This is a genomic window from Campylobacter sp. BCW_6871 (assembly GCF_001762325.1).
Lineage (GTDB): Bacteria > Campylobacterota > Campylobacteria > Campylobacterales > Campylobacteraceae > Campylobacter_D > Campylobacter_D jejuni.
The window spans coordinates 57,672-108,912 of the sequence record NZ_MJWQ01000032.1 but is presented as its reverse complement, the minus strand read 5'-3'; the positions used below and the strand labels follow the sequence as shown (position 1 = coordinate 108,912).

At 29.8% G+C, this 51,241-nt stretch carries 55 protein-coding genes and 1 pseudogene (1 of these 56 running past the window's edge); 23 read left to right on the top strand and 33 right to left on the bottom strand.

Annotation, left to right across the window (positions count from 1 at the left end; translation table 11 throughout):
- The 4 genes and pseudogenes from AJ930_RS09970 to AJ930_RS03160 all read left to right on the top strand — a co-directional run.
- Nucleotides 1-1,144 (top strand): Cj0814 family flagellar-dependent secreted protein (locus AJ930_RS09970; RefSeq protein WP_083263154.1); only part of this gene is annotated, 1,144 nt, incomplete at its 5' end.
- Between the two features lie 84 nt (nucleotides 1,145-1,228).
- Nucleotides 1,229-1,999, top strand: a complete 771-nt coding sequence (locus tag AJ930_RS03170; RefSeq protein WP_002776733.1) for a transporter substrate-binding domain-containing protein — start codon at nucleotides 1,229-1,231, stop codon at nucleotides 1,997-1,999.
- A 92-nt stretch (nucleotides 2,000-2,091) separates the two neighbouring features.
- Nucleotides 2,092-2,318 (top strand): annotated as a pseudogene (locus tag AJ930_RS03165) (hypothetical protein).
- Nucleotides 2,319-2,343: 25 nt separating this feature from the next.
- On the top strand, nucleotides 2,344-2,568 hold the full coding sequence (locus AJ930_RS03160; RefSeq protein ID WP_002780361.1) for a hypothetical protein: 225 nt from the start codon (nucleotides 2,344-2,346) through the stop codon (nucleotides 2,566-2,568).
- On the opposite strand, the gene fliP is transcribed toward AJ930_RS03160, so the two are convergent.
- On the bottom strand, nucleotides 2,565-3,299 hold the full coding sequence (gene fliP, locus AJ930_RS03155) for a flagellar type III secretion system pore protein FliP (RefSeq protein WP_002852529.1): 735 nt from the start codon (nucleotides 3,297-3,299) through the stop codon (nucleotides 2,565-2,567). The genes AJ930_RS03160 and fliP overlap by 4 nt on opposite strands.
- A 142-nt stretch (nucleotides 3,300-3,441) precedes the next feature.
- Here fliP and glmU point away from each other — a divergent pair, with 142 nt between their 5' ends.
- Genes glmU through truA form a run of 7 tightly spaced genes read left to right on the top strand, consistent with a single transcriptional unit; the run spans nucleotide 3,442 to nucleotide 9,688 of the window.
- A complete protein-coding gene (glmU, locus tag AJ930_RS03150; protein ID WP_070242802.1) occupies nucleotides 3,442-4,731 on the top strand; it encodes a bifunctional UDP-N-acetylglucosamine diphosphorylase/glucosamine-1-phosphate N-acetyltransferase GlmU in 1,290 nt (429 codons plus the stop codon).
- Nucleotides 4,728-5,882 carry a bifunctional phosphopantothenoylcysteine decarboxylase/phosphopantothenate--cysteine ligase CoaBC gene (gene coaBC / locus AJ930_RS03145; protein ID WP_070274824.1) on the top strand — a complete coding sequence of 385 codons (1,155 nt, stop codon included), beginning with the start codon at nucleotides 4,728-4,730 and terminating at the stop codon, nucleotides 5,880-5,882. Before glmU ends, coaBC begins: the two co-directional genes overlap by 4 nt.
- Nucleotides 5,879-6,496, top strand: a complete 618-nt coding sequence (locus tag AJ930_RS03140) for a hypothetical protein (RefSeq protein ID WP_044779277.1) — start codon at nucleotides 5,879-5,881, stop codon at nucleotides 6,494-6,496. The genes coaBC and AJ930_RS03140 overlap by 4 nt, the downstream gene beginning before the upstream one ends.
- Nucleotides 6,497-6,499: 3 nt before the next feature.
- Nucleotides 6,500-7,168, top strand: coding sequence for a polyprenyl diphosphate synthase (uppS, locus tag AJ930_RS03135; protein WP_002852565.1), 669 nt, complete (start codon nucleotides 6,500-6,502; stop codon nucleotides 7,166-7,168).
- Nucleotides 7,165-7,941 carry a prepilin peptidase gene (locus AJ930_RS03130; protein WP_070274823.1) on the top strand — a complete coding sequence of 259 codons (777 nt, stop codon included), beginning with the start codon at nucleotides 7,165-7,167 and terminating at the stop codon, nucleotides 7,939-7,941. Before uppS ends, AJ930_RS03130 begins: the two co-directional genes overlap by 4 nt.
- Nucleotides 7,941-8,966, top strand: coding sequence for an LptF/LptG family permease (locus tag AJ930_RS03125; RefSeq protein ID WP_002861467.1), 1,026 nt, complete (start codon nucleotides 7,941-7,943; stop codon nucleotides 8,964-8,966). The genes AJ930_RS03130 and AJ930_RS03125 overlap by 1 nt, the downstream gene beginning before the upstream one ends.
- Nucleotides 8,963-9,688, top strand: a complete 726-nt coding sequence (gene truA, locus AJ930_RS03120; protein WP_072225843.1) for a tRNA pseudouridine(38-40) synthase TruA — start codon at nucleotides 8,963-8,965, stop codon at nucleotides 9,686-9,688. Before AJ930_RS03125 ends, truA begins: the two co-directional genes overlap by 4 nt.
- Here the strand turns inward: truA and ilvA are convergent.
- Both ilvA and AJ930_RS03110 read right to left on the bottom strand, forming a co-directional pair.
- Nucleotides 9,685-10,896 (bottom strand): threonine ammonia-lyase, encoded by a 1,212-nt coding sequence (gene ilvA / locus AJ930_RS03115; RefSeq protein ID WP_002861469.1) that lies wholly within the window; start codon nucleotides 10,894-10,896, stop codon nucleotides 9,685-9,687. The genes truA and ilvA overlap by 4 nt on opposite strands.
- Nucleotides 10,896-11,309, bottom strand: a complete 414-nt coding sequence (locus tag AJ930_RS03110) for a CoA-binding protein (protein ID WP_002861470.1) — start codon at nucleotides 11,307-11,309, stop codon at nucleotides 10,896-10,898. The genes ilvA and AJ930_RS03110 overlap by 1 nt, the downstream gene beginning before the upstream one ends.
- A 118-nt stretch (nucleotides 11,310-11,427) precedes the next feature.
- Here AJ930_RS03110 and AJ930_RS03105 point away from each other — a divergent pair, with 118 nt between their 5' ends.
- On the top strand, nucleotides 11,428-11,844 hold the full coding sequence (locus AJ930_RS03105; RefSeq protein WP_002861471.1) for a membrane protein: 417 nt from the start codon (nucleotides 11,428-11,430) through the stop codon (nucleotides 11,842-11,844).
- Here the strand turns inward: AJ930_RS03105 and trmA are convergent.
- From trmA to AJ930_RS03080, 5 genes are read right to left on the bottom strand one after another with little or no spacing between them, the layout of a single operon-like run.
- Nucleotides 11,831-12,904 (bottom strand): tRNA (uridine(54)-C5)-methyltransferase TrmA, encoded by a 1,074-nt coding sequence (gene trmA, locus AJ930_RS03100; protein WP_052950014.1) that lies wholly within the window; start codon nucleotides 12,902-12,904, stop codon nucleotides 11,831-11,833. The genes AJ930_RS03105 and trmA overlap by 14 nt on opposite strands.
- Nucleotides 12,901-14,634, bottom strand: coding sequence for a Na+/H+ antiporter NhaC family protein (locus AJ930_RS03095; protein ID WP_053872916.1), 1,734 nt, complete (start codon nucleotides 14,632-14,634; stop codon nucleotides 12,901-12,903). Before AJ930_RS03095 ends, trmA begins: the two co-directional genes overlap by 4 nt.
- Nucleotides 14,631-15,380, bottom strand: coding sequence for an SDR family NAD(P)-dependent oxidoreductase (locus tag AJ930_RS03090; protein WP_053872917.1), 750 nt, complete (start codon nucleotides 15,378-15,380; stop codon nucleotides 14,631-14,633). Before AJ930_RS03090 ends, AJ930_RS03095 begins: the two co-directional genes overlap by 4 nt.
- Nucleotides 15,377-16,615 carry an ankyrin repeat domain-containing protein gene (locus AJ930_RS03085; RefSeq protein WP_070274822.1) on the bottom strand — a complete coding sequence of 413 codons (1,239 nt, stop codon included), beginning with the start codon at nucleotides 16,613-16,615 and terminating at the stop codon, nucleotides 15,377-15,379. The genes AJ930_RS03090 and AJ930_RS03085 overlap by 4 nt, the downstream gene beginning before the upstream one ends.
- Nucleotides 16,616-16,674: 59 nt before the next feature.
- Entirely contained in the window at nucleotides 16,675-19,221 is a 2,547-nt protein-coding gene (locus tag AJ930_RS03080; protein WP_070274821.1) for a bifunctional aconitate hydratase 2/2-methylisocitrate dehydratase, read from the bottom strand.
- A gap of 54 nt (nucleotides 19,222-19,275) precedes the next feature.
- Between AJ930_RS03080 and AJ930_RS03075 the strand changes: the two genes are divergently transcribed.
- Nucleotides 19,276-19,728 (top strand): methylated-DNA--[protein]-cysteine S-methyltransferase, encoded by a 453-nt coding sequence (locus AJ930_RS03075; RefSeq protein ID WP_002892517.1) that lies wholly within the window; start codon nucleotides 19,276-19,278, stop codon nucleotides 19,726-19,728.
- Here the strand turns inward: AJ930_RS03075 and AJ930_RS03070 are convergent.
- The 5 genes from AJ930_RS03070 to mobB are packed head-to-tail and all read right to left on the bottom strand — an operon-like array spanning nucleotide 19,720 to nucleotide 24,086.
- The gene (locus tag AJ930_RS03070) at nucleotides 19,720-20,661 is read right to left on the bottom strand and encodes a hypothetical protein (RefSeq protein ID WP_070239608.1); all 942 of its coding nucleotides are present in this window, start codon (nucleotides 20,659-20,661) and stop codon (nucleotides 19,720-19,722) included. The two genes, AJ930_RS03075 and AJ930_RS03070, sit on opposite strands and share 9 nt — an antisense overlap.
- A 3-nt stretch (nucleotides 20,662-20,664) precedes the next feature.
- The gene (metG, locus tag AJ930_RS03065) at nucleotides 20,665-22,551 is read right to left on the bottom strand and encodes a methionine--tRNA ligase (RefSeq protein WP_070274820.1); all 1,887 of its coding nucleotides are present in this window, start codon (nucleotides 22,549-22,551) and stop codon (nucleotides 20,665-20,667) included.
- A gap of 9 nt (nucleotides 22,552-22,560) precedes the next feature.
- Entirely contained in the window at nucleotides 22,561-22,758 is a 198-nt protein-coding gene (locus AJ930_RS03060; protein ID WP_002861479.1) for a hypothetical protein, read from the bottom strand.
- Nucleotides 22,751-23,593 carry a class 1 fructose-bisphosphatase gene (locus tag AJ930_RS03055; protein WP_070239614.1) on the bottom strand — a complete coding sequence of 281 codons (843 nt, stop codon included), beginning with the start codon at nucleotides 23,591-23,593 and terminating at the stop codon, nucleotides 22,751-22,753. Before AJ930_RS03055 ends, AJ930_RS03060 begins: the two co-directional genes overlap by 8 nt.
- A gap of 1 nt (nucleotide 23,594) precedes the next feature.
- Nucleotides 23,595-24,086 (bottom strand): molybdopterin-guanine dinucleotide biosynthesis protein B, encoded by a 492-nt coding sequence (gene mobB, locus AJ930_RS03050; RefSeq protein WP_070274819.1) that lies wholly within the window; start codon nucleotides 24,084-24,086, stop codon nucleotides 23,595-23,597.
- 95 nt (nucleotides 24,087-24,181) lie between these two features.
- Between mobB and AJ930_RS03045 the strand changes: the two genes are divergently transcribed.
- Nucleotides 24,182-24,667, top strand: a complete 486-nt coding sequence (locus AJ930_RS03045) for a hypothetical protein (protein ID WP_070239616.1) — start codon at nucleotides 24,182-24,184, stop codon at nucleotides 24,665-24,667.
- Here the strand turns inward: AJ930_RS03045 and AJ930_RS03040 are convergent.
- From AJ930_RS03040 to gltX, 3 genes are read right to left on the bottom strand one after another with little or no spacing between them, the layout of a single operon-like run.
- Nucleotides 24,564-26,189 (bottom strand): lytic transglycosylase domain-containing protein, encoded by a 1,626-nt coding sequence (locus AJ930_RS03040; protein WP_079860508.1) that lies wholly within the window; start codon nucleotides 26,187-26,189, stop codon nucleotides 24,564-24,566. The two genes, AJ930_RS03045 and AJ930_RS03040, sit on opposite strands and share 104 nt — an antisense overlap.
- The gene (locus tag AJ930_RS03035; RefSeq protein WP_002852501.1) at nucleotides 26,186-26,467 is read right to left on the bottom strand and encodes a YggT family protein; all 282 of its coding nucleotides are present in this window, start codon (nucleotides 26,465-26,467) and stop codon (nucleotides 26,186-26,188) included. Before AJ930_RS03035 ends, AJ930_RS03040 begins: the two co-directional genes overlap by 4 nt.
- A 2-nt stretch (nucleotides 26,468-26,469) precedes the next feature.
- On the bottom strand, nucleotides 26,470-27,765 hold the full coding sequence (gene gltX, locus AJ930_RS03030) for a glutamate--tRNA ligase (protein ID WP_070239618.1): 1,296 nt from the start codon (nucleotides 27,763-27,765) through the stop codon (nucleotides 26,470-26,472).
- An 85-nt stretch (nucleotides 27,766-27,850) separates the two neighbouring features.
- On the opposite strand from gltX, the gene AJ930_RS03025 reads away from it, so the two are divergent.
- Together AJ930_RS03025 and AJ930_RS03020 are read left to right on the top strand one after the other, a co-directional pair.
- Nucleotides 27,851-28,975 carry a metallophosphoesterase gene (locus AJ930_RS03025; protein ID WP_070233334.1) on the top strand — a complete coding sequence of 375 codons (1,125 nt, stop codon included), beginning with the start codon at nucleotides 27,851-27,853 and terminating at the stop codon, nucleotides 28,973-28,975.
- Complete coding sequence (locus tag AJ930_RS03020; RefSeq protein ID WP_070239620.1) at nucleotides 28,972-29,772, top strand: phosphatidylserine decarboxylase; 801 nt, start codon at nucleotides 28,972-28,974, stop codon at nucleotides 29,770-29,772. The genes AJ930_RS03025 and AJ930_RS03020 overlap by 4 nt, the downstream gene beginning before the upstream one ends.
- Here the strand turns inward: AJ930_RS03020 and AJ930_RS03015 are convergent.
- The 7 genes from AJ930_RS03015 to AJ930_RS02985 are packed head-to-tail and all read right to left on the bottom strand — an operon-like array spanning nucleotide 29,769 to nucleotide 35,826.
- Nucleotides 29,769-30,050: a FlhB-like flagellar biosynthesis protein gene (locus AJ930_RS03015; RefSeq protein ID WP_002852641.1), complete on the bottom strand. Its 282-nt coding sequence runs from the start codon at nucleotides 30,048-30,050 to the stop codon at nucleotides 29,769-29,771. The genes AJ930_RS03020 and AJ930_RS03015 overlap by 4 nt on opposite strands.
- A complete protein-coding gene (locus tag AJ930_RS03010) occupies nucleotides 30,047-32,221 on the bottom strand; it encodes a flagellar hook-length control protein FliK (RefSeq protein WP_070239623.1) in 2,175 nt (724 codons plus the stop codon). The genes AJ930_RS03015 and AJ930_RS03010 overlap by 4 nt, the downstream gene beginning before the upstream one ends.
- The gene (locus AJ930_RS03005) at nucleotides 32,214-33,401 is read right to left on the bottom strand and encodes an MFS transporter (protein ID WP_070274818.1); all 1,188 of its coding nucleotides are present in this window, start codon (nucleotides 33,399-33,401) and stop codon (nucleotides 32,214-32,216) included. The genes AJ930_RS03010 and AJ930_RS03005 overlap by 8 nt, the downstream gene beginning before the upstream one ends.
- The gene (locus tag AJ930_RS03000) at nucleotides 33,379-33,882 is read right to left on the bottom strand and encodes a hypothetical protein (RefSeq protein WP_070210087.1); all 504 of its coding nucleotides are present in this window, start codon (nucleotides 33,880-33,882) and stop codon (nucleotides 33,379-33,381) included. Before AJ930_RS03000 ends, AJ930_RS03005 begins: the two co-directional genes overlap by 23 nt.
- The gene (locus AJ930_RS02995) at nucleotides 33,882-34,211 is read right to left on the bottom strand and encodes an AtpZ/AtpI family protein (RefSeq protein ID WP_070274817.1); all 330 of its coding nucleotides are present in this window, start codon (nucleotides 34,209-34,211) and stop codon (nucleotides 33,882-33,884) included. Before AJ930_RS02995 ends, AJ930_RS03000 begins: the two co-directional genes overlap by 1 nt.
- The gene (gene hemL, locus AJ930_RS02990; protein WP_070274816.1) at nucleotides 34,208-35,482 is read right to left on the bottom strand and encodes a glutamate-1-semialdehyde 2,1-aminomutase; all 1,275 of its coding nucleotides are present in this window, start codon (nucleotides 35,480-35,482) and stop codon (nucleotides 34,208-34,210) included. Before hemL ends, AJ930_RS02995 begins: the two co-directional genes overlap by 4 nt.
- Nucleotides 35,479-35,826 (bottom strand): c-type cytochrome, encoded by a 348-nt coding sequence (locus AJ930_RS02985; protein ID WP_070274815.1) that lies wholly within the window; start codon nucleotides 35,824-35,826, stop codon nucleotides 35,479-35,481. The genes hemL and AJ930_RS02985 overlap by 4 nt, the downstream gene beginning before the upstream one ends.
- A 79-nt stretch (nucleotides 35,827-35,905) precedes the next feature.
- On the opposite strand from AJ930_RS02985, the gene folD reads away from it, so the two are divergent.
- Complete coding sequence (gene folD, locus AJ930_RS02980; protein WP_070274814.1) at nucleotides 35,906-36,754, top strand: bifunctional methylenetetrahydrofolate dehydrogenase/methenyltetrahydrofolate cyclohydrolase FolD; 849 nt, start codon at nucleotides 35,906-35,908, stop codon at nucleotides 36,752-36,754.
- 9 nt (nucleotides 36,755-36,763) lie between these two features.
- Entirely contained in the window at nucleotides 36,764-37,612 is an 849-nt protein-coding gene (gene lepB, locus AJ930_RS02975) for a signal peptidase I (protein ID WP_070239630.1), read from the top strand.
- Between the two features lie 21 nt (nucleotides 37,613-37,633).
- Here the strand turns inward: lepB and AJ930_RS02970 are convergent, their stop codons facing one another.
- From AJ930_RS02970 to AJ930_RS02945, 6 genes are all read right to left on the bottom strand, one after another.
- Nucleotides 37,634-38,794 (bottom strand): molybdopterin molybdotransferase MoeA, encoded by a 1,161-nt coding sequence (locus AJ930_RS02970; RefSeq protein ID WP_070274813.1) that lies wholly within the window; start codon nucleotides 38,792-38,794, stop codon nucleotides 37,634-37,636.
- The gene (gene murA / locus AJ930_RS02965; RefSeq protein ID WP_070239634.1) at nucleotides 38,791-40,047 is read right to left on the bottom strand and encodes a UDP-N-acetylglucosamine 1-carboxyvinyltransferase; all 1,257 of its coding nucleotides are present in this window, start codon (nucleotides 40,045-40,047) and stop codon (nucleotides 38,791-38,793) included. Before murA ends, AJ930_RS02970 begins: the two co-directional genes overlap by 4 nt.
- Before the next feature lie 65 nt (nucleotides 40,048-40,112).
- On the bottom strand, nucleotides 40,113-40,541 hold the full coding sequence (fspA2, locus tag AJ930_RS02960) for a flagellum-secreted nonflagellar protein FspA2 (RefSeq protein WP_070233343.1): 429 nt from the start codon (nucleotides 40,539-40,541) through the stop codon (nucleotides 40,113-40,115).
- A gap of 126 nt (nucleotides 40,542-40,667) precedes the next feature.
- Nucleotides 40,668-41,234: an anthranilate synthase component II gene (locus tag AJ930_RS02955; RefSeq protein ID WP_070239636.1), complete on the bottom strand. Its 567-nt coding sequence runs from the start codon at nucleotides 41,232-41,234 to the stop codon at nucleotides 40,668-40,670.
- The gene (locus AJ930_RS02950) at nucleotides 41,231-43,015 is read right to left on the bottom strand and encodes a bifunctional chorismate-binding protein/class IV aminotransferase (protein WP_070274812.1); all 1,785 of its coding nucleotides are present in this window, start codon (nucleotides 43,013-43,015) and stop codon (nucleotides 41,231-41,233) included. The genes AJ930_RS02955 and AJ930_RS02950 overlap by 4 nt, the downstream gene beginning before the upstream one ends.
- On the bottom strand, nucleotides 43,005-44,069 hold the full coding sequence (locus AJ930_RS02945; RefSeq protein ID WP_070274811.1) for a tyrosine-type recombinase/integrase: 1,065 nt from the start codon (nucleotides 44,067-44,069) through the stop codon (nucleotides 43,005-43,007). The genes AJ930_RS02950 and AJ930_RS02945 overlap by 11 nt, the downstream gene beginning before the upstream one ends.
- 626 nt (nucleotides 44,070-44,695) lie before the next feature.
- Here AJ930_RS02945 and AJ930_RS02940 point away from each other — a divergent pair.
- The 4 genes from AJ930_RS02940 (at nucleotide 44,696) to AJ930_RS02925 (ending at nucleotide 48,843) form a co-directional block, all read left to right on the top strand.
- The gene (locus tag AJ930_RS02940) at nucleotides 44,696-45,358 is read left to right on the top strand and encodes a thiol:disulfide interchange protein DsbA/DsbL (protein WP_070274810.1); all 663 of its coding nucleotides are present in this window, start codon (nucleotides 44,696-44,698) and stop codon (nucleotides 45,356-45,358) included.
- On the top strand, nucleotides 45,355-46,152 hold the full coding sequence (dsbI, locus tag AJ930_RS02935; protein ID WP_070274809.1) for a protein-disulfide oxidoreductase DsbI: 798 nt from the start codon (nucleotides 45,355-45,357) through the stop codon (nucleotides 46,150-46,152). Before AJ930_RS02940 ends, dsbI begins: the two co-directional genes overlap by 4 nt.
- A gap of 99 nt (nucleotides 46,153-46,251) precedes the next feature.
- Nucleotides 46,252-48,114 (top strand): aryl-sulfate sulfotransferase, encoded by a 1,863-nt coding sequence (locus tag AJ930_RS02930; RefSeq protein ID WP_070274808.1) that lies wholly within the window; start codon nucleotides 46,252-46,254, stop codon nucleotides 48,112-48,114.
- 87 nt (nucleotides 48,115-48,201) lie between these two features.
- Nucleotides 48,202-48,843, top strand: a complete 642-nt coding sequence (locus tag AJ930_RS02925) for a thiol:disulfide interchange protein DsbA/DsbL (protein ID WP_044779244.1) — start codon at nucleotides 48,202-48,204, stop codon at nucleotides 48,841-48,843.
- A 34-nt stretch (nucleotides 48,844-48,877) separates the two neighbouring features.
- Here the strand turns inward: AJ930_RS02925 and AJ930_RS02920 are convergent, their stop codons facing one another.
- Nucleotides 48,878-49,864 (bottom strand): c-type cytochrome, encoded by a 987-nt coding sequence (locus tag AJ930_RS02920; RefSeq protein ID WP_044779283.1) that lies wholly within the window; start codon nucleotides 49,862-49,864, stop codon nucleotides 48,878-48,880.
- 201 nt (nucleotides 49,865-50,065) lie between these two features.
- On the opposite strand from AJ930_RS02920, the gene AJ930_RS10260 reads away from it, so the two are divergent.
- Nucleotides 50,066-50,206, top strand: a complete 141-nt coding sequence (locus AJ930_RS10260) for a hypothetical protein (protein WP_044779243.1) — start codon at nucleotides 50,066-50,068, stop codon at nucleotides 50,204-50,206.
- Here the strand turns inward: AJ930_RS10260 and AJ930_RS02910 are convergent.
- The 3 genes in view from AJ930_RS02910 to AJ930_RS02900 are tightly spaced (each overlapping or abutting the next) and all read right to left on the bottom strand, a layout consistent with a single transcriptional unit that may run on beyond the window.
- Complete coding sequence (locus AJ930_RS02910) at nucleotides 50,194-50,826, bottom strand: hypothetical protein (RefSeq protein WP_002861507.1); 633 nt, start codon at nucleotides 50,824-50,826, stop codon at nucleotides 50,194-50,196. The genes AJ930_RS10260 and AJ930_RS02910 overlap by 13 nt on opposite strands.
- Entirely contained in the window at nucleotides 50,823-51,065 is a 243-nt protein-coding gene (locus AJ930_RS02905; RefSeq protein WP_002852415.1) for a hypothetical protein, read from the bottom strand. The genes AJ930_RS02910 and AJ930_RS02905 overlap by 4 nt, the downstream gene beginning before the upstream one ends.
- Nucleotides 51,049-51,241: the final stretch of a DHH family phosphoesterase gene (locus AJ930_RS02900; protein WP_044779242.1), read on the bottom strand. Its footprint extends 854 nt past the window's final position; 193 of the gene's 1,047 nt are visible here — the last part of the coding sequence; its start codon lies beyond the right edge, outside the window; the stop codon is at nucleotides 51,049-51,051. The genes AJ930_RS02905 and AJ930_RS02900 overlap by 17 nt, the downstream gene beginning before the upstream one ends.

Here is a 51,241-nt window from a genome sequence, read left to right as displayed (position 1 = left end):
TAATACAACAAATACTAGCAATAACACTAATTTTAGTATAAGTAGTAAGACAAATTCTCCTAACTATGATATATCAAGTGAATTTAAAAACTCTATTTATACTCTAAAATACAAACAAGCAGATATAAGTAATACTTCTACTAATACAGCCTATGGTTATAGTGTAGATAAAGATGGCTATATGGGAAGTGATTTTAACAAAGCTGCAGGACTTCCTGAAGATTTTAAGATACATAAATCTACTTTGGATGAGATAGAGAGAGTGGCTGAATATAATGTTTCTGATATAAGAGAATATCTAGGTGTAGATAAATATTATTCTAATATAGATATGGCTGAAACCATAAAACAATATTATAATCTTTTTTCTAATGCTTTAAGCCAAAGCTTTCCAAGTGATAAAACAAGTTTTAGTGAAGCAGATATAAATTCTATGCCTAGTGGATATGCTGTAGGTGGAGATAAATGTATGAATTTTAATGATCCAAATAATAGAATGAATATTACTCATTTAAAAGACTTTTCTGGAGCTTTAGTTTCAAATGTCTATCAAACATCAGAACAAGCAGAGAAAGCTGATGATCTTTGGGCTGATTCTGGAAATATGATTAATGGTTTAAAACCTGAAACCTTAGGTTTATCCTTAGAAGAAATAAAAAATGTTTCTCAAGCTAAATATGAATGTGATTTTAAACCTGATATGTCATTTTATCCAAAAAATGAAGATGGAACTTATACTAAAGAAGATTTATTTATGAGTTTTTTAAAATCTCAAGGTGGACAACCCGTTGAGAGTCCAAAAACTACACTTAATCCAAAAGTAGAAGCTTACAATACAGCTATGGCTAAGGAGAGTTTTTCAACCACTAGCGTTGATTTGACTGATATCATGACAGGTAAGGTTGATTTTGCAAGTTTATTAAAATATGAACTTGATAGAGGTCGTATAGCTGGAGAGCTTTATATGTATGAAAAGGGTATGTCTCCTAAGCAAGCTTTAGGCAATTGGGCTTTAGACGCTGAGATTAAACAAGCTCTTGCTAATGGCTGGAAAGCAAGTAGTGAAAGTATAAATTCTTATGTTGGATCTATAATGGATAGATTAAATAATCTTATAGGACAAACTAGGGTTTACAGGTTTTAATTTTTTAAGTTTGAAACAAATTGCTAATAACAAAATAAGATAAAATTAGTATAATTTTTTTACAAAAAATTTTGAAAGGAAATTATGAAAAAAATTATTTTGATTTTTATCTCTTTTTTTGCTTTAAATTTGAGTGCAAAAGATTTGGTTGTAGGAATGGAGCTTGGATATCCGCCTTTTGAAATGAGCGATAAAACAGGCAAAGCAAGTGGAATTAGCGTGGATTTTTTAGAAGCTTTTGCAAAGAAAAACGGCTATAAACTTGTAGTAAAAAATATCGCTTGGGATGGTTTAATACCTGCTTTAAAAACAGCCAAGATAGATCTTATCATGTCTTCTATGACAATTACCGATGAGAGAAAGAAAGTGGTGGATTTTAGCATTCCTTATGCTAAGGCAAATTTGGCTATTTTAACTCCTTTGAACTCTGATATTACAAATATCAAAGATTTAGATAAAAAGGGCAAAGTTTTGGCTTTAAAGCGTGGTTCTACAGGACATTTATATGCGGTTAAAAATTTAAAAAATGCAACTATTAATTTATTTGATAAAGAAAATGCTGCTATTTTGGAAGTGATTCAAGGCAAGGCTGATGGATTTTTTTATGATCAACTTACGATTTATCGCACTTGGCAAAAACATCAAGATACAACCAGAGCCATTTTAGCGCCTTTTCAAGAAAATCCTGAGTTTTGGGGTATAGCTGTAAGAAAAGGTGATGAAGCTTTAAAGGACAAGCTTGATAATTTCATTGATGAGAGTAGGAAAAATGGCTTTTTAGATTTTTTGGGCAATAAGTATTTAAAAGACATTAAAGAAGTTTTTAAGCAAAATAATATCACTTTTTTCTTGTAGGCTTTTAATAAAATATTGATAATTAATATTAATTTTATAAATTTTGATATACAATATCATTATCTAAATTTTAAATAAAAGGATTTAAGATAATGAAAAAAGTTGCATTTTTTTGTTATTTTTGTTTTTATCTTGCACTGTACTAAACGCAGCTAGGGAGTATTGCAAATATGCTTATCAAGAAGATAGAGCTATACCTTTAATTTTAAATTATGGAATAAGATTGGGGGTAGTAGGTGCTGGGGTTGCGAATGCACCTGCACCGGGCGGAAGTACTTACAATTCAAAAATTGACATGATGGCTGCAAGATACCACTAAGCTTAGTTTTTGGGTGTATTTTACAATGCTAGAATTTATTTTTACTCTTATTTTAGATTTTACTTTTTATTCTATCAAGACCCTAGAAAAAGTCTTTCTAGGGCGAACAGCCTTAGTAATTCTTTTTGTTGTTTTTATAGCTCTTTTTTGCGTTAAAGGCTTGTTTTTGTATATACTTTTAGCTTTAGAATTATTTTTGCTTTTGTATCTTTTTCTTGGAATTTTGTTTTTAAGATTTTATAAATCTTAGGTTACAAAGCTTTCCACAAGCCTTTGCACTAGCAAATTCCATCCATCCACTAATACAAAAATTAAGAGTTTAAAAGGTAAAGAGATCATAGTAGGAGGTAGCATCATCATACCCATAGCCATTAAAACTGAGCTTACAACCATATCTATGACTAAAAAGGGCAGGTAGATTAAAAACCCTATTTCAAAAGCGGTTTTAAGCTCTGAAATCATAAAAGCAGGAACTAAAACCGTAAGGGGAACATCATCTATGGTTTTGGGATTGGGTAGATTGCGTATACGATAAAAAAGGGCTAAATCTTTTTCTCGAGTATTTTTAAGCATAAAATCTTTAAAAGGTTTTGCTCCTTTTATAAAAGCCTCTTCATAGCCTATTTTTTCTGCTAAATAAGGTTTTATACCTTCATTATAAGATTTTGTAGCTACAGGTTCCATGATAAAAAAAGTTAAAATTAAAGCCAAGGTTACTAAAATGGTATTAGGTGGCATACTTTGCGTCCCCATAGCTTGTCGCAAAAATGAAAATACCACAATAAGACGCAAGAAAGAAGTCATAACAAAAACTATACTTGGAGCGAGCGCAAGTATGGTTAAAACAATCACTATATTTAAAGTAGTAACAAGCTGATTAGGTGTATTGGGTGCACTTAAGCTTAAATTTACTGTAGGGATAGTTGCTTCAGCAGCAAATAAACTCATGCTTAAAAGTAAAAATAATAATATTTTTTTCAAAATTTAAAAACCTTTTTTTGTTTTTTACTAAAGAAATTTAAATTTTATCTTTTGATGACTAAAAACTAGTTTAAGGGTATTAGGATTTTAACTTTAAACTGCTAAAATAGTCTTTTAGACTTCTTAATAACAAAGGTAAAAAATGAAAACTTCTATTTTGATTTTAGCGGCAGGATTAGGCACTAGAATGAAATCACAAAAGCCAAAGGTTTTGCAAGAGCTTTGTCAAAAAAGTATGATTTTACACATTTTAAAAAAGGCTTTTGCTTTAAGTGATGATGTAAGTGTAGTTTTATCGCATCAAAAAGAACGCGTTGAAAAAGAAATTTTAGAACACTTTCCAAAAACACAAATTTTAGAGCAAGACTTGCAAAATTATCCAGGAACTGCGGGAGCTTTAAGGGGGTTTGAGCCTAAAAATGAAAGAGTGTTGATTCTTTGTGGCGATATGCCTTTGGTTGAGCAAACAAGTTTGGAAGCTTTGTTGGGTAATAATGCAAAATTAAATTTAGCAGTTTTTAAAGCAAGAGATCCTAAAAGTTATGGCAGAGTGGTGATAAAAAACGATAGTGTTGAAAAAATTGTTGAATTTAAAGATGCAAATACACAAGAAAAAGAGATAAATACTTGCAATGCTGGGGTTTATGTGATTGACTCGAGGCTTTTAAAAGAGCTTTTACCTTTGATTGATAATAATAATGCGGCAAAAGAGTATTATTTAACCGACATTGTAAAACTAGCAAAAGAAAAAGATGTGATGATTAAAGCGGTTTTTGTAGATGAAGATGAATTTATGGGGATCAATGATAAATTTGAACTCAGTATAGCTGAAAATTTCATGCAAGAAAAAATTAAAAAACACTGGATGCAACAGGGTGTGATTTTTCATTTACCGCAAAGCACTTTTATAGGTGCAGATGTTGAATTTGTAGGTGAATGCGAAGTATATGAAAATGTAAGGATAGAGGGTAAAAGTAAGATTATAAACTCTATCATTAAAAGTTCAAGCGTGATAGAAAATTCCATCGTAGAAAATAGCGATGTAGGACCTTTGGCACATTTACGTCCAAATTGTGAGTTAAAAAACACTCATATAGGAAATTTTGTAGAATGCAAAAATGCAAAGTTAAATACCGTAAAAGCAGGGCATTTGAGCTATTTAGGAGATTGTGAGATAGATAGTGGAACCAATATAGGCTGTGGGACTATTACATGCAATTATGATGGGGTAAAAAAGCATAAAACCATCATAGGAAAAAATGTTTTTGTAGGTTCTGATACGCAATTTATCGCACCTGTAAAAATCGAAGATGAAGTGATCATAGCAGCAGGAAGCACAGTAAGTGTTAATGTAGAAAAAGGTGCTTTATTTATCAATAGAGCAGAGCATAAGATGGTAAAAGATTATTATTACAAGAAATTTCAAAAATGAAAACCATACTTTTAGCCATTAGTGGCAGTATAGCTTTTTATAAATCTTACGAGCTTATTTCTTTGTTTAAAAAAGAAAGCTTTAGGGTAAAAGTTTTGCTTTCTAATGGTTTGTTAAAATTTGCTAGCAAAATGAGTTTTGAAGCCTTAGTTGATGAAGTTTTATGCGAGGAAAATGAAAGTTGGCAAAACTCAAACAATCACATAGCTTTTAGTAAGGATGCAGATCTTGTTTTGTTTGCCCCTGCAAGTGTTAATTCTATCAATAAACTTGCTTTTGGTATAGCGGATAATCTTTTTATCCAAACCTTAATCGCAGCAAATAAACCTCTTATCATAGCTCCTGCGGCAAATACAAATATGTTTCATCATTTTAGCACGCAAAATTCTTTAAAGATACTTAAAAAAAATAAAGCTTTGATTATAGAGCCTATTTGTAAAGTTTTAGCTTGTAAAGATGAAGGCGCAGGAGCCTTAGCTGAAGTTAAGGATATTTTCAGTATCACCAAAAGAGAACTTTTAAAAGAAAAGTTTTGGTGCGATAAAAGTGTAGTTATCACAGGTGGTGGCACAAGAGAAAGAATTGATGATGTGCGTTGTGTGAGTAATTTTTCAAGTGGAAAAATGGCAAAAGCCATAGCTGATGCTTTTTATTTTTTAGGAGCTAGGGTAAAACTTTTAAGCTCTGTGGAATTTGATACTCCTTATGAGCTTTGCAAATTTGAAAGTTCTAAGGATCTAAAAGAGCTTTTGGATAAAAATTTAAGTCATGATTTTTTGATTATGACGGCTGCAGTGAGTGATTTTATCCCTCAAAGTGTAAAAGGAAAAATTAAAAAAAATGAGCATTTACAGGGTTTAAACTTGCATCTATCTTTAAATGAAGATTTGCTTAAAACTTGCAAATTTCAAGGCAAAAAGATAGGTTTTAAGATGGAATTTGATTCTCAAAATGCCTTAGAAAATGCGAAAAAATCTTTAAAAGATAAGCAACTTGATATGATTTGTCTTAATATCATTGATCAAAAAAATTATTTTGGAAGCGATCAAAATGAACTTTATTTTATCACTTTAAATAATGAAAATAAAAGCACCTTGCAAAGCAAAGAAAAATTGGCATTTGAATTAGTAAAATGGTGTGAAAAATTATGAGTATGATTAATTCTACCTTGCCTATACAAATGAAAGTTTTGGCTAAATCAGGCTATGGACACTATACACTTTTGTTAAATCACAAAAAGATTCAAACCAAAAGCATGATAGAGCTTGAAATTGGTGCTGAATATTTAGCTGAACTTTATATGCAAAATGGTGGAGTTATACAATTTAAACATCTTTCAAAGCGTCCTAATTTCAAACCTTTTGAAGAGGGATTGGCTTTGATAATCGCTATTTTAGAGAATAAAATTTCTTATAAAAAATTCATCATACAAAATCTTTTAGATTGTAAAGATATAGAGCGTTATCAGATATTAAAAGAAATGCTTTTTGCAAGTTTTGAAAATATTTATCATATTCCTTTTATCTTTGAAAATAAATCTTGTTTGTTTCAAATGCGTAAAAGAGCAAAATATTTAGAAATTTACTTATATTTTAGTGTTTTTGGAGCTTTGAAAATTTTGATAGATTCACAAGGTGTTAGCGTTTTTACACCTTTTGCCAAGGTACAAAAATTTTTAAACGAACATTTAGATTTTAATGTATCGCAAGAAAACAAGATTGAACCTTTGTTTGTTTTCAAAAGGCTTTTTGATTTTAAAGGATGAAAAATGAATGAATTAAAACACCTTGCTGTTGTTATGGATGGTAATAGGCGCTGGGCTAGGGCTAAGGGTTTTTTGGCAAAACTTGGATACTCCCAAGGAGTCAAAACTATGCAAAAATTGATGGAAGTTTGTATGGAAGAAAATATTTCAAATTTAAGCCTTTTTGCTTTTAGTACGGAAAATTGGAAGCGTCCTAAAGATGAAATTGATTTTATTTTTGAACTTTTAGATCGTTGTTTGGATGAAGCTTTAGAAAAATTTGAAAAAAATAATGTGCGTTTAAGAGCTATAGGTGATTTATCGCGTTTGGAAGATAAAGTAAGAGAAAAAATTACCTTAGTTGAAGAAAAAACAAAGCATTGTGACGCACTTTGTGTTAATTTGGCTATAAGTTATGGTGCAAGAGATGAAATTATAAGAGCTGCTAAGCGTGTGATCGAGAAAAAACTTGAGCTAAATGAAGAAAATTTAACGCAAAATTTAGATTTACCTTTAGATGTGGATTTGATGCTTCGCGTTGGAAATGCTAAAAGACTTTCAAATTTCTTACTTTGGCAGTGTTCATATGCTGAAATTTATTTTAGTGAAACTTTATTTCCATCTCTTACCAAGAGAGAATTTAAAAGGATTATTAAAGAATTTAGAAATAGAGAAAGAACTTTTGGAAAATGATACTTTTCATAATAATTCTAGGGGCTTGTTTAGGTTCTTTTTGCGCAAGTTTGGCAAGTAGGATAATTGAAAAAAAGCCTTTTTTTATCTCGCGCTCTTTTTGTTTTTCTTGTGATACAAAATTAAAATACTATGAAATTATTCCTGTTTTTTCTTATATTTTTTTAAAGGCAAAATGTCAAACTTGCAAATGTCATTTACCTATTTCTTTATTAATCAATGAAATTTTAGGCATAATTTTGCTTATTTTGGTTTATTTTTTAAGTCAAAATTTTTATGATTTTTTATTTTTATCTCTATTTTTATTTAATCTTTTCTTGCTTTCTTTAATTGATATTAAACTCAAAGCCGTACCACAAATCTTACTTTGGAGCGCTTTTTTATTTGCTTTTTTTTACGCCTTTAGGGAAAGTGAAATTTTACATTTTTTGATTTTTAAAGAGTTTAGCAGAGGTTTTTTACTAAATGCTTTTAGTTTTGGAGGATTTGTTTTTTTATTAAAAAGTTTAGTTTTTTTTCTAATGAATTTCCGAAAAAAAGATGAAATTTTGGAAAATTTGGGCGATGCTGATATTATCATTATGTCTTGTATAGGTGGAATTTTAGGTTTTGAGTATGGATTTTTAGTATTACTTATAGCTTCTATTTTAACTTTGCCTTTTTTTATTTTTTTAAAAATTAAAGCAATAAAAGAGCAAGAACTTGCTATGATACCCTTTTTAAATATCGCTTTTGTGGCAGTTTTATTTTATAAAAACTTAGGATTATTCTAATGAAGCTTAGTTTAAGATATGTTTTAAATCAATTTTTAAGTACGAATTTGTCTATATTTTTCGTACTTTTTGCTATTGTATCTATGGTGTTTTTTATTCAACTTGCAAAACTTACTTCAAGTATAGAGATTAGTTTTTTGGATCTTTTAAAGCTTTATGGATTTATGTTGCCTAGAATTTTAATTTTTACCTTGCCTATATCTTTTTTTATTTCTTTAACTTTGGCTTTGTTTAGGCTTTCTAAGGAAAATGAAAGCATAGTACTTTTTACTTTGGGATTTTCACCAATGATTTTGGCAAAATTTTTCCTTAAAATTGCAAGCTTGATTAGTGCTTTTATGCTTGTTGTGGCTTTGGTAATGATACCTATAGTATTTGAACTTCAGGATAACTTTGTAAACTATAAAAGCACTCAAGTGAAATTTAACTACAAAACAGGAGAATTTGGACAAAAATTTTTAGACTGGATGATTTTTATAGAAAAACAAGATAGTGATAAGTATGAAAACATAATTATGTATCGCCCTAAACATAAAACAGATGATAAAGAACAACTTATCATAGCCAAAGAAGCGCATGTGCAAAGAAAAGATGATAGCTTTGCTTTTAGCTTGAATCAAGGCAAAATGTATAATTTTGAGCAAGGTCAAAGTATTTTTAGTGGAGAATTTGACACTTTAGTAGTAAATACTCAGTTTAATACAGACAATCTTCAAACAAAGAAATTTTATGAATACTGGAATGATTTAAACGAAAATCCACAAAGAGCAAGAGAATTTGTGATTTATACAACTATAGCCTTGTTTCCACTTGCTAGTACGCTTTTTGCGCTTTGTTTTGGTTTGGTTACTTATCGTTATGAAAAAGGCTATGTGTATTTAGGTATGTTTGGAGTGATTGCTATATATTTTGGACTTTTAAGTTCTTTTTCTCAACCTCCAATTTTGGCTTGCCTTGGAATTTTTTCTTTAAGTTTATTTGTTTCGGCTTATTGTTTTAAGAAAATGATTTTGAGTCGTTATTGATGAAAATAAAAATTATATTTTCTTATGATGGCTCTGCTTTTTTAGGTTCTGCTACTCAGCCTCATAAAAAAGGTGTTCAAGATGCTTTAAGTGGTGCCTTATCGCATTTGGGTATTGTTTCACCTCTTTTGATGGCTTCTCGTACAGATAAAGGAGTACATGCAAGCTATGCTGTAGCTAGTGTGGAGTGTGGAGATCATTTTGTAAATTTAGAATATCTTCAAAAACAGCTTAATAAATTTTCCCATCCTTTTATCCATATCAAAAAAATTGAAAAAGTAAAAGATGATTTTGAAGTAAGATTTGATGTAAAAAGTAGAGAATACCGCTATATATTTTCTCACTCTTCTTATAGTCCTTTTATGGCTTCTTATGTACATTTTTATCCTAAATTTGACTTAGATAAGGCTAACGAGCTTTTGGGTTTTTTTGTGGGAAAAAAGGATTTAAAGTTTTTTTGCAAAAGTGGAGGAGATAATAAAACGACTTTAAGAGAAATTTTTATTGCTAGAGCTTATGCTTATAAAGATTTTAGCATTTTTCATTTTAAAGCTAATGGTTTTTTAAGAGGGCAAATTAGATTAAGTGTAGCAAGTGTTTTAAAGGTTTTAGAAGGAAAAATGAGTGAAAAAGAACTCAAAGAACAGATTGAGGCCAAAAAGCAATACAATCACTTTTTAGCACCGCCAAATGGGCTTTATTTAAGCCGTATATGTTATTAAAAACTTTCATAGAAATTAAAGGCCTTTTGGGTTAAAATTTTTCTTATTTCTTCTTGATGTTCTTTACCTTTGGTTTCTAGGGTAATTGAAATCATCGCATCGCCATAATCAAGCTTGGTAGAAAATCTATCATAGTCGATTTTTACTATATTGGCATTGGCTATTTTTAAGCTATCTGTAAGGTGTAATAATGCCCCAGGTTTATCTACTAAAGTAACATGAATTTGCATTTTTCTGTAAGATTTAAATAAACCTTTTTCTATGATGATATTTAGCATTTGTGCATCGATATTGCCTCCGCTTAAAACTACGCCAATTTTTTTATGATTTTGTGTATTTATTTTTTGATGAAGTAGGGTGGCTACACTCGCAGCTCCTGCGCCTTCAACTATGATTTTATGTTTTTCAAGTAAAAACAATACCGCATTAGCGATTTCTTCATCATCAACTTGGATAAAATCATCTACGCATTCTAAAATAATATTAAAATTAATAGGATTTGCATCACGCACAGCAATACCATCGGCTATAGTGCGTACGCTTTTTGCATTTTTGATTTTTTTAGCATGAAAACTTTCATACATTGCAGGAGCTCCTTTGGCTCCAACTCCGATGATTTTAATGTTTGGATTGATTTGTTTAGCTGCACTTGCGATACCACTTATAAGTCCTCCACCTCCAACAGGTGCGATAATCATATCAAGATCACTTATTTCATCAAGCATTTCAAGCATCAAAGTTCCTTGTCCTGCCATTACAAATTCATCTTCAAAAGGATGGATAAAACTAAGATTATTTTCTTTAGCATAAGAGGTTGCAAAAGTATAGGATTCATCAAAATTATCCCCTTTGAGTATCACCTCTGCTCCTAAGGCTTTTGTAGCAGAAACTTTTAAGAGCGGAGTGGATTCTGGCATTACAATAACCGCTTTAATGCCAAATTTTTTTGCACTAATGGCCACGCCTTGAGCATGGTTTCCCGCACTTGCGGCAATGACTCCATGTTGTTTTTGTTCAGCGCTAAGATTGGCTATTTTATTATAAGCTCCACGAATTTTATAAGCACCTGTAATTTGTAAATTTTCATTTTTAAGATAAATCTCACTTTGACAAATATCACTTAAAAAAGAAGAGTATATGAAAGGAGTTTTGTTTACAAACCCTGAAATTTGTTGTTTTGCTTTGTAAATTTTATTAAGCTCTAACACTATTTTTCCTTTGTTTTAAAATACGGATATTCTAGCATAATGCAACGATTTTGTATAAAATTTATATCTAATTTTTTACATTCTTCTTTGGCTGTTTCATTACTAATACCAAGTTGAAGCCATAGGTTTTTAATATTTTTTTCAACAAGCTTAGGAAGAATTTCTAGTGCCGCTTCGCCTTTTCTAAAAAGTATAAGTGTATCGATTTTTTCTTCTATTTGATCTAAATTTCTATAAACTTTTTCATTTAAAATAAACTCTTCTTTAGGATAAATAGGAAAAATTTTATAATTTTTTCTTTGTAAAAATTCTGCTACCCTATAAGAAGCTTTTGTCTTATCTGGACTTAAAGCAAATATGGCAATATTTTTACTTGTATTTATAATATAAGAGATAGTTTCTTTTTCATTCATTATTAACCTTTGTTTTGGTATTTTATCTTAAATGATTAAAAAATTAACTAAAGTGAATTCAAAAAATGAAAAAAGTGTTATAATATAGCAAATTCCGAAGTTTAATAAGGAGGGAAAAATGGAAGAATTTTATCCATATACTTTAACAATCCATCTTCTTTGTGCTATTTTGTTTATAGGTTATTTGTTTGTTGATGTATTTGTTTTGGGCGTAGTTAAAAAGAAAAATCCTAATTTTGACAAAAGTCTTTTTAGTGCTACTGGGGTTAAAATAATGCCTTTTGTGGTTCTTTTGCTTTTTTTAAGCGGAGGTGCTTTGGCAGGTTTTCATTTTAAACCTTTAAATTTACTTTTTGCTATAAAAATTATTTTGGCTTTTGGAATTTTATCTTTAGTTGTTTTTTCTTTATTTTGTCATTTTATATTAAAGAAGAAAAACCCGCTTGGTGCTTTTATCCATCCTTTTGTATTTGTGCTTTGTATCGCGATAGTAATACTGGCTAAATTAATGAATTATTTTTTTATACCTTGCTAAGAAATACTCCACATTCAAGATGTGGAGTATTGGCAAATTGATCAAAAAGAGCAAACTCTTCCACTCTATGTGTTAGACTTAATTCTTTTAAATTTTCTTTTAAAGTGATAGGATTGCAAGAAATATAAATAATATTTTCATATTTTTTTATTAAGTCAATTACGCTTTTATCAAGTCCTGCACGGGGTGGATCAACTAAAACATGAGAGAAATTAAAATCATCTAATCGAATATCTTTTAAACGAAAAAATTCTCTTTCTTTTTTGATAGCAAGACTTAATTCTTCGCTTGAAAGTCTTGCAAAGTGGATATTTGTTGTATTGTTAAGCTCGCAATTTTTTAAAGCAAAATTAATATTGCTTTTTGAAATTTCAGTGGCTAAAATTTTAAAAAAGAATGGTGCTAAAGCTAAAGTAAAATTTCCATATCCACAGTAAAGCTCAAGTAAATCCATTCTTTTTTGAGTGCTTAAAATTTCACATACCCAAGTAATCATTTTTTCATTTATAGCAGTATTAGGCTGAATAAAACAATCGTTGTTAAATTCATAAAATATTTTTCTATCTTGAATATTTAAAGTTTGTCTTAGATTTTCTGTTTTAAAAATAAGTTTTTTGCCTTTACTTCTTGCTATAAGGTTGATATGAAGAATATTGCTTAAATTTTCTAAATTTGACTTTATATCTTCTATATTTTTATGATAAAGTAAAGTTATGCTAAGTTCTTGCTTTGTGGTTAAAAACTCCACGCCAAAAAGTTTTTCTTTTAATTTGCTATCTTGACGCAAGCATTCTAGAAGTTTTGGCATAAAAGCGCAAATTTTTTCATCAGCAAAATCTAAATATTCTATAATGTACTTTTTTTTGCTTTTTGGATCAAACATTGCATAAAAAAGAGTATCATTTTCATGATAAAATGAAAGTTCAGCTCTTGTACGATAATGTTTATCTTTTGAGGCAAAAAGTTTAAATTCCTTTGTATAAAATTCTTTAAAATATTTTTTTATGAAAGAGTGTTTTTCATCTAAAGTAAGAAAATTTCCAAAATTTTCAAGACTCATGGAACTTTCTTTCCGATGAGTCTTAGTAAAAGCGTAATAAGTATGAAATTCAAAGGCAAGACAAGCCAAACACTAAGTCCTAAAGATACAGGAATATATCCAGCGATTAAAGAAATACCACAGATAAATAAAGCATAAGGAATTTGTGTTCTTACATGCTCCATATGATCGCATTTTGCGCTCATAGATGAAAGGATTACATTATCTGAAATTGGTGAGCAATGGTTTCCAAAAATCGCACCTGTTAAAACGCAGCTTATATTAATAACCATATAATGATGCATAGCATTTGCATCCATACCATTGATTTTGGCGATTTCATGAGCTAAAGGCACAGCCAAAGGCATTAAAATCCCCATAGTTCCATAGCTTGTTCCTATGGCAAAAGAAATGGCTGAAGCAAAAGCAAAAATAGTAGCAGGCAAAATAAACTCAGGCAATTTATCTGCAAGTAAACTAGTGATAAATAAAGAAGTTCCTAGATCTTTTACTATACTTGAAAGCGACCAAGCAAATAAAAGCAATACTATGGTAAAAATCATGGTTTTCCAGCCATATATCCAAGTTTCTACCGCTTCTTTAAGATTGAAAATTTTACGACGCACCCCGATAAAAATCGCTACAATAGCAGCAAACAAAGCAGCTTGGAATAACACCACAGAAGAATCAGCATTTCCAAAAGCAGCCCTAAAAGTTTCAAAAGACAAAGGATTGGCGCTTGCTTTTGCAAGTTCTTCGCCTTCTAAAGTGCTAAGTCCATTAAAATAAAATCCTAATATAGCTAAAATGATTAAAGTAAAAATAGGAACAATAGCATCAAAAGCACGAATTTTAATACCTTCTTTTGGCGCTAAAAACTGATCTTCTAATTCAGCAGTATCTAGTATGCCTGATTTAGGTAGAGGTGCAATTTGTCCTGTGGTTCTTGCACGCACTTCAGCCTTGTACATAGAACCAAACTCACGTCCCATGATTGCAGTCATGGCTACAAAAAAAAGCATGAAGATATTATAAAAACGATAAGGTATGGTTTCGACAAAAATTCCAAAAGCACTAATATCGCTAATGCCTATGTGTTCATAAGCGGTTTTAATTAAGGAAACTTCTAAGCCTATCCAAGTAGAAATTACAGCTATTCCTGCTACGGGAGCGGCAGTAGAATCGATAATAAAGGCAAATTTTTCACGAGAAATTTTAAATTTATCCGCCAAAGGACGCATAATTGGACCTACGATCAGTAAATTAGCATAATCATCAAAAAATATTAAAAGCCCTAAAAACCAAGTGTTAACTTGAGCTGATACAGCTGATTTGGCTCTTTTGGCAAATTTTAATGCTACAGCTTTTGCACCACCCATTTTTGTGATAAGTGCTACAAGACCACCTATACAAAGAATTTGCAAAATGATTCCTGCATTTACTGGATCTGAAGTTGAGCCTAAGATGTAAGAAATAATCTTTGAAAAAGATTCTACTGCGGTATTGTAATAATTTACAAAAGCTAAATGTTGTGCTTTAAAAATATTTACAGAAAGGCTAAGTAGAAAAGTTCCGCTTAAAACCCCAGCAAAGAGTGATAAAATAACATCTTTTGTGATAAAGGCTAAAGCAATAGCAACTAAAGGTGGTATAAGCGTAAAAGCTCCAAACAAATTAGCATTTGCAGCTGCTTCTGAGGAGTTTGCAAATGCAACTAAAGGTAAAAACAATAAAACTAAAAATTTATTCATTCATCTCTTTCTATATAAAATCCATTCCAAGTTTGTGTTACCGGCATAAGCTCGATTTCATTAACATTAATATGGCTTGGTAGGTTAATGATAGACATTACTACTTTGGCAATATCATTAGCACTGATAAATTGCGTATTTTCATACACTGCATCAGCTTTTTGGATATCTCCTTTAAAACGCACTTCACTAAATTCAGTTTTGCAAAGTCCTGGAGCAATGTTTGTTACTTTGATATTGCTTCCTCTAAGATCATTTCTTAAGGCCAATGAAAATTGTCCTACAAAGGCTTTGGTTCCACAATACACATTGCCTCCAAAATAAGGATTGCGTCCCGCAACTGAACCTAAGTTAAAAATATAAGCATTTTTTTGTTTACGAAGTATAGGAATAACAGCTTTTGCAACATATAAAAACCCTTTGATGTTTGTATCTACCATAGTGTTAATATCTTCAAGGTTTAATTTATCAAATTCATCTACCCCTAAAGCCAAGCCTGCATTATTAAAAAGCACATCAATTTCTTGAAATTCTTTAGGTAAATTTTCAATAGCCCCAAAGATTTCTTTTTGATTTCTTACATCTATGCAAAGGGTGTAAATCTTATCTTTATGAGCATTTTTTAGCTCTTCTAGACGCTCTTTGCGTCTAGCAAGGGCGATTACTTTGTAGCCTTCTTGTATAAAAGCTTCAACACAAGCTCTACCAAAACCTGAACTAGCTCCTGTAATAAATGCGGTTTTCATTCTAAACTATCTCCGTAAAATAGATTTTCATTTGCTTTTAAACCCAAGCTTTTTAGATAATCAGCATTTTCTTTTTTACCTGCTGATAGTGCAAAGTCAAGCGCATTAAAACCAAGATCATCAACAGCATTAAAATTTGCTCCTTTTGAAATAAGAAGTTTTAAAATTTCAACATTTCCATAGGCTGCAGCATGCATTAAAACATTTTTTGAAGTGTGCTCTAGAGCACAAAATGTAATAAAATAAGGCGTATTTGAACCTATGTTCGCACTTAATGCTAATTTTTCATTGTTATTAATATATTTTTGATTAAAATTTGCTCCATTATCAAGAAGTAGTTTTATGATATCAAGGCGATTAAACTCTATGGCATAAAAAAGTGGGGTTTTACCAAAGGCATTGGCTTGATTAACATTCGCTCCATTTTGGATTAAAAAATTTGTATTTTCATAATTTTCCAATGCGTAAAAAATAGCACTTTCATAACCTTCGTCAATCCTAGCACCAAAACGAATCAAAAGTTCTAAAATTTCTTTTTCTCTTTGATTTAGAAGCGCTGCTTGCAAGGCTATCGTAAGATCATCTTGGCTTGGATTATTTGAAAAAATAAAATCTTGTATATAAGATACTGAATAATTTTTATTTGACATGATTTTTGCTAAAGGACTAATGTCTTTGTAAATTTTTGTTTCACCAACAGCCCAATTTAAAAATTCGTTTAAGGCATTGCTAGTATAGTAAATATTACTACCTTTGTCAAAATTAAAATTACTTTCAAAATACTTTTCTAAAGGTTCTATAGCATTGTTATATTCTTTCCAAAAAGCTTTGTAAAGTCTAAAATTTCCTATACTTTGATATGCCCAATATCTAAAATAAGATTTTAAAATATCATATTTTTTTTCTAAATTTTCGGGTGTATCTAAAGTTTTTTGATAAGCGATGGGATCGATAGCTATTTTTAATAATAAAAAATCAAATTGTTGTAATTTGGGCAAATAAGCCACACCATTACAAGAGCTATTGCTTCCGCGAATTTCATTGGAAATCGCATAGAGTTTTTTTGTAAAATCTTGATTTTTTAAAGATTCTTTACAGCTTGAAGCTATATTTAAATAATCTAAATTTGAACTTTTATTTAGCAATGTTTTATTATTTTTAATGTTGTCGCAGTTAATGGCATCGCTAGCCATTAAACTTGCAAAACAACAAAAGGAAGTGAATAATAACTTCAATATTTTTCCTTTGAAAATTTTAATTTTGTTATTTAATCCAAATAAGTATTAAATTTGAATTAATTTTCAAGTTTGAAATTTTCAATCTCATTAAAATTTAAATATCTATAGATATTTGCCTTATGCTCATCACTTAGTTTTTCGCTGACAATTTGTAAGTATTCTTCCTTGCTTGGAATTTTACCCAAAATCGCACAAACTGCCGCAAGTTCTGCACTGCCTAAATATACTTTAGCACCCATTCCCATACGGTTGTCAAAATTTCTTGTAGAAGTTGAGAAAACTACAGCTCCATCATTTACTCTAGCTTGATTACCCATACATAAAGAACAACCAGGAACTTCTATTCTAGCACCTGCTGCACCAAAGATGCTGTAATAACCTTCATTGGTAAGTTGTGCTTTATCCATTTTTGTTGGAGGCACTACCCAAAGTCTGGTTTTAAGTATGCCTTTATCTTTTAAAATTTCTCCCAAAGCTCTATAATGTCCTATATTTGTCATACAAGAACCTACAAAAACTTCATCTATATTTTTTGGACGCTTATCATCGGCTAAAATTTCACTTAAGGTTGCTACATCATCAGGGTCATTTGGACAAGCTAGGATTGGCTCTTTAATGTCATTAAGGTTAATATCTATAATATAAGCGTATTTTGCATCTTTATCTGCTCTTAAAAGAGTAGGGTTTTTAAGCCATTCTCTCATTTTTTCAGCCCTTCTAGCAAGGGTAGCTTTATTCTCATATCCTGCTTCTATCATAGCTTCAATTAAAGAAATATTGGATTTGATATATTCGCTTACACTTTCTATGCTTAAATCCACACTACAAGCAGCTGCAGATCTTTCAGCACTTGCATCACTAAGTTCAAAAGCTTGTTCGACTTTTAAGTTTGGCAAGCCTTCTATTTCTAAAATTTTTCCTGCAAAAATATTTTTCTTATTTTTCTTTTCAACGGTAAGTTGTCCTTGTTTGATTGCATAATAAGGTATAGCATTAACCAAATCTCTTAAGGTAACTCCAGCTTGTAATTCCCCGCTAAAACGCACTAAAACACTTTCAGGGATATTTAAAGGCATAGAACCAGTAACTGCAGCAAAAGCCACAAGTCCACTTCCTGCAGGGAAAGAAATTCCTATAGGAAAGCGTGTGTGAGAATCCCCACCCGTTCCTACGGTATCTGGCAATACAAAACGATTAAGCCAAGAGTGAATAACCCCATCACCTGGTTTTAAACTTACCCCACCACGACTTGTCATGAAATTGGGCAAGGTTTTATGTAAATTTGAATCGCTTACTTTTGGATAAGCAGCTGTATGGCAAAAGCTTTGCATCACAAAGTCTGCATTAAAACCTAGGCTTGCAAGTTCTTTAATTTCATCTCTAGTCATAGGACCTGTGGTATCTTGAGAGCCTACAGTTAAAGTTATAGGTTCTATATACATACCTGGACGTACGCCTTCAACTCCACAGGCACGACCTAGCATTTTTTGAGCCAAGGTATAACCACCGCTTGAAGATTTAGGTTGTTCAGGTTTGGTAAAGATATTTTCACTTTCCATTCCTAAAAATTCTCTAGCCTTAGTACAAAGCCCGCGACCTATGATAAGTGGGATTCTTCCTCCTGCTCTAACTTCATCTAAGAGAGTGTTTGGACTGAGTGTAAATTCTGCGATTGTAGAGCCATTTTTTATGATTTTTCCCTCATAAGGATGAATTTCAAACTCATCGCCCATTTCTAAGTTTGTTACATCACAGATGATAGGTAAAGCCCCGCTATCTTGAGCAGTGTTAAAGAAAATCGGTGCTATAGTTGAACCCATTACTATACCACCGCTATGCTTGTTTGGCACACCTTCTATTTCTTTTCCTAAGTGCCATTGTATAGAATTTATTGCTGATTTTCTACTTGAACCTGTTCCTACAACATCACCTACATAAACTACTTCGCGACCGCTTTTTTTAAGCTCTTTGATTTTTTCTAAGGATCCTGCTTGTCTTACTTTTAGCATGGCATTTGCATGCAAAGGAATATCGCTTCTTGTAAAAGCATCTCCTGCAGGGCTTAGATCGTCGGTATTTGTTTCGCCTGCTACTTTGAAAACTATACATTTAATCACTTGAGGTAATTTTTCTTTTTTGTTAAACCAGTCCGCATTTGCCCAGCTTTGTAAAACTTCCTTAGCGTGTGGATTGTTTTTGCTAAGTTCAGCTATGGTATGAAAATTATCATGTACAAAAATAATATTTTTCAACACTTCTGCAGAATCTTTGGCTATGTTTTCATCTTTTAAAGCATCGATTAAAACTTTAACATTATATCCGCCTAGCATAGTTCCAAGCATTCTTAAGGCTCTTTTTTTGTCTATATTTGGAGCACTGATTTTGCCTTTAAGTATAGAATCTAAAAATTCACATTTTACTAAAGCTGCATCATCAACACCAGGATTTACTCTATTTTCTAAAAGATTTGCAAGCTTTTCATTATTTTCATTTTCAAGTAGTTTACAAAGTTCTTTAGTTTGATTTGCATTTAAAGGAAGGGGTGGTATACCCAAAGCGGCTCTTTCTTCAACAAGTTTATTGTATTCTTGCATAAAAGACATTTTCTACTCCTTAAATATTTTTTATTATAATTGTAGCTCTTTGAAGGATAAAAAATGTTTAAAGTTTATTATAAAATGCCTTTATGTTACCTATCTTTACATAGTGATGGAAAATTTTTAACTAGAGTCGATTTTTGTGATAATAAAAGATCAGAAAAAAATTGTAGTTTGCTTGACTTAGCAAAATATGAACTTGATTTATATTTTACTCATAAGCTTAGAAAATTTAGCATTCCTGTTTTGATACAAGGTACAGACTTTGAATCAAAGGTTTATAGGGCTTTAATGAAAATTCCTTATGGCAAAATAGCTACTTATAAAGATATAGCAGAAAAAATCAATCATCCAAAAGCTTTTAGAGCTGTCGGAAATGCAAATTCTAAAAATCAAATTCCTATTTTTATACCTTGTCATAGAGTTATTGCAAGCAATGGTATAGGAGGATATAATGGAGGGCTTGAAATAAAAAGATTTTTGCTTGAAAATGAAGGAGTGAATTTAAAATAAGCTTGGGGTTTGATTTTCTTTGTTTTCAAATTCTTGTTCAAAAATATCATAATTTTCAAGAATTAAACAATATTTAAAATTTTTTAATTTTCTTAAATCTGAAAGCTGATTATAGGAAAAATCGCAAAATAAAGAATTTTTAGAAGCAATTTTAAAGTCTTTTATGTTTTTAAATTTTTCTTTCCAGAATTCAAAGGTATTTTGGTTGTTACTTACAATAAACGCTTGAGAGCTTGAACCAAAAGGAGTGATTTCAAATTTATCGTCAATAAAATAAATTTTAAAATCATCAATCTTATTAAAGTCAAATATTATTTTTTGATTTTTTTCTTTTAAAAAAGAAATAATTTTTGCAAAACTATTTGCGTAAAAAAAAGGCAAATTAAGATTTTTAAAATATAAATTTTCACAAATCAAAGTTGTAAAAAAAAAGCTAGATCGCGATAATAAAGTAAAATTAGCATCTTTTAGACTATGAGAATAGGCACAAAGTTTATTTAAGTAATTTTCTTCACAGCAGCAAAAAATTTCACCTTTTTTTGCTTTGATTAGTTTTTCAAAATCAGCAAAAATATTTCCTTTTAAAATGTTAAAATAAAAAGCCTTGCAAAGACTTAGTTCGTAAGATTTAAAAAGTAAAAATTCACATTCTTTATCTTCACAAAAAAAGCGTAAAAATCTTACAAGAGCTTGTTCTAGATTTTCTACTCTAAAGTAAAAAATGTCTTTATCTTCAATAGCAATGTCATTTTCTGTAATTATAGCATAAGCGCCTTTTTTTATAGCTTGGGCAATTTCTTTTTTATCGTTATTAAAGAAAGCAAAGCCTGCTTTAAGTTCGTTTAAATTTATGGCAAAACCTTCCACACTTAAAACGCTACCTTCATGAATGAGCGTTGCGTTTAAAAGTTCGCCTAAATTGCTAATTTGCATATTTTAGCCTACTAAGGAACCGTTTTGTATAAGTTGTTCAGGGGTGATTAAAACAAGTTTATCTCCGCTTTTTGCAGAAAGTATCATACCATCGCTTTCATGTCCAAAAATTTTAGCTTTTTTAAGATTACTTATAACACATACTTGTTTACCGATTAAATCACTGGCTTTATAGTATTTTGCTATGCCTGAGAGTACTTGACGGATCTCTTTATTGTCAAGTTCGAGTTGAAATTTTAAAAGTTTTTCACTCCCTTCTATATTTTGACAATCAAGTACCTTAGCAACTTTGATTTCAATTTTTGCAAAATCATCGATTTTTATTTTAGGACTTTCTTCTTTTTTGGGTTCTTCTTTAATTTCTTGTTTTAAAAGAGCTTTTTCTACTTTTGGAAATAAAGCTTCACAAGGATTTGCTTTAAAATCTAAAAGTTCATTATCAAGTATCATTTTTGCGTAATTTACAGACGAAATTTCAAAATTTAAAGCCAAAGCTACTTTTTGACAAGACTTTGGTAGAGCAGGGCTTAGCAAAAGACTTGTTTTGGCTAAAATATTTGCACAAAGTGCCACTAAAGCATTAGCTTGTTCGTGTTTGTTTTCTTTGATTAAATTCCAAGGTTCGTATTTACTAATGGCTAAATTTGCCACACTTAAGGCTTTAAAAAGTTCTTCTAAATAACGATTACACTGTAAGTTTTCTAAAAATTCTACCGCTAAATTTAAGTGTTCTTTTGCTTGATTTAGTTCGGCATTGTAAAATTTTAAAACACCTTCTTTTGAAATATTTCCTTGATCATATTTTGTACTCATGCCTATAATGCGATTAAGTAAATTTCCAAATTCATTGCTAAGTTCAGCATTGATACGATTTATCAGCATATTTTCGCTAAAATCCCCATCATTACCAAAAGGCACTTCTCTAAGCAAGAAATATCTAAAAGCTTCGCTTCCATAAGCATCAACTATTTCTTTAGGTTTTACAACATTGCCTTTAGATTTGCTCATTTTTTCACCTTCTTTAGTCCACCAGCCATGTGCACCTATAAATTTTGGCAAAGGCAAATCCACGCTCATTAAAAAAGCTGGCCAATAAATGGCATGAAAACGCAAGATATCTTTTCCTACTAAATGCACATGCGCAGGCCAAAATTTAGCATTTTCTCCCTTGCTTTGAAAATCAAGCGAACTTATATAGATAAAAAGTGCATCAAGCCATACATAAATAATATGTTTATCATCATTAATTTCTTGAGGCAGTTTAATCCCCCAATCAAAACTTGTTCTTGTAATGGAAAGATCTTTAAGGCCGCTTTGGACAAAATTTATAAGTTCGTTTTTTTTGTTTTTTGGTAGGATGGGATCTTTTTCTTCATACCATTGTAAAATTTTATCTTGATATTTTGAAAGTTTGAAAAAATAGCTTTCCTCTTTTAAAATTCTAGTTTGTTTGCCACAATCTGGACAAGAACAATCATTGATAAGCTGACTTTGAGTAAAAAAGCTTTCACAAGAAATACAATAGTGTCCTTCGTATTCATCTTTATAAATATCACCTTTTTGCCACATTTTTAAAAACATAGCTTTAACAAATTCAATATGCCTTGTATCAGTTGTTCTTGCGTAAATATCATAGGTGATTTCAAATTCATCCCATAATTTTTTAAATTCAAAACTGATTTTATCAGCATATTCTTGAGGAGTGGAATTTCTTAGTTTGGCAGCTTCTTCGATTTTTTGTCCATGCTCATCTGTTCCTGTTAGAAATCTTGTTTCATGTCCTTGCAAACGATAAAATCTTGCTAAAGTATCGGCTATGATGGTAGTATAAGCATGACCTAAATGAGGTACATCATTTACATAATAAATTGGTGTTGTAATATAACGCATTTTTTTCCTTTAAAAGTCAAATCCGCCTTCGGTTTTACCCTTAGACATACTATTATAGACTGCATCAACATAATTTTTTCTAGTTTGGCAGTTAAAAATTTCATTGCAATTATAACAAGAGTTTAGGTTTTTTGAGTTTTGACATGAAAGTAAAATTTCTTTCTTTTTATCCATATCTTGCTCAAATTCATCTCTAGTTTCATTCATTGTAAGCCTTTAAAAGTTTTGAAATTTCATATTCTGAGCCAAAAAAACAAGGAGTTGTCGCATGGATTTTATCAAATTCAAGTTCAAGCAAGGAGTGATTTTTTCCATTTGTAGTTTTTCCGCCTGCTTTTTCTATGATAAAGGCTAGAGGAAAGACTTCAAAAAAAGCACGAAGTTTGCCATTAGGCGCATCTTGTGTTGCAGGATAACTAAAAATCCCACCCCCTTTTAATAAAATTTGATTGATATCGCTTACCATAGCCCCAGAATATCTTAAGCGATATCCTTCATCAAAAAGACTTTTGATAAAATTAGCGTGTTTTTCTTCCCAAAATTTTTGCGTTCCGCCTGTAGCATTAATTTTGCCTTTTTCATTCATTTTAAGATCTTTTATAAAAATAAATTCATTATTTGCATTTAGGCGATAAAGTTTTGGTTGATCTTTGCAAATCACAAGTTCTAAGCGCGCTCCATACATACTATAAAGTGCAGCTCTTAAATTTTTGGCATTTGCTTTTTCTTCATAGATGGCAAAAATAGAACCTATAGCAAAATTAACATCCATTAAGCTAGAACCGTCTAAAGGATCATAAGCTACGATAAAATTTGCTTTTTTATTAAGCGTTAAAATTTCGTCTTTTTCTTCACTTATGATGGCTTTAATGCTTGAACATTGACTTAGGGTTTTTGTGATGATTTCATCGCTTAAAACATCAAATTTGAGTTGGGTATCGCCTGTAAAATTTTGATTTTGACTGTAGCTTGTATCGGGAAATTTTAAAGCGTTAGAAATTTCTAAAACAGCTTTTTGTATATAAGAAATCACTTCTTGCATTTTATAATTCTCCTTGTAAATTTTTAGCATTTTTAAGTATATATTGACAAATAGCTTGTATATCGTTTAAATCAAGCCAAGTAAGATAAGGGTGAGAAATTTTTTCATAGCTTGCAATGGCGTTTGAAAAAGTAAAATAACTTTCATCAATTTCTTTGCAAAATACGCTAATGCGTGGTAAATCAAGAGTTTTCAATCCTTCAACCAAACAAATGTCAAAATCAGGGCTTAATTTTAAAGCTTTTAAAATATCTCTATTTTCATGAGAAAAAAAAGTTGTTCTTGTAGGGCTTAAAACCATGACTTCAGCTCCGCTTTGAAAAAATTTAAAACTATCTTTACCGCTAAAATCAAATTGAGCTTTATCGGCAGGATCATGTTTAATGATTAAAACTTTTAAATTTTGTTGCAAAAAATTATCAGCTATTTTGGTGATGAGTGTAGTTTTTCCTGAATTTGAAGGCCCGCTAAAAGCTATGATAAGTTGTTTCATAAAATATACTCTTAATTTTTTTGTAAAATTATATCTTTTTAAACCAAAAAATAGGGTTAAAAGGCTACAATAATACTAAAAAATATGGAAAAAGAATGAAAATTTATAGTGTAATTTTAGGTGCTTTTTTGCTTGGAGCTTGTTCTTTAAAAGATCAGGCGATTGTGGATACAAATTTAAAATCTCAAACTTTAATGTTTACTCAAAAATACAAAATCACACAAGATAAGATTAATGCCATTGTAACCATGTCTTATTTAAACCCAATTCTAGACAAGATAATTAAAGATGATGTATTGGCCTTGTCTTTTATTCCAAATACATTAAAAATTCAAAATTTAGAAGTTTTTATCAATAATAAAAAAGCCAATATTGAAAAACTGGATGATGAGTATTTAAAATATATAATACAAAATAACTATACTGATTATTTTAAAGTATCTCTTCCTAGTGTCAAGGAAGAGACTAGGCTTGTAGCTAAGATTTGTTTAGATCATTTGCCTTGTTTTGAATTAAATTTTCAAAAATATCCGAAATCTTTATACTATCGTTCAGAAGATGTCGATACACAATATAATTAGCTAGAACTTTTTTTCCGTAAATTCGGCTTTCTTGATAAGGAACTAGCTCCATAGACAAGAAAGGTTCAAATTTACCCGTCTTAAACATATCATTTCTTGCAAGCATACGGTTAGTAAATCCTATACCACCATTATAAGCATAAGCGACAAAAAGTGGAGATTTTAAACGTGATTCAAGGTAATTTAGATGATAATTTCCAAAGTAATATGCTATTTCAGGTTTAAACATAAAATCTTGATCGAAATTTGGAATTTTTAATTCTTTTTCCCCTATGTGATTGGCTAAAAATGGCATAAATTGCATCATGCCTAAAGCATAAGAAACTGAAATAGCAGTTGGAATAAAACGACTTTCTTGTCTGGCAATAGCCAAAATTAAAGCTTGTCTTGTTTTATTATAGTCTTTTATATTGTCATAATAAGGCATTATAAAATAATGTTTTTTAAAATTATTTTTGCGTTCTAATATGTAAGCATAAATAGGCAAGGTTTCTTGTGTGTCAAATTCTTTTGCCAAGACATCTAGTTGACTTGCGTTAGCATCGCGAATTTGTTTGTTTATTTTTTGCCAAGCAAAAGGATCTTGCATATTAAAATTATTTTTTTTCTTGCTTGGATTAAGGCTTTCTATCTTTGGAAAAGGTGTGTTAGTAAGTTCTTTTGCGTAAAGACTATAAATATTTAAAGAAGAACTTTGCGATAAAGTTTTTAAATCTTCTTCATTGTTTTTAATCAACCACATCCAAAATATAGCATTGTCTTTATTGCTTTGCGATTTAAAACTTTGTGCCGCCTTTTTAAAAAAGTCATAAGCAAGCTCTGTTTTATCATAAGTTAAGGCATTGACTCCTAAATAGAAAGCAGAATCTTCACTTACATTTTCAGGATTTATTTCTAGCATAGAATGTCTAAATTTTGGATTTTCTTTTTTAATAATAATATTTTGTGCAAAATCTTTAAAACCAATGTGGTTTGGTAGTTTATTGACTAAACTTGTATTTAAATCTAAGTCGTATTTTTTAGAATAATTATAAAGTTTAAAAAAACCATTAATATCTTCTTTTTGTGCTATATAGCTCATAGGATCAGAAGTATTAAAAGCTAGCAATAAATTTGTCAAATCAGGTCTTTGATTTTTAAAGGTTTGAGCTAAAGTAGTTCGGTCTTTGGAATTTAAACTTGCTATAAAAACTAATGAATTTAAGCGCACACTTTGACAAGTTAAATTTGCATCTAAGATAGTATTTGCTGTATAGGTATAGCATTTAGCATATTTTGGGTTGATATAAGGCTTTAAAGGAATGATTTTTTCAAGTTCGGATTTAATTTTTCCTATATAGCGAAAAATATGAGAATTTAAATCCTGTGCATCTTTTTTACTGATTTTATTTTTTTCTAAAAGCCTATAAATATAATAATCCTTAGCAAGTGAATTTTCTTCTTTTTTGAGTTTTTCTATGCTATATTGTGTAGCATTTAAACTTGAAAAAATAAATAAAAAAATGAGTATTTTTTTTATCACAATATACTCCTTAAGATATTCCCAAGAAAAATACCAAGAAACTGCAATGCTAAGACTATAATCAAAGGTGCAAGATCAATATTACCAATGCGTGTTGGAATTTTTCTAACTAAGGCGTAAGCAGGATAACTTAATTTATATAAAATTTGCACTATGGGATTATAAGGATCAGGGTTTACCCAGCTTAAAAGTGCTGTGATGATAATAATCCAAGTATAAATGTTAATGACAATTTGTAGTACTTGAAAAATAGAAATAATAAAAGAGTCTATAACCATAGTTAAATCCTTGCTAATTCGTGAATAAAATTTTTAATATAAGGATAAAGATCGCTAAGCTCAGGTCCGTGAATATTTCCTGTTAAAATTATCCTTAAAGGCATGAAAAATTTTTTACCTTTTAAGTCGCTTTTGCTTAAAAGTTCATTTTTAAAATCTTCATAGTTTTCAAAAAGTTCAATATCTTTTAAGAGTTCTTTTAAAATTTTACATTCTACTTCAAACTCGCCAAAGTCTTTTGTGCTAAAAATAGCTCGCATTTTTTCTTTAAGTTCTTTTATGGTGCTTGCTTCTTGAGTGTAAAATTTAGTAAGTTGTGCAAGATCTTTGTTTAAATCTAAAATTTTATTAAGCTCATCATCTTTGATCATTTTGATATGTTCACGATTGATTTGTAAGAGTTTTTTAAGATCAAATCTTGCGGGAGCTTTTGAAACTTTAGAAATATCAAACCATTTTATAGCTTCTTCTAAGGTAAAAATTTCACAAGGAGTTTTATTGCCTAGCATGATAAGATAATTTGCGATTGCACTAGGTAAAATTCCACTTTCAAGTAGCCATTTTACAGAAGAATGTGCTTCTCTTTTGCTCATTTTAACACCTTCTTCGTTTAAAATGATAGGCAAGTGCGCATAAGTTATGGCTTTATTATAGTCTAAACTTGCGCGGATATGTTCTTGTTTTGGAGTGTTTGAAACATGATCTTCTCCGCGTATAATACAAGTAACATTTTCAAGCATATCATCAACCGCACAAGCAAAATTATAAGTTGGAGTTTTATCCGTTCTCATAATCACAAAAGAGTCTATGTTTTCAGGTTTAAAACTTAATTCACCTTTGATAAAATCTGTAAATTTCATAGTGTGAGTAGGTTTTTTAAGACGGATAACAAAGGGTTTTTCACATTCTAAAACATCGATATCGGCTAGTTTTTCACAAGTGCCATCGTAGCGATAAGCTTTACCTTGTTTTTTAGCTAGCTCTTTTTTTGCTTCAAGTTCTTCTTCAGTACAAAAACAAGCAAAAGCTTTTTTTTCACTTACAAGTTTTAAAGCCATTTGGCGATGGAATTTTAAATTTTCACTTTGTATATAGTAATGCTGCCATGAAATACCAAAAAGATTTAAAATTTCTTTGATTTCTTCTTCTTTTCCTGCTATATTTCTAGCCTTATCAGTATCTTCAATACGTAAGATAAAATCCATATTTTTTTGTCTTGCACAGATATAGTTAAAAATTGCTGCGCGTAAATTTCCTATGTGCATATCACCTGTGGGAGAAGGTGCAAAACGGTACATTTTATAGCCTTTAAAATTATTTAAAAGTTTATTATAACAGAAAAATTTATACGGATATTTAATTTTACTTGGTTATAATACTTTTATGATATTTTTAATTTTTTCTTTCATTGTATTATTGATTTTTGGCTTAGCAAATGTTTATATTTATAAAAGATTAATCAAGAAAATTACTCTTTTCAAGTATTTTTATAAAATTTTTGCCTTTATTTTTATTGTGCTTTTTTTAGCCCAAGCTGTGTTTTTAATATTTCGTAGAGATGAATATTTAAGTGATACTTGGTATGAAATTTTAGCCATGCTTTATGCGCCGACTTATTGTTTGTTTTTTATGACTTTAGCTTGGGATTTTATTAAATTGATTTTAGCTCTTATGGGTAAAAGAGATAAAAAATATAATCTTATTTTGCGTTTGATTTTTGAGCTTTCTCTTATAGTTTTAAGTGTGTTTTTAATTTATATAAGTATAAATAATGCTCTAAAAACACCTGAAGTAAAGAGTGTTGATGTTGAAATACCAAATCTTAAACAAGATTTAAAAATTGTCATGCTTACTGATATACATTTGGGTAAAAATTTGCATGAAAATTTTTTAGATAAGCTCATCACTAAAGTGAATTTGCAAAGTCCTGATATGGTTGTAATAGTAGGAGATCTGATTGATACTAATCCTAAAGATTTAAAAAATTACATCTCAAAACTTAATGATTTTAATTCCACTTATGGAACTTTTTATGCCTTGGGAAATCATGAGTATTATCATGGTATCAATAAAGTTTTGGATTTACTTAGAAAACATACTAATATGAAAATTTTAGTCAATCAAAATTTAGATTTAGGTTTTATAAATATTGCTGGACTTGGAGATTTAGCCGGACTTGATAAGGGTTTATATGCTCCTGATTTAGCAAGAATAAAAGTGGATTTAAATACAAGTAAAGCTAGTATTTTACTCACACATCAACCCAAAACAGCTTTACTTTATGATTTAAGTGATTTTGACCTTGTTTTAAGTGGGCATACGCATGGAGGGCAAATTTTCCCTTTTATGTTTTTAGTTAAACTTCAGCAAGGTTTTGTTCATGGGCTTTATGATTTAGGAGAAAAAACTAAGCTTTATGTGAGTAGTGGAGCAGGATTTTGGGGGCCAAGTCTTAGAGTTTTTGCTCCGAGTGAAATAGTGATTTTAAATTTAAAAGGAAAAAAATGAGTTTTTCAAAAGAAAGTTCGAGGCTTTTTGGTTTTGTAGCGGGGATTAAATTTCCCAAAATGATACAAAAAGTTATTAATGAAAATTATGTTAAGTATTTTAATATCGATATGAGTGAATTTAAAGCTCCTTGTGAATACGAGAGTTTAAATGCTCTTTTTACAAGAACTTTTCACATTCCAAGGAAACTTGAAGAAGGTTTTATCAGTCCAAGTGATGGTAAAATTTTAGAGTGTGGAAGTACTTTTTTGGCAAATGAAGAACATTTTGCTTTTTCTATAAAAGGGCATACTTATAGCGTTGAGGAGCTTTTAAAAGATAGCTTTGAAAAAGATGAGCTTAAAAATGGGCTTGATTATGTCAATATCTATCTTTCTCCAAAAGATTATCATCGTTATCACAGCCCTTGTGATATGCAAATTTTGAGTGCAACTTACACAAGTGGCGCCCTTTATAGTGTAAATGAAAAGCATTTAGAACGCATTAGTAATTTGTATGTAAAAAATGAAAGAGTGAGTTTAAAATGTCAAAATGAAAAAGGTATTTTTTGGCTTGTTTTTGTAGGAGCGCAAAATGTAGGAAAAATGCGTTTTAATTTTGATATAAGCATACAAACCAATGCTAAAATTTCTCATAATTTTACTAGAAAATATGAAAATTTAAATCTAAAAAAAGGCGAAGAACTAGGAAATTTTGAACTGGGTTCTACTATAGTTTTAATCTCTCAAAAAGGACTTTTAACTTTTAATTTAAAAGCAGGGCAGGGTATTAAATTTGGAGAAAAAATAGCGGATTAGTTTTTAGGAGTTTTATTTGCCATTTGATAGATAAAGGCAAAAACTTCAGCTACAGCTTTATACATATTAGGTGGAATTTCATCACCTAAGTCAAGCTTGCTTAAAATTTCTATTAAATCTTCATCTTCTTTAATGGGAACTCCGTGTTCCTTGGCTAAAGAAATAATTTTAGCAGCACTTTCACCTTTGCCACTTGCAAGCACTTTTGGGGCAGAGTTTTTTTCTTTTTGATAGCCTAGAGCTACAGCTTTTTTAATCGATCTTTTGATTTTGCTCATACTTTTTTATCCATACCCATTTCAAGATCTAAATTTTTCATATTTCTAGTATCAAATTTACTTCTTATGATATCACCTACAAAGAAATTTGCACTTAAAAGTCCTGCTTTATTGATATTTCTTTTAAGCTCATGGGCATTTTCATAGATGGTTTTTCTAAATTCAATATTTTCTGCCATAATATTAATATCTATATATTTTTCATTATTTAAAGAAATAAGAATTTCCAAATCCCCAAGTTTTGCAAATTCGAGTTTAATTTGAGCAAAAAATTTATCCTTTTTTCCGCGTCTAAACATAATTTTAGAATCATTTAAATCATCCCAAGAAAAAGGCAGATAAGTATTGATAGAATCATTAGCTAAAGACATAAGCTGATTGATTTCAATTTGCGCTAAAAGACGATTAGCTTGATTATATATAGCTTCATTGCCTTCATTTTTAGCTAAATTTGAAATTTGCAAAAGTGTTGATTTTACATCATGATGTAAAGATTCAGCTATATCTTGTTCTGTTTTTGGTTTAATTTGCGCTAGATCTTTGGTAGAAAGATTGAGTTTGTGTTCGAGATTTTTAAGTTCTGCTTGATTCAGTTTGGCATTTTGAGTATAAGGTTCAAGTTCTTTTAAGCTTTCATTAAGTCTACGAGAAAGATTGCTTAAATTTTTACTTAAATCTTGCACTTGTTCTAGATCTAAATTTTCTACATTAAATGCTAAATTTTTTACAATATTTTGTTTTATAAATTCCTGATTTTTAAAAATATTTTGCATAGTTTGGTTATTGTTAGATTGAATATTTTGAGAATTATTTAAATTTTGCATATTGTTTGTGTTAGGATTATTTGTATTGATTGAAGTTTTGTTTTCTGTTTTTGTTTCATAAAATTTTGGATTTTCTTTGATATTTTCTTTTGATTTTTCTTGTTTTTCATCTTTAATTTTTTCTTGGTTTGGAGTAGAATTTTTTATATCATTGTCTGGATTATTTTCTGTTTCATTGTTTTGAATATCATTTTTTGTATCTTGGGTATCTTCTTCGTGGGTTTTTATATCAGAATCTAATTTTGAATCTTGCTTGGTATCATCTGTGAGATTTTCTTCTTTTGATGCTTTTATATGTTTTTCTTCATCTTGGTTTTTTGTGTTATGATTAAGTTTTTCTTCTTTGATATTTTCTTTGTTACTTAAAAGATTTTCTAAAATATTTTCTTTATCTTGTATTTTAGAAGCTTGATTGCCTAGTATATTTTTTAAAGTATTTTCAAGTTTTTCAAAGGCGGTAGCAGTTTGCTTAAGGATGTTTGGATCTTTTATCATTAAATTTTCTGGCTTATTAAGAGCTTTGAAAAAATCATTTTTGATGGAATTTAATTCTTTTAAAATTTTATTAGCCATAGGGGTGATTTTTTCTTGAGCATGACTGGGATTTTTACTTATATAATTTTTAAAATTTTCCAATTTAGAACTTAAATTTAAAAGTGCTTTAAAAGAACTTTGATTTAAAATTTGCTTATTTTCATTTTTGCTAGAATTAATAATATTTTTTAATTCTTTTAAAGTGTCTTTTGGGTTTAAATTTGCATTTGCAAGTTGGGCTATCTGAATACTTAGTTTTTCACTACTAAGACCTTTGATTGTACTTAAAAGAGAGTGAAAACTTTTGGGCAGCAATTCTTCGTTTAGGGCATCTTTTAATTTAGCTTCTAAAAATACGCCTGAATTTTTAAACAAAGGAGCTAAGTTGTTGTTTTTTATTTCACTGGCAGGTTTTAAAATTTGATTTAATCTGTCTAAAACTTGTGTAAAAGTATCGCTTTTTGCAAGTTCTGTGCTTAAAGTTTTTAATTCATTAGCAAAATTAGGAGCTAAATTTAAATTTTTTCCTTGTTTAAGCACAGGGGAATCGGGGTTTTTTTGAGCATTGATTTGATCTAAAAGTTTATTAACAAGTTCTTTTAATTTGGTGCCTGTTTCATTTTGAACAAATTTTGCTAGTATTTCTTCACTGCTAGCGTCCTTGCTTAAACCTAAATTTTGCTTTAAAGCTTGCGCAAGTGCTTCTTTTGGATTGTCCTTTAAATTTGTTTTATCTTTTGAAGTAGAGTTATCTACTTTTAAATCATTTTTTTGCGTATTGGCAATTTGACTTGCTAGTTGAGTATTAATCATCAAATATCACCATATTTCCAGGCTTTTTCTTAAATTTTTTATTTAAAATATTTGGTTTATTGATAGCAAAAAGAATTAAAAATGCTAAAGAAACTATATAAAACCATATAAAACCTTTGATTTCAAAGTATTGCATTAAAAAACCTAAAATTAAAGGGCCAAACAAAGAGCCCAAAGAATAGCAAAAAAGAACCCCACGACCTAACTCTACGCCTTTATTTTTGCTTACTAAAACATCATTTGCTCTAGCAAGTGCTAAAGCATATAAACAAAATATTCCTATACCAAGAGTAATTCCTAAAAAATATTGCATATACAAATGAAGTTTAAAAAAGATAAATATAAGCATAGTGATAAATCCTATGCTTGCGCAAGTGATAATGGCAAATTTGCGACCAAGTTTATCTGAAATAGTTCCTATGATGGTTTGTGCAATAAAACCACCTAAAACCCCACAAAATATAAAATAAGAAACCGCTTTTGTATCAAAACCTTGCAAAAGTATAAATAAAGATGCCATAGAAAAAAAGCCATTTATAAGCATTCCGGCTATAAAGCTTGTGACGATAGCTAAAGGAGCTATATCAAAAATTTTAGGTATAGAAATAGGACTTGATGCGGGCAAAACAGGTTCTTTGATTTTAATTAGATTTAAAGGTAAAGATGAAAGTAAAATTAAAGTTGCACTGAGGATAAATACACTATGTTTGCTTAAATTTAACGCTATGATTAAAACTCCAATACCAAATGCAAGATAAAAAACAATTTCATAAAAACCTAAAATTCTAGATCGAATGGCATTTTTGCTTTTTTCATTAAGCCATGATTCTATGACCATTAAAAGACCATAGTAGCAAATTCCTATGAAAAATCTTAAAACAGCCCAAAAAATAAGATTTTCGCTTACTGTATGAAGCATAGCTGAAATTCCAAAAATAGCCCCAAATAGCCCAAAAGAGCGTATATGACCTATACGAGAAATAATTTTATGAGCACTGATGGTTCCAACAAGAGCGCCTATAAAAAAACAAGAACTTACTACTCCAACAGCTAAATAACTTTCTCCGTTTTCTTTTAATATAACACCTATAGAGCTTACTATCAAGGCATTACCTGCAAATAAAAATGCCATACCAGCAAAAAGTGCTGTCATTGATTTAATAATTTTTTTTGGACTCATACTTTTTTATATATAAAATAAAAATAAACACACAAACTAGCAAGGATGAAATTCCACAAATATAAGCAAAGATATCTAATTTATCTTGGCGATGTAAAAATAAAAATCCAGCAACCAATATTACATAAGCCATCAATTTAAAGAGAGTAAAAAACATAGTAAAAAAATGGATTTTCTCTTTAATATTTGGCTTTAAATCGTCTTTTAGAACTTTAAAATGAATAATTTTTGATAAATTTTGTTTTTTTTTGATAAAAAGCGATGAAATGAAATTAAAATCTTTTTCATAATTTTTTGATTTTTTTATAATGACTTTTTTATAATTTAAATAAGAAGCAAAAATAATCAATAAAACACTAAAAAAAGCTATTTCATAGCTTAAAAATGTATCTAATTTAAAATGATTTAATAATGAAAATATGATCCAAAAAAATAAATGAATAATGGCAAAAATACAAAATAGAGCTTTTTTATGTTCCATTATTTATTCTTTTCTTTTTGAATTTTTTCTTTGATCAACTCATCTCTTTCTTTAAATTCTTCATAGCTTTTTACTTGAACTTTATAAGCTTTGTAAACATTAAGTATGGCAGCACTGATCCCCCAAAAAACTCCAAGCCAAAAAAGCCAAGGATAAGGAGTAAATTTTTTAAGTAAATATCCTATTCCCACACCTATAAATACAGCAACAACCATAGAGATGCCAAGACTTAAACCATCCGCAGCTTCAAGAGTTTTGCGAATGATTTTTTGTCTTTTGCTGTTGGAATTTTCTAAGTGATTTTTTTCTTCTTTTGAAATATTGCTCATATTCTTTTAAAGCTTTCCCTAACAGCTTCTAATGTTGTATCTACAATTTTATCATCCATTTTTGAACATATAAAGCCTGTTTCAAATTGAGAAGGCGCTAAATAAATTCCATTTTCAAGCATATTTTTGTGAAATTTTGAAAATAATGCTAGATCAGATTTTAATGCATCTTGGTAGTTTGATACAGGATTTTTGGTGAAAAAGTATCCAAACATAGAACCTACATGACAAACTTGTAGCGGAAGTCCTTTTTCATCTGCTAATTTTTTCATTCCTTGGGTAAGTTTTTTTGCTAATTTTCCAAGCTTGTCATAAAGCTTGGTTTTCTTTTTGGCTTTTGTAAGACTTGCTATGCCTGCAGCCATTGCCAAGGGATTTCCACTTAAAGTTCCTGCTTGATAGACTCCACCCAAAGGACTTAAAATATTCATAATTTCAGCTCTAGAAGCAAATGCTGCTGCAGGTAGACCGCCTCCTATTACCTTACCAAAAGTAATTATATCTGCTTGGATATGATTGATTCCATAGGAACCAAGGTAAGATGCTCTATATCCACTCATTACTTCATCAAAAATCAGCAGAGTTTGATTGTTTTTACAGATCTTAGCAAGTTCTTCTAAAAAATCTTGTTTAGCTGGAACTAACCCCATATTTCCAGCAATAGGCTCAATGATAACACATGCAATATCTTTATTTTTTTCAAAAAGTTCTTTAACGCTATTTATATCATTATATTTTGCTACTAAAGTGTGTTTAGCTACATCTTCTAAAACACCTAAAGAACTAGGAGAGTTAAAAGTAGCAGCACCACTTCCTGCACTCACTAATAATGAATCAGAATGCCCGTGATAACATCCTTCAAATTTTAAAATTTTATCTTTTTTAGTAAAACCACGGGCAAGACGAATAGCACTCATGGTTGCTTCTGTTCCGCTACTTACAAAGCGGATCTTTTCTAAATGAGGAAAATCAGATAAAACAAGCTTGGCAAGTTCAGTTTCTAATAAAGTTGGAGCTCCAAAACTTGAACCTTTATGAAGTGCTTTTTGACAAGCTTTTTGTATATCTTTATCACAATGTCCAAAAAGTAAAGGCCCCCAGCTTTGAACATAGTCTATATAAGATTTTCCATCTATATCAAAAATATAAGCACCTTTTCCATGGGAAATAAATTTTGGCTCACTTTGAACATTTGCAAAAGCACGAACTGGAGAATTTACACCACCTGCGATGAATTTACACGCTTCTTTAAAAGCTTTTTTGTTTGTCATTTTTCTTCCTTGCTAAATTGCTTGATGTAATTATATAAAGTTACAATTTCATCATTTGTTAAAGAGTAATTTGGCATGATTGATTTTGCGTCTTTACTCTGATTAAGAGAATTTTTAAAATTCTCAAAACTAAGATTTTGTATACTTGGAACTTTATAAGCTGTTTTAATACCTTTTTTCATATAATATCCTAAAATTTGTTCGCTTCCATCTGCTCCATGACATTCTTTACAACTAATGCCTCTTGGATTTTCATAAAGCATTTTAGAGTATTCTTTAAGAGTGATAAAATCAGCACCAAAAAGACTGACGCTAAATAAAAAAGACATTAAAACAATTTTCAAAGTTTCACCTTGTTAATGAAGTTTTAATATGATACAATTTTTACTTTAAAAAAGTGATTAAATTTATAGAAGGAAAATAATGACTTTGCTTGATGGTAAAGCTTTAAGTGTAAAAATCAAAGAAGAATTAAAAGAAAAAAATCAATTTTTGAAAAGCAAAGGGATTGAAAGCTGTTTAGCTGTTATCTTGGTTGGAGATAATCCTGCAAGTCAAACTTATGTAAAATCTAAGGCTAAAGCCTGTGAAGAATGTGGAATTAAATCTTTAGTTTATCATCTTAATGAAAATACTACACAAAATGAACTTTTGGCATTGATTAATACCTTAAATCACGATGATAGTGTTCATGGAATTTTGGTTCAGCTTCCCTTGCCTGATCATATTTGTAAAGATTTAATACTTGAAAGTATTATAAGTAGTAAAGATGTTGATGGCTTTCATCCTATTAATGTAGGATATTTAAATTTAGGCTTAGAAAGTGGGTTTTTGCCTTGTACTCCACTTGGAGTTATGAAGCTTTTGAAGGCTTATGAAATTGATTTAGAAGGAAAAGACGCTGTTATTATAGGTGCTTCAAATATAGTAGGTCGTCCTATGGCTACTATGCTTTTAAACGCTGGAGCTACAGTAAGCGTTTGTCATATTAAAACCAAAGATTTGAGCCTTTATACTAGGCAAGCTGATTTGATTATAGTAGCAGCAGGTTGTGTGAATTTACTTCGATCGGATATGGTAAAAGAAGGAGTGATTGTTGTTGATGTTGGAATCAATCGTCTTGAAAATGGAAAGATAGTTGGAGACGTGGATTTTGAAGAGGTATCTAAAAAATCTAGTTATATAACTCCTGTTCCAGGTGGAGTAGGTCCTATGACTATAGCCATGCTTTTAGAAAACACAGTTAAATCTGCTAAAAATAGACTTAATTAGGGAAAATCTATGGAAATTTTAAAGAAATTATATAAATTTTCACAGTCTTGGACTGGAACTGTAGTTATTGTTCTTTTGGTGATTTTTTTCTTTATACAAGCTTTTGTTATTCCTTCTGGTTCCATGAAAAACACCTTATTGGTAGGGGATTTTTTATTTGTTAAAAAATTTAGCTATGGCATCTCAACTCCTCATATTCCTTGGTTGGAAATTCCTGTTTTGCCGGATTTTAATAAAGATGGGCATTTGATAAAAGCACAAGGGCCACAAAGAGGAGATATAGTTGTTTTTAGAAATCCTAGAAATGAAAAAGAACACTTTGTAAAGCGTTGTGTAGGTACAGGAGGAGATAGGATGGTTTACGCAAATAAAACACTTTATGTGAGAATGCATGAAGGTGATGATTTTATGAAAGAACATTATCCAAATGATCTTGTTACTCTTGGAGGGCAAATTTATGTAAAAGAACCTTATAAACAAAAAGGTATTCATTATGATCCAAAAAAAGATATAGAAAGTGATATCTTGCGCTTTCTTAGCATAGGTGATTTTGCTATGTCTCCAACTTATATTAAAGAACTTGGAAATCATATAGGTTTTAGCGGCGGAAATGCTTATGTTTTTGATGTACCTGAAAATGAGTATTTCATGATGGGTGATAATCGTGATTATTCTTATGATAGTCGTTTTTGGGGTTCTGTTCCTTATAGGTTGATAGTAGGTAAACCTTGGTTTGTATATTTCTCTTGGGATAAAGATAAAAATGTTCGCTGGGAAAGGATAGGGCGTTTTGTTGACACCTTGGAAAATGATGAACAATATATCCATGATCATGACGATGAGGATAAATTAAGCTAATGTTTGTGAAAAACACAAACATTATATTTTTAAAAGCGTGATTTCATCACCTTTTTTTAATTCGCTTGTATTTTCTTCGCTTATAAGTAAAAACTCACTTTTAATAAGTGGAAGTATCATACCAGAGCCAAATTTGTTTTCATTAAATGGTGTAAAAATATCTTTTTCTAAATTTCCTAAGATGAGATTATTTCTTCCACTTTTAAGCTTTAAATCCATACCCATTTTGGCGTAAAATGTTAAAGGATTATCTAGGTTTCCACTTAATAAATCAATGATTTTTTTAGCAAAAATAAAACAAGAAAGATAAGCTGCCATAGGATTTCCTGGTAAAATCAATACGAAATTTTTACCCTTTTGATAAAGCTTAGTAGGCCTTGCAGGGCGTGCTTTTAGTCCTTTAAAAAGCGGAGTAAAGCCTAATTCATCTAAAGCTTTTTCCATAAAATCGGCCTCACCAACACTTGCGCCCCCTGAAGTGATTAAAAGATCAAAATTTGTATTTTTTAAAGCCTTTTTAGTGCTTTTAAAATTATCTTTGATAATACCTAAATAAGAAGCATTTTGAAGCATGGTTAGTAAAGGCAAAGCATTGGCATTATAAATACTTTCTTCATCGCATTCTTGCCAAGGTTCTTTTAGCTCATTTCCACTTGAAAAAATACCTATGCGAATTTTTCTTATGACTTCTATTCTATAAAGCCCTTGAGAAGCAAGCAGGGCGATATGTTTATCATTAAGTTTGGTGCCTTTTTGAAGTAAAATTTCACCTTTTTTTAATTCTTCGCCTTTATAGCGATAGGCATTGTATTGTTTAGGGGCTTTTTTAATGATGAGTTTATTTTCTTCTATATACTCATCTTCTAACATTAAGATAGTATCAGCATTTTTGGGCATTTTAGCCCCTGTCATGATTTTATAGCATTCATTTTTAGCAACTGTATAAAAATTTTTATCTCCTGCAAAAATAGTCCCTTTAATCTCCAAAGCCTCATTGATATCAGCATAATTAAAAGCATAGCCATCAAGAGCAGCATTGTCAAAACTGGGTAGATTTTTTCTAGCGTATAAATCTTTAGCTAAAATTCTATCTTTTGCTTTTTCAAGGCTAATAAGCTCACTTTCATCTAAGCATGAAATTTGATCTTCTAAGTCTTTTAAGGTTTCAAAGATATTTTTCATTCTTCAAGCCTTGTGATTTTTACACCCAAACCTTTAAATTTTTCTTCCAAATTTTCATAACCCCTATCAAGATGGTAAATTCTATGGACTTTGCTTGCGCCTTTGGCTGCAAGAGCCGCTAAGATAAGAGCTGAAGAAGCACGCAAATCTGTAGCCATGACATCAGCAGCGTTAAGTTCTTTTCCGCCTACTATAGTAGCAATATGACCATTGAGTTTAATATCTGCGCCCATTCTTAAAAGTTCGCTTACATGCATGAAACGATTTTCAAATAGTCTTTCATCGATAATACTAGTTCCATTAGCTTTTAAGGCTAATGCCATAAACTGCGCTTGCATATCGGTTGGAAAGCCTGGATATTCACTTGTCATGATTTCTACAGGTTTAATTTCTTTAGCAGGAAGTAGGGTGATACTATCTTCTGTAATCAAAGTTTCAAAACCCATTTGATGAAGTTTTGCTAAAACTGCACTAAGATGAGTGGCGTTAACTTTATCTAAAGTAATTTTAGAATTTGTAATAGCCCCTGCACAAAGATAAGTTCCTGCTTCAATTCTATCAGGTATAACGTTAAATTCTTTAAATTCTAAAAGTTCCCCATCGCTACCATAAATTTCAAGCTCATCTGTACCTATGCCTTTGATTTCAAGTCCTGCGTCTTTTAAAACTTCGCAAAGTTGAACTACTTCGGGTTCTTTTGCAACATTTAAGAGTTTGGTTTTACCTTTAGCTAAAGCTGCCGCCATGATGATGTTTTCGCTACCTGTAACCGTGATTTTATCAAAAAGAATTTCATTACCTTTTAAATTTCCACTAGCTACGACATAGCCTTGTTTGATTTGTATATTTGCCCCCATTTTTTCCAAGGCTAAAAGATGCAAGTCAATAGGTCTTTGTCCTATGGCACATCCACCAGGTAAAGATACTTCACAATGTCCAAAACGAGCAAGTAAAGGTCCTAGAGTAAGTATGGAAGCACGCATTTTGCGCACAATGTCATATTTGGCTATGGTTTGATTAAGAGTGTTTGTGTTTAATAAAGCACTATTATTTTGAAAATTGACCTTAGCTCCTAAATTTTCTAGCAAAGATATAAGAGTTTTTATATCAGCAACATTAGGAACATTGTTGATTTTTACTTCGTTTTTGGCAAGTATGCTTGAAACAATCAAGGGTAGGGCGGCATTTTTTGCTCCGCTTATTGTAACATTTCCGCTTAGATGATTTGTGCCTTCGATTTCTAGATAAGTCATATTTTTCCTTGAAAAAGTTTAAAAATGCATCATTATAGCATTCTTAAACTTTTGAAAAAATATAATCAAGCTTGTTGGCTTTGGAGTTCTTGAATTTGAGCTTGAATTACATCTGCTTGAGATTTTAGCACATCAATTTGTTTTTGAAATGTCGTTTTCATTTGTTCGTTAGCGTTTGTCATTTTTTGAGTAAGTTCTGCAATTTTAGCTAAAATTTCAGCTAATTTTGCTATTAAAGCCTCTAATGCGGGATTTACGCCACCTTTGCTACTTTGGATGGAATTTTGGTCTTTGTGGTTTTCTATTTTTTCTTGACTTACTTTGATTTCATATTCTTTTTCATTTTTTGAATTTGTTTGACTTAAACTTCTTGCTTCATCTGAAATTTGAATTTTAACCACATTGTCACTATGAACATTACTTACCAAATCATTGTCTTTGTTTATTTGTGTTTGATAATTGCTAAAATTTTTTGTCAAAGTATCTATTTTCATCTTAAATCTTTTTAAATTAATTTATATTGTTATCGGTTTTTTTATTTATAAATTTATATTAATGATAATTATTTTAAGGATATTTTATTTTAGATTTTCATATTTATATTTTAAATGCAAAAAAGACTAAAGCTTCATAAAGTTTTTAAGTATTTTTTTACCTTTTTGAGTTAAAACCGCTTCGGGGTGAAATTGCAATCCATAAATAGGATATTTTTTATGTTTAATTGCCATAATAATATTTTCTGAATTATGAGCTAAAATTTTGCATTTTTTAGGCATAGAACTAATATACAAAGAATGATATAAGCAAATTTCAATTTCTTTTTTAATACCCTTAAAAATAGGATCTTTTTTAAAATAAAGTTTAGAAATTTTACCATGCATGGGATTTTGTATTTTAGAAACCCTGCCGCCAAAAACTTCAGCTATACACTGATGTCCTAAACATATACCTAAAATTTTTTTATTTTTTTTAAAATATTTGATTGCTTTTAAGCTTAATTTAGATTCCTTGGGAGAATGAGGGCCAGGAGAGATGATAAGATGAGTGAAATCAAATTTTTCTAATTCTTTAGCTTTTTTAAAGGCATCATTTTTTATCACTTTACATGCAAAACCAAGTTCTTTAAGATAATAGATGATGGTATAACTAAAAGAATCATAATTATCTATAAATAAAATTTTCTTCATTGTAATTTTACCTTTTTTAAACCACGCACGGAATTAATACAATAAATATTTTCTGCTTCAAATAAATCTTGTTTAAATAATGCTTTTTCTTTTATCAAACCAAGATTGATTAAGAAATTTCTATATACGCCATTTAACATACCGCTTTGAATTTGTGGAGTATAAAATTGAGAGTTTTTTTCTAAGATGAGATTGGTTCTTGAACCTTCGCAAAGTTCATCTTTTTCGTTAAAAAAAGCTATGTCATAACACAAGTTTTGATGCCATTTGTATGAGTGTTGATTATAAAAAGTACGCAAAGAGCTTTTGTGATAGAGATTGTCACTTTTTGAGTTAATTTTATCATCACTTAAAAGCAAAATATCGTTTGAATTTTGTTTTAAGGCACTTTGTTGAAATTCGTATCTTCCGTCTTTATATAAAATCAGTTTTAAAATTCCTTCTTTGTGTGGATTTTTAAAGGGTAGCGAAAAATTATAAAATAAAGAGTGTTTTTTGTGGAAAATTTTTTCATCGAGTTTAAAAAGTGTAAAATTTTGATATTCTTTATAAGAACTTTTTTGATTTAAAATATTATAAAAATCTTTAAAGATGTTGTGAGTATTAAAATTAAATTTAAGAGCTGAATTTATAAGCCTTAATAAATGCTCTTTTAAAAATAAAATTTGAGAATTTTTAAAATACATGGTTTCAAAAAGATGAAAATCACAAGGATTTAAGATCGCGCTTTTAAGTTTTAATTCTTCAAATTCATCTTTGAAATTTGAGTCCCAAACCAAGCCACTACCGGTGCTATAAGTATAAATTTCATCTTGTTTTTCTAAGGTGCGTATGGCTACGCTAAATTTATTTTTATTTTTATGTATTAAACCTATGGTTCCGCAGTAAATACCACGCTCTCTTTGTTCTAATTCTTTAATAAATTTAATACTTTCAATCTTTGGAGCACCTGTAATAGAACCGCAAGGAAAGAGAGCTTTAAAAATTTGATATAAAGAAATATTTTTTTTAAGTTTTCCTTGTACGCTTGAAGTCATTTGATGTAAAGTAGGGTGACTTTGAATTTCAAAAAGTTTAGTTTTTAAGCTTTTTTTTGTGATGATTTTTGAAAGATCATTACGCAAAAGATCACAAATCATAACATTTTCACTTAGATTTTTTGTATCATTTTGTAAGAAGGTTTTATTTTCTTCATCTTTTATAGGATCTTTATCACGCTTAATTGTGCCCTTCATAGGTTTTGTAAATATTTTTCTTTTTTTGGTTTTGAAGAAAAGTTCAGGAGAGAAGGACAAAATTTCTCTTGCTCCATCTTTTATAAAAGCTTTAAATTCGGTGTCTTGTCTAGAAAGCAAAAGTTTAAAAAGTTCAAAAGAATCCATTTTGCTATGAAATTTAAAATTTTGAGTGAGGTTGATTTGATAAACTCTTCCTTTGGAGATCGCCTCTTTAACCTTGATGAAATTTTCTTTGTAATTATCTTGATCTAAAAAATTTATAAATTTAGGAATAAATTTTTCTTCATCAATATATTCTTTTTGAAATTTTTTTCTTTTTTTAAAAGCAAATACGGACAAATAGGCTTTTTTGCTTGTGAAATTTTTATCTTGAAAATATCTATATAGCTCATAATCAGCAAACATTAAAAGATAAAAATCATTTTTATATTTTTCTATAAATTTAAAGCATTTTTTACTTTCTTTGTGGTTAAAGGCTTTTAAAATGTGTTTTAAATCATGGTAAAAATATTTACCAAAAACAGCGTAGTCTTCAAGAGTCACTTAATTCCTTTGCAACCTGTGCGGCAAGTTTTAATTTATCATTATCAAAATGAGTGTAAATTCTTGAGGTATTTAAACTTGCATGTCCTAAAGCTTCTTGAACTAAAACCAAATCTTTTTGCTTTTTATAAAGTAGGGTGGCAAAAGTATGACGCAACATGTGAGCGCCATTTTTTTGTTTGCGAATTCCTGCACGAAATAAAAGCTGTTCTACTATGCGACTGACATAAGATTGAGTCAGTGGAGTGCCTTTTTTATTGACGAAAAGTAGGGCGTCTTTACTCATATAATTAATACTTACATTTTTCAGCAAATCGTAAATAAGTTCTTTTTTTATCATTACAACGCGATATTTATTGCCTTTAGCTCTTATTCTTATGATATAAAGATCGTTTTCTTCACTAATATCACCCATTTTGATATTGATAGCTTCACTTACCCGTATGCCTGTAAAAATGATGATTTTAATAATAAGCTTATTGCGTATGGTATTGTTTTTAAAATCTGCATTTTCAATAGCATCAAGAAATTTTTTAAGTTCTTCTTCACTCATAAATTCAGGTAATTTTACCCCTTTAGAACCTGCTATACCTGCCCAGTTTTTAAGATTGATATTGAAAATATGCGCTTTTTCATCTTCTTCATTTTGCTTGTCTAAAAAATCAAAAAAATTAATCACAGCAATACGGTAATTTTTTTTACTTGCATCTGATAAAGCACCTGTTATACTTGCTAAAACTTCTACAATGAGTTCTTCATCAATCTGTTTTAAAGAGTAAAGCTTGTAAAAATTTAAATATTCAAATACTTTTTTTAAAGGATTAAAATAAGTATTAACTCCACTTAAACCAGCATTTCTTGCTTTTTTTGCTAGAGCGTCAAGTTCTTCAATGTTTTTTACACCTTTTGCAAGAGCAAAATTAACTTCTGCTAAAGCTTGTGGATTTTTTAATTCTTTGTTAGATAGCGAGTTGAGTTTAAATTTTACATATTTTGCTAGCCAAAATAAGAATGATTTTTCAAAATTTTCTTCACAATCTAAAGGGTATTTCATAAAAACTTTTCCTAAATTTAAAATTTTAGCTTTTTAACTAGAAAAGGTATTTTAGTATTAACTTAGTAAAAAAAAGCTTTTTTAGGAAAAAGTTTGTTTTTATATGCAAGCCAAAAAGATTGAAATATTTTTATTAAATAAATCTTATATCAATCATAAAAAGATATGATAAAAGGTAAAAATATGTAAAATTTATAATTTTGTATTGAAAACTGTAATTTTCAAACTTTTTTATATACACCTAGATTATTCTACTTTGATATAGATTAAGCTGCTATTTTTACATACTTTTATGATTTTACCTTTTGAGTGAAATAAACTTATCCATAAAATATAATGTAAAAAATTGATAATTTTATTTTGTAAATTAAAATTATATTTTATTTTTCTTGAAAACTATAAAGAATATTTAAAAATTAAATTATTTTATATTATTATCAAAATATATATAAAAATGATAACTTGTGCATTCAATTTTTTAATCCCCTATTCTTGATTTTTAGTTAAAGTAAATATTCTTAGTTATAAAATTTTTAAGAATATTTTTATTTTAATAGTTTTATAATGGTTATTACATAAAAACTTAATAAAAAGTTTTATCAAAACCAAATTTCAAGGAGAAGGTAATGAAATTTCCAGTAAAATTAGCAAGATCTATTGTTGTATGTGCTTTTTTAGCAGGTATAAGTGCCAGTGCATTAAGTGAAGGTAAAGAATATGTAATTCTTAAAAATCCTATTGCTAACGCTGATAATTCATTGATTGAAATTTTTTCTTATCGCTGTACTCATTGTTATGATCATCGCAAATTTAATACCATGGGTAAAGTTAAAGAAAAATTACCTAATTTAACTTATAAATTTTATCCTGTAAGTTCTATGGGAGATTATGGAAAGCAAGCTAATGAAATTTTTGCTTTTGCAGCATTTAAAGATGGTGTAAATAAAGCTGATCCTACGGATAAAAATAGCTTAACTCATAAAGTTGCTGAAGCTTATTTTAATGCATATTTTAAGAAAAAACAAAGATGGGAAAATGGTAAAAATCCTGAAGCTTTTTATAGTGTCGGTTTAAAAGCAATGAATGTAAGTAAAGCTGATTTTGAAAATTTCTTAAAAACTCCAGAGGCTGCAGAGCTTTTAAAAAGTTATGAAATTGCCAATCCTATTTCGCAAAATTATGGCACCCCTGCTTTTGTTGTTAATGGAAAATATCAAATCGTTCCAAGTGCAATCAACTCTCCAGAGGCTTTGATTGAAATTACTAAAGAACTTAGCAAGCAAAAATGAGTTGTATAAAAATGAAAGATAATTGCAGAAATTTTTCACTTTCCAAATGGCAAGATACGCGCAAACCTTGGTTAATTTTGATTATAGTTACTATAGGGCTTACTTGTATAGCGCATTTTTTATTTCAAGAATATCTTTTTATGGAACCTTGCGAACAATGTGTGTATATAAGATTTGATATGCTTATTATGGCTATAGGTGGTATGATTGCATTAATCAACCCTAAAAATAATATTATAAAATTTTTTTCTTATGGCTTAGCTTTTTATGGAATTTGGCTTGGCTTGGAGCATTGTATAACTTTAAATCATATTCATGAAGTGGTTCATTCTGAAAATCCTTTTGCAGGTGTAGATGGATGTCGTGAAATTCCTATTTATCCATTTAATTTACCTTTGCATGAGTGGGCTCCTAGTTGGTTTTTGCCAACAGGAGAATGTGGGATGGATACCCCTGTAGTTCCAGAAAATGCTTATAATCATCTTAATGCTTTTCAAAAATTTTTTATAGGAACTCCACCTAATTTTGAAAATGGGCTTTATAGCAATGGTTGGTATTTGATTCCTAGTTTAAAGTTTATGAATATGGCAATTTGCTGTCTTATAGAATTTTTATGTTGTTTTATTGTGCTTTTTGCAATGTTTATAGCCTATGTTTTAGATAAAAATAAACCTAATGCTAAAATTTTTGCATTGGTGATTGTTATTTTGGTTTTGGTGCTTAAATTTATAGGCGAACCAAAAAATCCAAATCAAAATATAGCTAGTTTAAATCATTTAAATCAAGTCATTTAAAGATACTCTTAAAATACGCAACAAATTATTTTTGTTGTGTATTATTAAAATTTTATTAAGCTATCTTAGGATGGCTTAAATAATTTTAAAGGATTGATCATGAGACTTAGCAAAACTCTTTGTATGGCACTTTTGGCGGGTTCTACCCTACTTGCACCTAATGCTTTAATGGCCATGGGTGGCCCTAGTGGAGCGAAAATAGATTGGCAAATTCAAGGACAAATAGGTGCGATTAAAATGAATCCTTATGGATTGTCTCCTTTGACCGCTATTATTATGGATAATGGTTATGTCTTAAGTGATATAAAAGCAACCATTGTTCCTAAACCAAATGGTCAAACTATTTCTTATAATGTGAATTCTAAAATGGCTAAGACTTATGGTGGAATTCCTATTTTTGGACTTTATCCTTCTTATTTAAATACAGTAAAGGTAAGTTATACTAAAACTGCAAATGGTAAAAGTCAAAAAGTCATTGATGAGATTTATAAAATTACAACTCCAGGGGTTAGCATAGAACCAAGTGGAAGTACTGATCAAAGAGGAACTCCTTTTGAAAATGTGAAAGTATTAAAAATGGATCCAAAATTTTCAGATAGGCTATATTTAGTAAATAATGCTCCTGGAAAACAATCTGGCAAAGGCTCACAATCTGTATGGAATAATCCTGTAGGTGGTGCTATGGAATGGGATGAAAATTCAAATGTCTTTATCATAGATACTAAGGGTGAAATCAGATGGTATTTTGATAACGATAAACTAATGAACTGGGATAATATTTACAATCGTGGAATTATGATGGGTTTTCATCAAAACAAAGATGGAGCTTTAACTTGGGGATTTGGTCAAAGATATGTAAAATACGATATCTTAGGAAGAGAAATTTTCAATCGCAAATTACCTGCTACCTATATAGATTTTTCTCATGCTATGGACAATATGAAAAATGGGCATTATTTATTAAGAGTAGCTTCAGCAAATACTTTGCGTCCAGATGGTAAGCATGTACGCACAGTGCGTGATACTATTATAGAAGTAGATGAGAATGGTAATGTTGTTGATGATTGGAGATTGTATGAGATTTTAGATCCTTATAGAAGTACTATTATCAAAGCTTTAGATCAAGGTGCAGTGTGTTTAAATATAGATGCAAGCAAAGCGGGTAAAACTTTAAGCGATGAAGAGCTTGCCAAAATGGATGAAAGCGAAAAATTTGGAGATATAGCAGGTACAGGTATAGGTAGGAATTGGGCTCATGTAAATAGCGTTGATTATGATCCAAGTGATGATAGTATTATTATTTCTAGTCGCCATCAAAGTGCTGTTGTTAAAATTGGTCGTGATAAAAAAATAAAATGGATTTTAGGGGCACATAAAGGATGGAATAAAGAATTTCAAAAATATTTATTACAACCTGTAGATAAAAATGGCAAAAAAATTGTTTGCGATGATGATTACAGCAAATGCCCAGGTTATGAAAATGAAAATGGTGGATTTGATTTCACTTGGACACAGCATACAGGCTGGAGAATTGATAGTAAATCAAACAAGCGTTATATTTATATAAGTGTTTTTGATAATGGTGATGCAAGAGGAGCTGAACAACCTGCGTTTGCAAGTCAAAAATATTCTCGTGCTGTAATTTATAAAATCGATCAGCAAAATAAAACTGTGGAACAAATTTGGGAATATGGTAAAAATCGTGGAAATGAATGGTTTTCTCCTGTAACTTCTTTAACTCAATATGAACCAGATAAAGATTCTATTATGGTTTATAGCGCAACAGCTGGAATGGCTTTTGATCTTAGCAAAGGTGTAAGTCTTGGAGAGCCAAAACCTGAAATTGATGAATTTAACTGGGGTGCTAAGGAGCCTTCGGTTCAAATTCAATTTAGCGGTTCAGGCACGGGTTATCAAGCAATGCCTTTTAGCGTTGATCAAGCATTCAATCCTAAAAAATAAAACAATAAGCCCAAAAATAAATTTGGGCTTATTTATTTTTTTTAAATAAAATTATCTCTGAAAATTTTATTTAATCAAGGATATAGTATGCGTAATTTTTTTTGCAAATTTGTTTTAGCGCTTGTATTTTGCTCAAGTTTTGCGTTAGCAAATAATAGTTTTATTACTCTTAATCCAAATTTACCCAACTCCGAAAATAGTGTAATAGAAGCATTTTCTTATAAATGTATACATTGTTATAATCATCATAAATTTGGAACCCTTGAAAAACTAAGAGAAGCTTTTCCAAATTTACATTTTAAACTCTATCCTGTAAGTTTAATGAATGGAGATTTTTCCAAAGAAATGAATGATCTTTTTGCCTTTGCTCAATACAAAGATGAGCAAAATGGTAAAGACGCGAGTTATTCTGATAGTTTATCTCATAAACTTGCTGATGTTTATTTTGTTTCTTATTTTTTAAACAAGCAAAGAAATTTTTCGAATTTAGATGAATTTTACGACATAGGTTTAAAGGCTATGAATGTAAATAAAAATGAAGTATTAAATTTTTTAAATACCCCAAAAGCTAAAGAAATTTTAAGCGAGTTTCAAAGAGCTAATGATATAGCTAAAACCTATGGCACCCCTGCTTTTGTTGTTAATGGAAAATATCAAATTAACCCAAGTGCAATCAATTCGATGCAAGATTTAGAAGATCTAGTTAAAAAATTAAGTAATATGAAATAATAAATTTTTTAAGGCAATAAAAATTGCCTTAAAATTATTTTTTGATCATATTTGTATAAGGTCCATAGCGATGTTGGGTTGTAGAAAAGCTATCATCATAAGGTCCTACATCCATATCCAAAGGCTTAACCTTTCTATCTGGAAAGTCTTTATCTCTATTTGCTTTAATAGGACGGGCTTGTGAATTCATGTAAGCTGCTACATCATAAGCATCTTCAAGACTTAAGTCAGGCGCACCTTGAGGCATATTTTCTTTAATATAAGAAGCAGCTTTGATAAGACGATACATTCCAGCTCCTGTATTATAACTATCATTGCCCCAAAGTGGTGGATAAAGATAATACGCGCCTGCGCTATCCTCATTTTTAAGCCCTAATCCATTTTCTTGATGACAAACGGCACATTTATCCATATAAATTGCTTTACCTTTTTTAGGATCAGCTGCTCTCGAGATGAAATCTATCTTCTTAAGCCCCTGCCCTTCTATCTTAGCTCCTACTGGAACTCCTTGAGATAACCATTGCATATAAGTTAGCATGGCTTTCATTTCAGGCGCATCACTAGGCATTCTTTTGCCATTCATAGAGCGTTCAAAACAGCCATTGATCCTATCTGCTAAGGTAATTACTTTATCTCCTCTGGCATTATATTGTGGAAATCTTGCCCAAATTCCTACAAAACCTGATTGATTTTGTACACTTCCACCATTAGCATGGCAACTTGAACAAGAAAGATTATTTCCCGCAAATCTTTTTTTAGGATCTTTGGCCTGTGGACCTACATATTTGCTTGTTTCATTAAGAATTTTATTTCCCAAAATAACCATTTTGCTATATTCTGAATTTTTTGGCATTTTAGTTTCATCTATGGTACCATCTTCATTTAAAGCCTTAGGTAAATTCCATTTGGCAGTAGGTAGATCAATGCCTGTTGCACTCTTAGTTTTTTCCAAATTTGGATCTAAGGCTAAAGCACAACTTCCACATAACAACAAAGTTAAAACTATAGAAAATTTATTCATCATTTTTCCTCCTTAAATTTGTCTAATTCGAATTCAGTATATAACTTTGCTTCAAAAAAGTCAATAAAAGTTAATAATATTTCAATAAAAAACTTCAAATTCTTAAAACAATATTTATTTGCCTTATAATTAAAACTTTAAAATAAAAATAAAGTTTTTTTGATAAAATTGAAGTTTGCAATATTTTTAAAGGTTGGTTTAATGAAAAATTTAAGCATTCAAGAAAAAAAAGACTTAGATAACTGCGTTTTTCAAAATCTTGGAAGACAAGATACTTTTACTTTAAGTGCGATTTTTAAAAATTTTTATTTAAAAATTAAAGCATTTGTTTATTCTAAATAATACCACTTAAAATCTTTTTTTGTGTAAGAAAGATCTTTAAAAGAAGGCGATTGGATAAATAGTTTGCACTCTTTATCCAAATTTTCTATTCCGTATATTTTCATAGCCATTCTTGAGTCATGTCTTGTAAGTTCTATTCCAACGCAAGCTTGATTGTTGATTTTATAAAGCAAAGTACCACCATCTTTTTCATCTATATTTAAAACATCCAAATTCTTATCTTTACTCATATCTTTTACATCTTTACTAAAAGAATATCGGAGTTTATAATATATCATAATATCTTGCATGGTATTTTTCAAATTTTGTAAATTTTCATTAATCAAGTATCCATTATTTTTATAAAGTTTTAAAAAATCTTCATTAAGAAATTTTTGAAAACTTTTATCTTTAGATAATTTTTGACAAGAGTTATAGCTATTTAAAATTCTAACTTGACCAGCTTCTATTAAAAGCTCAAGGCAATCTTTATTTTCTTGTGAAAATTGTACTAATTTAACTTCTTGAATCTTAAAATCTTTGTTCGGTTTTTTTTCATAAGCAAAATCATTTAATTTTTCGTAAATATTAGCAAAACTTAAAGAATATAAACTAAAAAAAAATAAAATACACTTTTTCATTGAAAAAAATCTTTGTATTTATTTTTTAGAAATTCCACGACTTCTAAAATTTCATCAACCCCTTCTTTGTTCGAATTTTCGAGCACATTATCTATATTATCGATATAAGCTTCTATTGCATTTTCTAATTTTTCTCTTTTAACTCCAGCGTATAAAAGCATAGCTTCTAAAACTATGCTAAGCTCATATTGTAAATCTTCTAGTTCATTTTTTAAGGTTTTATTATTGTTTTGATTCATTGTTTTCCTTTTTAAGTTCTTTGCTTTTAATTAAATCAATAATTTGAGCCTTAATATGATTATAATTTGCTCCATCTTTAAATGTCGCAAAAAGTCCACCACTAGCATTTTTATGTCCACCACCACCTACTAAATTTTTAGCCATTAAACTTACATCTATTTTTCCATTTGCACGA

What these genes read in the sequence shown, in the direction of transcription:
- coaBC (WP_070274824.1), top strand. Translation starts at nt 4,728, where the DNA reads ATGAAAACCATACTTTTAGCCATTAGTGGCAGTATAGCTTTTTATAAA.
- AJ930_RS03045 (WP_070239616.1), top strand. Translation starts at nt 24,182, where the DNA reads ATGAAAATTTATAGTGTAATTTTAGGTGCTTTTTTGCTTGGAGCTTGT.
- uppS (WP_002852565.1), top strand. Translation starts at nt 6,500, where the DNA reads ATGAATGAATTAAAACACCTTGCTGTTGTTATGGATGGTAATAGGCGC.
- dsbI (WP_070274809.1), top strand. Translation starts at nt 45,355, where the DNA reads ATGAGTTGTATAAAAATGAAAGATAATTGCAGAAATTTTTCACTTTCC.
- AJ930_RS03110 (WP_002861470.1), bottom strand. Translation starts at nt 11,309, where the DNA reads ATGAATGAAAAAGAAACTATCTCTTATATTATAAATACAAGTAAAAAT.
- AJ930_RS03170 (WP_002776733.1), top strand. Translation starts at nt 1,229, where the DNA reads ATGAAAAAAATTATTTTGATTTTTATCTCTTTTTTTGCTTTAAATTTG.
- murA (WP_070239634.1), bottom strand. Translation starts at nt 40,047, where the DNA reads ATGACTTATCTAGAAATCGAAGGCACAAATCATCTAAGCGGAAATGTT.
- AJ930_RS03005 (WP_070274818.1), bottom strand. Translation starts at nt 33,401, where the DNA reads ATGAGTCCAAAAAAAATTATTAAATCAATGACAGCACTTTTTGCTGGT.
- AJ930_RS03015 (WP_002852641.1), bottom strand. Translation starts at nt 30,050, where the DNA reads ATGAGCAAAATCAAAAGATCGATTAAAAAAGCTGTAGCTCTAGGCTAT.
- AJ930_RS03025 (WP_070233334.1), top strand. Translation starts at nt 27,851, where the DNA reads ATGATATTTTTAATTTTTTCTTTCATTGTATTATTGATTTTTGGCTTA.
- mobB (WP_070274819.1), bottom strand. Translation starts at nt 24,086, where the DNA reads ATGAAACAACTTATCATAGCTTTTAGCGGGCCTTCAAATTCAGGAAAA.
- AJ930_RS03075 (WP_002892517.1), top strand. Translation starts at nt 19,276, where the DNA reads ATGTTTAAAGTTTATTATAAAATGCCTTTATGTTACCTATCTTTACAT.
- AJ930_RS10260 (WP_044779243.1), top strand. Translation starts at nt 50,066, where the DNA reads ATGAAAAATTTAAGCATTCAAGAAAAAAAAGACTTAGATAACTGCGTT.
- AJ930_RS03130 (WP_070274823.1), top strand. Translation starts at nt 7,165, where the DNA reads ATGATACTTTTCATAATAATTCTAGGGGCTTGTTTAGGTTCTTTTTGC.
- AJ930_RS02970 (WP_070274813.1), bottom strand. Translation starts at nt 38,794, where the DNA reads ATGAAAAATATCTTTGAAACCTTAAAAGACTTAGAAGATCAAATTTCA.
- AJ930_RS02945 (WP_070274811.1), bottom strand. Translation starts at nt 44,069, where the DNA reads ATGAAATACCCTTTAGATTGTGAAGAAAATTTTGAAAAATCATTCTTA.
- AJ930_RS02920 (WP_044779283.1), bottom strand. Translation starts at nt 49,864, where the DNA reads ATGAATAAATTTTCTATAGTTTTAACTTTGTTGTTATGTGGAAGTTGT.
- AJ930_RS02930 (WP_070274808.1), top strand. Translation starts at nt 46,252, where the DNA reads ATGAGACTTAGCAAAACTCTTTGTATGGCACTTTTGGCGGGTTCTACC.
- AJ930_RS02910 (WP_002861507.1), bottom strand. Translation starts at nt 50,826, where the DNA reads ATGAAAAAGTGTATTTTATTTTTTTTTAGTTTATATTCTTTAAGTTTT.
- AJ930_RS02925 (WP_044779244.1), top strand. Translation starts at nt 48,202, where the DNA reads ATGCGTAATTTTTTTTGCAAATTTGTTTTAGCGCTTGTATTTTGCTCA.
- folD (WP_070274814.1), top strand. Translation starts at nt 35,906, where the DNA reads ATGACTTTGCTTGATGGTAAAGCTTTAAGTGTAAAAATCAAAGAAGAA.
- fspA2 (WP_070233343.1), bottom strand. Translation starts at nt 40,541, where the DNA reads ATGAAAATAGATACTTTGACAAAAAATTTTAGCAATTATCAAACACAA.
- AJ930_RS03140 (WP_044779277.1), top strand. Translation starts at nt 5,879, where the DNA reads ATGAGTATGATTAATTCTACCTTGCCTATACAAATGAAAGTTTTGGCT.
- AJ930_RS03090 (WP_053872917.1), bottom strand. Translation starts at nt 15,380, where the DNA reads ATGAAAACCGCATTTATTACAGGAGCTAGTTCAGGTTTTGGTAGAGCT.
- AJ930_RS03070 (WP_070239608.1), bottom strand. Translation starts at nt 20,661, where the DNA reads ATGCAAATTAGCAATTTAGGCGAACTTTTAAACGCAACGCTCATTCAT.
- hemL (WP_070274816.1), bottom strand. Translation starts at nt 35,482, where the DNA reads ATGACAAACAAAAAAGCTTTTAAAGAAGCGTGTAAATTCATCGCAGGT.
- AJ930_RS03035 (WP_002852501.1), bottom strand. Translation starts at nt 26,467, where the DNA reads ATGGTTATAGACTCTTTTATTATTTCTATTTTTCAAGTACTACAAATT.
- trmA (WP_052950014.1), bottom strand. Translation starts at nt 12,904, where the DNA reads ATGAGTCTTGAAAATTTTGGAAATTTTCTTACTTTAGATGAAAAACAC.
- metG (WP_070274820.1), bottom strand. Translation starts at nt 22,551, where the DNA reads ATGCGTTATATTACAACACCAATTTATTATGTAAATGATGTACCTCAT.
- AJ930_RS03095 (WP_053872916.1), bottom strand. Translation starts at nt 14,634, where the DNA reads ATGAATAAATTTTTAGTTTTATTGTTTTTACCTTTAGTTGCATTTGCA.
- AJ930_RS02955 (WP_070239636.1), bottom strand. Translation starts at nt 41,234, where the DNA reads ATGAAGAAAATTTTATTTATAGATAATTATGATTCTTTTAGTTATACC.
- gltX (WP_070239618.1), bottom strand. Translation starts at nt 27,765, where the DNA reads ATGTACCGTTTTGCACCTTCTCCCACAGGTGATATGCACATAGGAAAT.
- AJ930_RS03160 (WP_002780361.1), top strand. Translation starts at nt 2,344, where the DNA reads ATGCTAGAATTTATTTTTACTCTTATTTTAGATTTTACTTTTTATTCT.
- AJ930_RS02905 (WP_002852415.1), bottom strand. Translation starts at nt 51,065, where the DNA reads ATGAATCAAAACAATAATAAAACCTTAAAAAATGAACTAGAAGATTTA.
- glmU (WP_070242802.1), top strand. Translation starts at nt 3,442, where the DNA reads ATGAAAACTTCTATTTTGATTTTAGCGGCAGGATTAGGCACTAGAATG.
- AJ930_RS03055 (WP_070239614.1), bottom strand. Translation starts at nt 23,593, where the DNA reads ATGCAAGAAGTGATTTCTTATATACAAAAAGCTGTTTTAGAAATTTCT.
- AJ930_RS03080 (WP_070274821.1), bottom strand. Translation starts at nt 19,221, where the DNA reads ATGTCTTTTATGCAAGAATACAATAAACTTGTTGAAGAAAGAGCCGCT.
- AJ930_RS03125 (WP_002861467.1), top strand. Translation starts at nt 7,941, where the DNA reads ATGAAGCTTAGTTTAAGATATGTTTTAAATCAATTTTTAAGTACGAAT.
- lepB (WP_070239630.1), top strand. Translation starts at nt 36,764, where the DNA reads ATGGAAATTTTAAAGAAATTATATAAATTTTCACAGTCTTGGACTGGA.
- AJ930_RS03020 (WP_070239620.1), top strand. Translation starts at nt 28,972, where the DNA reads ATGAGTTTTTCAAAAGAAAGTTCGAGGCTTTTTGGTTTTGTAGCGGGG.
- AJ930_RS03010 (WP_070239623.1), bottom strand. Translation starts at nt 32,221, where the DNA reads ATGATTAATACTCAACTAGCAAGTCAAATTGCCAATACGCAAAAAAAT.
- AJ930_RS03105 (WP_002861471.1), top strand. Translation starts at nt 11,428, where the DNA reads ATGGAAGAATTTTATCCATATACTTTAACAATCCATCTTCTTTGTGCT.
- AJ930_RS03000 (WP_070210087.1), bottom strand. Translation starts at nt 33,882, where the DNA reads ATGGAACATAAAAAAGCTCTATTTTGTATTTTTGCCATTATTCATTTA.
- AJ930_RS03060 (WP_002861479.1), bottom strand. Translation starts at nt 22,758, where the DNA reads ATGAATGAAACTAGAGATGAATTTGAGCAAGATATGGATAAAAAGAAA.
- AJ930_RS02995 (WP_070274817.1), bottom strand. Translation starts at nt 34,211, where the DNA reads ATGAGCAATATTTCAAAAGAAGAAAAAAATCACTTAGAAAATTCCAAC.
- AJ930_RS02940 (WP_070274810.1), top strand. Translation starts at nt 44,696, where the DNA reads ATGAAATTTCCAGTAAAATTAGCAAGATCTATTGTTGTATGTGCTTTT.